We start from the raw sequence: 51,907 nt of genomic DNA, 5'->3' as shown, positions 1-51,907 counted from the left end.
CCCCCCCCCCCCCCCCCCCCCCCCCCCCCCCCCCCCCCCCCCCACATAATTTTAAAAAAAAAAAAAATAAAAAATTTTTTTTTGTGTTTTTTTTTTTTTGTTTTTTTTTTTTTTGTTTTTTTTTTTGGGGGGGGGGGCCCGGCGGTTTTAGTGCAACACGGGGGGGGGCGGGGGGGGGGGATTGGGGGGGGGGGGGTGCCGCGGGAGGGGGGGGTGTTGGGTGGGGCCGCGGGCCCCGGCCCGGGCCGCGCCGAGTCCCTGCGCCATGAAGGAGGAGCTCATCTCGGTCGCTTCCGGCAGGGCGAGGCCCGACTCCGCGAGAGCGTCGTCGAAGACCATCCGCGCCTGGTTCGTGCGGTCCATCAGGATGAGCGGGTGCCCGACGAGCTCGGCGACCTCGACGTCGGCCCGGCCGTGCAGCGGATGCCCCGGCGCCACGTGCGCGGTGATGCCGATCGGGGACAGCCGCCGGCCGGCCCAGTCGGCGGGCGGTGGCACAGTGGAGACGCCGAAGTCGGCGCCGAGCGCGACGGTGCGGTCGAAGACGAGACTGGGCTCGCACTCGATCGCGTCGATGACGGGATGCCTCGCGCCGTGCGCCGCGGCGAAGGGGGCGAGCGTGCGCAGGATCGTGGCGAACGGCGCGACCGCGACGAGGCGCGTCTCGAGCGGCCGTTCGGCCCCGACGGCGTTGCGCGCCATCTGCTCGCGGCGGACGAGGTCGCGCCCGACGTCGCGGAAGCGGCGGCCGGCGTGCGTGAGGCGGAGCGCGCCGTGGCCGCGTTCGAAGAGCTCGACGCCGAGCTCCTGTTCGAGCGCGCGGAGCTGCCGGGAGACGGCGGGTTGCGAGATGCGCACCTGGCGCGCGCCCTCCGTGATCGAACCCGCTTCGGCGACGGCGAGGAAGTACTTCACGACGCGGAGTTCCATCGATGCCTCCAAGAGCATGAAACGGCGGTAGTCCTGTGCTCACGAGCATGGCACGGCACCGACCGCCGTCGATCGTCCCCCTCGGGGCGCGACGATCGCGCTCAGTTGAAGAGCGGATACGGCCCGAGCAGCAGGCCGACGAGCAGCTCGGCGACGGCGGCGGCGCCGAGCGCGATCCCGGCGCCGGCGAGTGCCGGGCGGGGAGCCCGTCGCACGAGCGCCACGACGCCCGCGATGATCGCCGCCGCGGCGAAGACGTCCGCGACGGCGAACTGCGCGACATGCACGATGGGGGCGATGCTCCCCAGCGTGCCGATGGTGAGGGCGCCGTTCCAATAGAGCGCGGACAGCGCGAGGCGGAACCCGAGGGTCACGAGGAGAGCGATGAGGCCGGCGGCGAAGGCGAGCGGGCCGAGTGGTGAGCGCATGGCTGGACCGTAGCGCCGGGCCGGGAAGCCCGTCAGCGCCCTCCACATGCATGCCTCACAGGCATGAAAACGGTGCAGATTCGGTATTCGACAGCATGATGTGGGCGCGCGCAGAATAGGGCGATCCCGGGACATCCACCTCGTCAGCACCCATCCCCCGCAACGGAGCACCCATGGCACAGACCGAGACGCGCCCCAGCGCCCGCACGAACCCAGACCGGCAGGGCCGCACCGCCCGCATCGCCGCCTTCCTCGGCACGACCGTCGAGTGGTACGACTTCTACATCTACGGCACCGCCGCCGCCCTCGCCTTCGGCCCCGTGTTCTTCCCCAACGTGGATGCCTCGACCGCGATCCTCGCCTCCTTCGCCACGTTCTGGGCCGGCTTCCTCGCCCGCCCGATCGGCGGCATGGTCTTCGGCCACCTCGGCGACAAGTTCGGCCGCAAGAACACCCTCGTCGCCACCCTCCTGATCATGGGCGTCGCGACCTTCTGCATCGGCATCCTGCCCGGCTACGCGACCATCGGCGTCGCCGCGCCCGTGCTGCTCACCCTGCTCCGCGCCCTCCAGGGCTTCGCCGTCGGCGGCGAATGGGGCGGCGCCGTGCTGCTCGCCTCCGAATCGGGGCCGAAGTCGAAGGCCGTCCGCGGCGGCATGTTCGTGCAGCAGGGCTCGCCCGCCGGCAACATCCTCGCGACGACCGCGTTCGCGCTCGCCGCGTTCCTGCCCGACGAGGCCTTCCTCGCCTGGGGCTGGCGGATGCCGTTCCTCCTCTCCGCCGCCCTCGTCATCATCGGCCTCGTCATCCGCCTCCGCCTCGAGGAGCCCGAGGAGTTCGCCCAGACGAAGGCCGCCGCCGAGACCGTGAAGGTGCCCCTGTTCGAGCTGCTGAAGCACCACTGGAAGACCGTCGTCGCCGCGGTCTTCGCGAGCGGCCTCGGCATCGGCATGGCGTACTTCGTCAGCACCTTCATGCTGTCCTACGCCACCACGACCCTCGGCGTCGACCGCCAGGTCATGCTGAACATCCTGCTCGTCGGCGCCGTGATCCAGTTCATCTGGCAGCCGATCGGCACCCGCATCGCCGAACGGGTCGGCACCACGAGGTTCATGATCTGGAGCCTCGCCGCGAGCGCCGTGCTCGCCGTGCCGCTCTTCCTCCTCGTCACGACCGGCGAGCCCTGGCTCATCCTCCTCGGCATCGGCCTGTCGATGATCGCCGGCACCGGCTACTACGCAGTGCTCGCGGGCTTCCTCGCCCAGGCCTTCCCCGTCGAGGTCCGCTACAGCGGCGTCTCCCTCTCCTACCAGCTCTGCTCGACCCTGATCGGCGGCACCACCCCGCTTCTCGCGCAGCTCTTCCTGAACCTCGGCGGCGGGCACTGGGGCGGCGTGGCCGGCTTCTTCATCGCCCTCATCGTCATCACCGTCGCCGGCGTGCTCGCGCTCGCCGCGATCACCGGATTCTCCGCGGCGCGCGAGCGCGAGCTGCGGAACGCGGAGTAAGGAGCCGCACCCCGACATGCGCATCGACACCATCCTCAGCAACGCCCGCATCACCACGCTCGACCCCGAGCGGCCCACGGCGAGCGCCATCGGCATCCTGAACGGCCGCGTCGTCGGCTTCGACGAGGAACTGCACGGGGTCGCCGCCGACGAGCGGATCGACCTCGGCGGCGCCCCCGTCGTGCCGGGCTTCAACGACGCCCACCTGCACTTCTCGATGCTCGGCAAGGAGCAGGTGCAGCTCGACCTCGCCTTCGAGCGGGCGCCGAGCCTCGACGCCCTCTACGCCCGGGTCGAGGCCTGGGCCGAGGCGAAGCCCGAGGGCGCCTGGATCATCGGCAACGGCTACGACCAGAACAAGATCGGCGCCCACCCCGACCGCGCCGTGCTCGACCGGATCGCGGGCGGACGCCCCGTCTACCTCGTGCACAACTCGAACCACATGGCCGTCGCCAACACCGAGGCGTTCCACCGCGCCGGGCACGCCGACCCCGACGCGCTCGAGGCGCCCGCGGGCGGCAGCCTCGGCCGCGACGGCGGCCGGGTCACCGGGCTGCTGCAGGAGCAGGCGATGCAGCTCGTGAGCCACGTGCTGAAGCCCGTGCCGCAGGAGGAGCTCGTGGCCGCGCTCGCCGCGGCGAGCGAGTGGGCGCTCCGCAACGGCGTCACGAGCGTCACCGAGCCCGGCATCGGCGGCACCCTGATCGGCCACGGGCCCGCCGACGTGCGGGCGTTCCAGCTCGCCCGCGAGCGCGGCCTGCTGCGCACCCGGGTCACGCTGATGCCCTACATCGACGCGATCCACGACCTCGGACCGCTCGGCGACGGCGTCGACGGCTGGGGCGTCGACCTCGGCATCCGCAGCGGCCTCGGCGACGAATGGCTGCGGATCGGCCCGATCAAGGTCGTCTCCGACGGCTCGCTCATCGGCCGCACCGCCGCGATGTGCTGCGACTACGCTGACACCCCCGGCAACGCCGGCTACCTGCAGTGGCAGGCCGAGGAGATCCGCCGCTTCATCCTGCGCGGGCACGAGAACGGCTGGCAGCTCGCGACGCACGCGATCGGCGACGGCGCGCTCGACGTCGTGCTCGATGCGTACGAGGAGGCGCAGCGGCGGATGCCCCGGCCGGGTGCCAGGCACCGGATCGAGCACGTCGGCGTGGCCTCCGACGAGCAGGTGCGCCGCATCGTCGCGGGCGGGCTCGTGCCCGTGCCGCAGGGCCGCTTCGTCTCGGCGCTCGGCGACGGCTTCGTCGCGGCGCTCGGCGCGGACCGGGTCGAACTCGCCTACCGGATGCGGAGCTTCGTCGACGCGGGCGTCGAGCTGCCGGGATCGACGGATGCCCCGGTCGTGCCGGGCGAGCCGCTCATCAGCCTGCACGACATGGTGAACCGCCGCTCCGCGAGCGGGGCGCCGATCGGACTGCACGAGGCGCTCACCCCGGCGCAGGCGCTGCGGGCGTACACGATCGGCTCGGCGTACGCCGTGCACGAGGAGCACCGCAAGGGCGCGCTCTCGCGCGGCAAGCTCGCCGACCTGGTCGTGCTCTCCGACGACCCGCTGCAGGTCGCTCCCGAGCGCATCCGCGAGCTCGGGGTCGCCGCGACGATGGTCGGCGGCGTCTTCGGCTTCGACGCCGCCGGGGAGCTGGCCGCCGCGGAGCCCGCGCGGGCGCCCGCGGCCTGAGCGCCGCCGGGCACCGCTCGAAGGGGTCGGATTCCGACCGGATCACTGCCTTCCAGCGGTGAACGCGTCGCAATCCGACCCTCCGGGCGGGGCGAGCCGGGCGCGGCGCGCGAACGGGCAGGGCCCGGGTGGATGCCTCCACCCGGGCCCTGCGTCGTGTCGGCGGTGCGCGTCCGGCGCGGTCGGGCGTCGCCCGGTCGTCCGAGGCGGCGTCGTTCAGCCCGCGCTGGGGCGGCGACGGCGCAGCGCCAGCAGCCCGAGCCCGCCGAGGAGGCCGGCCGCGGCGAGGCCGGCGAGCGGGAGCGCCCACTCGGTGCCCGTCGAGGCGAGGGAGCCCGAGGCATCCGTGCCCGAGCCCGATCCGGTGCCGCCGGTCGAGCCGCCCGTCCCGCCGGTGCCGCCGCCCGTGCCCGGGTCGACCGGGGGCGTGGTGGCCGCCTTCGGCGTCACCTCGGCCGAGGGCTCGGAGTCGGCGGAGGCGCCGGCCTCGTTCGCCGCGACGACGCGCACCGTGTACGCGGTGCCGTTCACCGCGCCGGCGATCGTGCACGAGGTGCCGCCCGTGGTGCAGCTGAGCGGGGCGGCGGCGAGGGCCGAGGCATCCGCGGCCCGCGCCGCAGCTCCCGTGGCGACCGGTGCCGCGGTCGCCGTGTAACCCGTGATCGGCGAGCCGCCGTCGGACTCCGGCGCCGTCCACGACACGTCGATCCGGCCGTCGCGGGCCGTCGCCGTCACGCCGGTCGGGGCGCCGGGCGCGGTGATCGCGGGGGCCGCGTCCTGCTCGAGGCGCACCTGGTCGACCGTCCAGAAGGCGCTGTTCGTGCCGGTGTAGTGGAACCGGAACTGCGCGGCCCGGGCGCCCGCGGGCACCTCGAACTCGAGCCGCTCGAACCGGTTCGTGTCGATGCGGTAGTTCTTCAGCGACTGCGGCTCGCCACCGTCGAAGCTCACCGAGACCTCGGCCGACTGCGGGCCGTCGATGAAGTAGTTCGTGGCGTACGCGAGCGTCGCCGTCGTCGCCCCGGTGAGCGGGTAGGCGGGGCTCACGAGCGTCGAGTCGAACTGGCCCGGGTCGTGCGTCTTATCGTCCCACTCGTCGGAGTCGGCGACCGCGAACACGTCGCGGTTGCGGACGCTCGTCTCGCGCATCTGGCCGCGCTCCGCGCCGGTCCAGAAGTCGTCGGTCGCGAACGACCAGCCCGCCCACTCGGCGACGCCGCCCGCGGGCATCTTCGAATTGTCGATGGTCCAGCCCGCGGGGGCCTCGTGGGTCCAGCCGAGCACGCCGGCGCCGGGCCGCGTCTCGTCCTGCTGCGGCTTCAGCAGCGGGCGCAGCGCGTCGAAGTCGTCGCCCTCGAGCTCGCCGAGCGCGGTGCCGTCGAGGTCCCAGGCGGGGTCGCTCGCGATACCGTCGGCGGCGAGCACGGTCGGGGCGATGTCGGTGATCTTCACGTCGTTCCGCACCGAACCGGCCTCGATGCCGGGGCCCGCGGCGATGACGAACGTCTTGCGCTCGGCCGGGGAGTTGCCGCCGTGACCGCCGGTCGGGGTGTGGCCGTGGTCGGCGGTGACGACGATCAGCCAGTCCTCCGCGGCGCGCGTCGGGCGCCCGTCGATCGCCGCGAGGATCTCGCCGAGCTGCGCATCGGCCCGGCGCAGCGCCTCGCCGTACGCGGTGCCGTTCGTGCCGACCGAGTGCCCGGCGCCGTCGACCTCGTCGAGGTGCACGAACACGTCGTCGGGGTCGCCGGTCGAGAGCGCCTGCACGACCTTCGCCGTCGTTCCGGCGTCGTTGCCGCCCGCGATCCGCTCGTCGACGGCGGGGCCGAAGACCGTCTGCGGGATCGGCGTCCAGGTGCCGACGACGAGCGTCTGCCGCTCGGGCGAGGCGGCCTCGATGCGGGTGAGGTAGTCGGGGTACTCGCCGTAGTTCGGGTCGCTGAAGCTGTTGTCGACGACCCGGTGCTTGTCGGGCCAGACGCCCGTGGCGATGCTCGACCAGCCGGCGCCCGAGATCGTGCCGGCCATCGGCTGGGCGTAGAGGTTGCTCGAGGCGGTGAGGCCGGCGGCGCGGAGCCCGGCGAGCGTCGGCATACCGGCAGGCTCGAGGAAGTCGAAGCTCGCGCCGTCGATGCCGACGACGAGGGTCTTCGTGGTGCGCTCCGCGGGAGCGGCGGGCTGGAGGGCGGATGCCGCGGCGCTGGCGGGGGCGGCGGCGGGCTGGGCCGCGGCGGGCTGCGCGGCGGCCGCCTGGGCGCAGACGGGCGCCGCCAAGAGCGCGGCGGCGAAGAGGGAGGTCGAGACGGCGCGTGCGGCGCGGTTCGGCGAGGGCATGGGGTCTCCGAGTTCGGGGCGGTGATGCGGCGGGCGGATGCCGGCCGGTGCCCAGTCTTCGAGCCGCCGTTCGTCGCTTCAACCGAAATCGCCGCTTGTCGAGACACGTTCGCCGCGGGTTCACGCGGATCCGGCGCGAACCAGCCGCGATGTCCCCCGGGGAAGGTGAACACCTTGCGAACCGGCTCCCGAGGTGTCGATACAGGTGGCCCAGGCGGAACGGGCGCAGCCCCGCTCCACCGGCTCCGCCCACTCCGTTCCCGCCCGCCCCGCCCCTTCCCCAGAAGGGTCAGAAACCGACACCGATCAAGGGTGGAGACGGCATCCTGGTCGGAATCTGACCCTCTCGGCTGCTGCTGCTGCTGCGGCTGCTGTTGCGGTTGCGGTTGCGGTTGCGGTTGCTGCGGTTGCGGTTGCGGTTGCGGTTGCGGGTGCGGGTGCGGGTGCGGTTGCGGGTGAGTCCCGCCCCGCCGCCTCCCCGCCGCGAACGACCGCGGGGCCGGCCGGGAGATCCCCGACCGGCCCCGCGCGGGCGCCCCAGCGCCCCGCCGAGTGCCGCTACCCCCGCAGCGCCTCGGCGAGCTTCACCCGCGTGCCCGTGCGGAGCAGCGAGTTGCGATAGACCCGGTCGCCGATCGCGAGCGCGGCGAGCGTCGTCGCGACGAGGATCAGCAGCGAGAGCACCGGCTCCCACCACTCGGCCTGACCGAGGAAGATGCGCACCGGCATCCCGACCGGCGCCGAGAACGGGATGTAGCTCATCACCGTCAGGATGGCCTGGTTGTCGAAGAAGAACACCACCGCGAAGTACGGGATCATCACGAGCATCGTGACCGGAGAGGTCACCGAGCCGACGTCCTCGGCGCGCGAGACGAGGGCCGCCGACGCCGCGAACAGCGCCGCGAGCATCACGAAGCCGATCGCGAAGAACACCACGAACCAGATCACCGAGGAGCCGAGCACCCCGAGCAGCACCCGCTGCCCGGTGGCGAGCAGCCCGACGAGCGCGAGCACCGCGATCGCGATGATCTGCCCGAAGGCGAGCACGCTGTTGCCGATCACCTTGCCCGTCAACAGCTCGCGCGCCGACACCGTCGAGAGCAGGATCTCGATGATGCGGGTCTGCTTCTCCTCCACGACCGACTGCGCGATGGTCGAGCCGAAGGTGATCGCCGACATGAAGAACACGATCCCGAACCCGAACGCGATGAAGTACGCGAGCAGCGGGTCGACCGTCGCCGGGTCGAGCAGCTCGACGCCGGGCTGCTCCGACAGCGCCTGCACGACGCCGCCGGGAGCGCGGTCGAGACCGATGACCTGCAGGCCAGTCGGGTCGGATGCCTCGGGCACGATGATCGCGTCGACCTCGCCGTCGCGGAGCAGCGCCTCGCCGGCCGCCTGGTCGTCGACCGGGACGGCCTCGAGCGCCGCATTGCCCTCGACCGCGGTCGCGGCCGTGCCGACGACCGCGACCTTCGCGGGGTCCGACTTCCCGCCGAAGATGCCGCCGAGCACGACCGAGGCCAGCACGGCGAGCATCAGGATGCCGGTCGAGATCAGGAACGCCTTGCTCCGCAGACGGGTGGTGACCTCGCGCCCGGCGATGAGCCCCACCGTCTCGGTGAACTTCGGGGTGCGGAGCTCGGGATCCCGGCGCTCCGCGGCGGGCACGGTGCTGCGTGCGGTGCTCACTGCACGACCTCCTTGAAGATCTGGGCGAGCGTGGTGTGCTCGCGGGTGAAGCCGGCGACCTCGCCCCGGCGGAGGGCCTCCGCGAGGACCGCCCTGCGCGCGGCATCCGAGTCCGCCTCGAAGCGGGCCCAGCCGCCGTCGAAGTCGGTGACGAGGATGCCGGGCAGCTCGCGCACCCAGCCGGCGTCGCCGTCGGTGAGGAGCTCCCAGCGCTCGGAGCCGTGCTCCGCCCGGAGCTCGTCGCCCGAGCCGGCCGCGCGGATCCGGCCGCCGGCGATGATGACGAGGTCGTCGCAGATCCGCTCGACGATGTCGAGCTGGTGCGAGGAGAAGAGCACGCGGGCGCCGGAGTCGGCCGCGTCCGAGAGGACCGACTGCACCGTCTCCACGGCGATCGGGTCGAGGCCGGAGAACGGCTCGTCGAGCACGAGGACCTCGGGTCGGTGCACGAGCGCGGCGGCGATCTGCGCGCGCTGCTGGTTGCCGAGCGAGAGGCTCTCGACGGGGTCGTCGTGCCGTTCGGCGAGGCCGAGCCGGTCGAGCAGCTCCGTCGCGTTGCGGCGGGCCGCGGCCGGCGTCCAGCCGTGCAGCCGCGCCAGGTACACCGTCTGTTCGAGCACCCGCATCTTCGGGTAGAGGCCGCGCTCCTCCGGCATGTAGCCGAAGGTGCGGCGGTCGGCGGTGCCGAGCGGGTGCCCGTCGAGCGTCACCGAGCCGGAGTCGGCGCCGAGGACGCCGAGGATGATCCGCATGGTCGTCGTCTTGCCGGCGCCGTTGCCGCCGACGAATCCGGTCAGGCGGCCGGGCGCGACGCGGAACGACACGTCGTCGAGGGCGACGCGCTCGCCGAAGCGCTTGCCGAGGTGATGGAGTTCGAGCATGCTCCCACGCTAGGCAGCCGGGATGCCGCGGGCATCCGCCGCGCGACGGGTTCCCGAGCCCGGCCGTCGCCTCGCCCCGCACCGCGCCTCCCCCCTGCGGGGGAGCGGCGCCCGGCCCGCACCCGCCCTCGCCCCGCGCGGAGGAGATTCGCTCCGACGGAGGACTCCATGGCGGAAAGCGCCCTCCCTCCGTGTCAATCTCCTCCCGCCGTGCGCGCGGCGCTTCGGGCCGCGGGCACAGGTGCGGGGTGCGGGGTGCGGGGTGCGTGGGTTCAGGGTACGGGCCGCGGGGTTCCGGGTGCGGGCGGGCGCGGGTGCGGATGCCGGACGTCGCGCGGGTGGGGTCGGCCGGGACTCAGACGGCGGGGGAGACGACGCCGTGCTCGTAGGCGTAGACGACCGCGTGCACCCGGTCGCGCAGCCCGAGCTTCATCAGCACCTTCGACACATGACTCTTCACCGTCGCCTCGCCGACCCACATCCGGGCGGCGATCTCGGCGTTCGAGAGCCCCTCGGCGAGGAGCACGAGCACCTCGCGCTCGCGCTCGGTCAGCGTGTCGAGCTCCGGCGGCGTCCCTGCCGCCGTGCCGGACGCGGATGCCCCCTCACGGCCGGCGCCGTCGGTGCGCCCGTGCCCGGCGTCCGGCGACGGCGTCGCCCGGCCGAGTGGTCCGCCGGCGGCAGTCGCACCGCCGCGAGCAGCCGTTCCCCCGGAGGAAGGGTCGTCGCTGGCAGAGCCGATGGAAGCATCCGCTCCGGTGGAAGCATCCGCGCCGGCGGCCCCGGTCGTCCCGGCGGGGGCATCCGCCTCGCCACTGCGCCCGCCGCCGCCCGCGGCGAGCACGCCGTGCCGCCTGGCGGCCTCGATGACCCGGCGGGTGACGTCGGGCGCGAGCAGCGCCTCGCCTCCCGCGAGCACCTGCACCGCGTCGATGAGTCGCTCGGGACTCGAGTTCTTTAGCAGGAACCCGCTCGCCCCGGCCTCGAGCGCCGCGAAGAGGTAGTCCTCCCGGTCGAAGGTCGTGAGCACGAGCACCGCGGCGTCGACGCGGGGGTCGGCGGTGAGCCGCCGGGTGGCTTCGAGCCCGTCGACGTTGGGCATCTGCACGTCCATGCACACGACGTCGGGTGCGAGCTCCAGGGTGCGGGCCACGGCGAGCTCGCCGTCTTCCGCCTCGCCGACGACTTCGATGCCCGGCTCGGAGTCGAGGATCGTGCGGAACCCCGCACGGACGAGGCTCTGGTCATCCACCACGAGCACGCGGATCATCGGGCGTCTCCGTTCACTGCGGGCGCTCGCCCGTCGGACTGCAGGGGGAACGCGGCCCGCACCAGGTAGCCGCCGCGCGCCCGCGGGCCGATCTCGAGCTCGCCCCCCGTCGCCGCGACCCGCTCGCGCATGCCGACGACGCCGAGCCCGGCGGTCTCGGCGGCGTCGGTGACGGAACGTCGCACGATGCCGGTGTTCGTGACCTCGAGCTCGAGGCGCTCGGCCGTCCACCGGATGCGCACATCGGCGGTCGCGGCGGCACCGGCGTGCTTGCGGACGTTCGTGAGCGCCTCCTGCGCGACCCGGTACGCGCTCGCCTCGACGAGCGTGGGCGCGGGACGCGGCTCGCCGACGACGGCGAACGCAGTGGGCAGCCCTGCGGCGGTCGCCTCCGCGGCGAGGCGTGCGATCTGCTCGATGCCGAGGATGCTCGCCGTGGGTTCTGGCTCGCCGTCGGCGCGTAGCGTGCCGAGCAGTGCATGCAGTTCGGTCACAGCTTCGCGGGAGCTCGTCTCGATCGCGGAGAGCGCGTCGGTCGCGGCCTCCGGATTCGACGAGAGCACCCGCCTGGCGGCGCCCGCCTGCACACCGATCACCGAGACGTGGTGCGCGACGACGTCGTGCAGTTCGCGCGCGATGCGCACCCGCTCGAGCGCGACGGCCTGCCGGCGCGATCGTTCCCGCTCGGCGGCGAGCTCCGCCGTGCGCTGCTCGAGCGCGGCGCGCTCGCGCGCTGAGCGGTAGCTCGCATCGCCGAAGTACCAGGCCCCGCCGAAGTAGAGGAGGTTCGTGAGCACGTTCACGAGGCCGTACGCGAGATAGGGGGAGAGGAACCCGTCGCGCGGCAGCTCGGGCAGCACGTCTTGCACGGTCGAGAAGAAGATGAGGCCCCAGAGCAGCCAGCTGAACATCGCGATGACGATCACGAGCCGCACGACGAACGCGCGCCGCCGACTGCGACCCCAGGCCCCCACCGTATAGATCGCAATGAACAGGGCGATGTTGCTGAACAGCGCTTCGCTCACGTAGAGGACCGCGCCGGTCATGAACGCGGCGGACGCCACGACCGCGACGATCTCGGGGAACCGCCGCCGCAGTGCGAGGGGAAGCGTCATCGCCACGGCCCAGAGGAACGACGCCCACCACGGGCCGTCGGCGTTGTAGCCCGTGGCGCGGTAGAGCACGATGCTCGCGGCGGCACCGGCCGCGAGGACGAGGGCGAGCAGCAGATCGTTGCGCAGCTGCCGCCGCGTCGGGCGCGGGCGGATCCACTCGACGCCCTCGAGCACGGGCGGGGCGGGCGGTTGGGGCATCCCATCACGCTAGCGGGACGGATGCTCCGGGGCATCCGCCGTGCGGGGGAGCTGGGGACGCCTCGGGAACCGAGGGGCCTGGGGAGGAGGGGCGCCGGGCCGGGGTACCGGATGTCGGCCGTCGCGGTTACCCTCGCACCGTGGACGAGCAGCGCGGCCCTGGAAGGCCGACCGAGGGCGGTTCGGCGGCGGATCCGGCCGGCGCCGAGAGTCCGGGCGCGCCCGCCACCACCTCGCCCGGTTCCGCGACCGCCACTCCCGCGCCCGCGCATCAGCCGCCCGCCGACGGGATGCGCACCTTCGCGCAGGTGCTCGTCAACACGATGGTCGCGAACGTCACCACGAGCTTCCTCTGGTTCGCGCTCACCTTCTGGGTCTACCTCGAGACGGAGTCGGTGCTGGCGACCGGCATCATCGGCGGCGCGTACATGCTCTTCATCGCCGTCTTCTCGATGATCTTCGGCACCATCGTCGACCGGCACCGCAAGTACCGGGTCATGATGCTCTCGAGCGTCGTCACGCTGGCGTCGTTCGCCCTCGCCGGGCTCCTCTACCTCCTCCAGCCCGAGCGCGCCCTCCTCGACCTCGGCGGCCCGTGGTTCTGGGTGTTCACCGGGGTCATCCTGTTCGGCGCCGTCGTCGAGCACCTCCGCAACATCGCCCTGTCGACCACCGTCACCCTGCTCGTCCCCGTCGAGCGGCACGCGAACGCGAACGGCATGGTCGGCACGGTGCAGGGGCTCGCCTTCATCGTGACGAGCGTGTTCTCTGGGCTCGCGATCGGCCTGCTCGGCATGGGCGGGACGATGATCATCGCGGTGGGCCTCACTTTCGTGTCCCTGCTGCACCTGCTGTTCGTGCGCATCCCCGAGGCGAAACCCGTCGTCGAGGAGGGCCGGCCGCCGGCGATCGACTTCCGCGGCAGCATCGCCGCGATCCGCCTGGCGCCCGGGCTGTTCGCCCTCATCCTCTTCTCGACCTTCAACAACCTCATCGGCGGCGTCTACATGGCGCTGATGGATCCGTACGGCCTCACTCTGTTCGAGGTCGAGTGGTGGGGCGTCGTGTTCGGCATCGCCTCGACGGGGTTCATCGTGGGCGGGCTCATCATCGCGAAGTGGGGGCTCGGGCGCAATCCGATCCGCACGATGCTCCTGGTCGTCATCGGCATGGGGCTGCTCGGCGCGTTCTTCACCGTGCGCGAGTGGTGGTGGCTGTACGCGGTCGGCATCTGGCTCTACATGGCCCTCGTCCCGGCCGTCGAGGCCGCGGAGCAGACCGTCATCCAGAAGGTCGTGCCGTTCACGAAGCAGGGGCGGGTCTTCGGCTTCGCCGCGGCGTTCGAGGCGGCGGCCGCGCCGGTCACGGCGTTCCTCATCGCCCCGATCGCGCAGTTCTGGATCATCCCGTTCATGCGCTCCGACGCGGGGCACGAGACCTGGGGCTGGCTGCTCGGCGACGGCGAGGCGAGGGGGATCGCCCTCGTGTTCTTCGTCAGCGGGCTCGCGACCGCGGCGCTCGGGCTCGGCGCGTTCGCCTCGCGGGCGTACCGCACGCTGTCGCGGGAGTACCGTGCCGCCGAGCCGACGACGCCCGAGGAGGCGCAGGCGGGCGACGGCGAGTCGACCACGCCCGAGGAAGCGCAGGCGACGCCCGAGCCGACCACCACGGAGCAGGCACCGGCATCCTCGGTGGATGCCGGCGCCCCTGATTCGCGCTAGCGCGCCAGGCGGTACGTCAGTCCGAGGTGCCCGGTCGGGAAGCTCACGACGTGGTCGAGCGTCATGCGCTGCAGGCCGAGCGAGGACGGGGTGAACGATCGGCCCGCGCCGAGCAGCACCGGCACCACGCGGAGCCGCAGGGTGTCGACGAGCCCGGCTTCGAATAGCGCGTCGGCGAGCTGCAGGCTGCCCCAGACGATGACGTGCTCGCGCTCCGCCTTCAGGGCCGCGACCGATTCCGCCGGATCGCCGCGCAGCAGCTGCGCCTCGCCGTCGCCCCACGGCGCCGCGTCGAGCGTGTTCGAGACGACCCACTTCGGCAGTCGGGCGATCGGCTCCGCGACGGGCTCGGTGGCGGGGTCGGCGACGGGCCAGTACTCGACGAACATGCGGTAGCTGTTCGCGCCGAGGAGGATCGCGTCGACGTCCTCGAGGAAGGCGAGCTGGTCGTCGTCGGTCACATCGAACGCGGGCACGGCCTCGACGAAGTCGAGCCCGCCGTGCTCGTCGGCCGCATAGCCGTCGGCCGACACGATCTGCTCCACCGTGAGCCGGCCCATCAGCGGGCCCCGTCCGCGAGGTGCTCGTCGAGCACGTCGAACGCGGAGGTCCAGCCGTCGTAGACGTTGTCGTCTCCCGGGCCCGCCTCGATGCCGACGAGGTGGAAGAGCATCTCGGTGCGCTCCTCGTCGAGTTCGCGGAGCAGCACGGTGATGAGCGGGGCCGCGTCGTCGGCATCCTCCGGCGACCCCCAGGTGAACGCGAGCCGTTCGGGCGGTCGCACCTCGCGGTAGACGCCGGCGGTCGGATAGCGCGATCCGTCGACGGGGTTCACCATCGTGTAGCGGTAGCGTCCGCCGGGCCGCACGTCGAGCTCGACGCTGCCCTCCTCGACGTCGATGCCGCGAGGGTGCCACCAGGCGGCGGCCTGCGCGGGCTCGGTCCAGGCGCGCCAGACGAGCGCGCGCGGGGCGTCGAGGATGCGGGTGATCGTGAACTGCGGTCGGTCGTCAGGCTCGGTCATCGCCGGTTCCCTTCAGTCGGCGGAGCTGCTGGTCGAGCAGGTCGAAGCGCTCGTTCCACTCGCCGCGATGACGGTCGACCCACTCGGATGCCTCGTCGAGCGGCTCGGTCCGCAGCGTGCAGCTGCGCCACTGCGCCTGGGCGGTGCGCTCGATGAGGCCGGCGCGCTCGAGCACCTTGAGGTGCTGGGAGATCGCGGGACGGCTGATCGCGAACGGTTCGGCCAGTTCGCCGACGGTCGCCGCGCCCTCCCGGAGTCGCGACAGCATCGCGCGTCGGGTGGGGTCGGCGAGCGCCTGGAAGACGAGGCTGAGCTGATCCGTCATGTAAGCAACTCCTTATGTAAGGATTTGCTTAAGTTACGATGACGGCCGGCCGCTGTCAAGGGGCCGCCCGCCGTGCTGCGCTACTTCTTCTTCTCGGCGCGATCCTTCAGGAAGACGAGCGGCAGCAGCCAGCCGCCGAGCGCCGTGATGATCCACACGATGAGCGTCGCGAGCACCCAGGTGACGACGCCGTCGATGTGGATGCCGCCCGGGAAGAGCGAGGCGATGAGCAGCGCGAGGAACGTCGTGACGAGGCCGATGCCGCCGAGCACCGCGGAGGCGTACTGGCGGGCGAGGTTGAAGACGAACGGGCCGAGGATCGCCTGCGCCACCGAGAACACGATGATCGCGACGAGGAAGCCGCCCCACTCGAGGTGGAAGTCCGGGAGCACCCAGGACGCGACGAGGAGGCCGAGGGCGGCGGTCACCAGCGAGATCGCCAGTCGGATCAGAAAGCGCACCATGGCGCGAGCGTATCGCGCGGGGCGCCGTCGATGGGCGGTCTCTTCTCCGCCCGTGCGGTCACCCGGGACGAAATGCCCCCCTTGCAGGGGGAGGATCCCTCGCCTACGGTGGAAAGGGATGCCCCGACCGCGCGACCTCCCTCGTGTGCCGCGTCCAGAGCGGACCCGGCACGGCGAGTCGACCGCGAACGAGCCGCACGTGCATTCGGCAGGCGGGCATTCGGCGGGCGGACATTCCGCAGGCGTCCATCGCACCGGCGGGCACCGCGCAGGCGGGTCCCGCCGCTCAGCCCCGGTGATCGCGATCGCCGCCGCGGCCGTCGCCGGGCTCTGCACCGTCGGCGTCGTCTTCGGCGTGCACGCGGCGATCGGCGACAACGACGGCCCGGCCGTGCAGCTCGCGCATCGCGGCGTCGACCTCCGGCCCGACTCGGAGCGCGGCGGCGCCGCCGAACAGAACGACGGAAGTGCCGCCGGCGCCCCGGAGACGCCCGCGCCCTCGAGTCCGCCGCCATCGGCGCCCTCGACCCCGCTCCCGACGCTGCCCGCACCGAAGGCGACGCCGGAGCCCTCGCCCGGTCCGCGTCCGGAGCGTCCGTCACCGACCCCGTCGCCCACGCCGACCCCGTCGACCCCGCCGAAGAACCCCTACCTCGATCCGGCCGATCCGCGCTTCGTCTCCGAGGCCGATCGTGCCGCCTGGAGCTCGGGGCAGCAGGCCGTGCGGGCGTGCATGGTGGCCGCCGGCTTCGAGTACCGCGAGTGGGAGTGGTGGAACGGCGGCACCCCGAAGCCGTCCGGGCTCGACGAGCAGACGGACGCGGCCTGGCGGCTCGCCCTGCAGGGCGACGAGCAGACCGCCGGGTGCGCGGCGGAGGCCGGCGATGCGCCGTCGATCCCGCCGGAGGCCGTGCCCCCGGGGCTCAGCCCGGAGGCCGCTCCGCCGACCACGCCGCCCGAGTCGGGGGTCGCTCCCGAATCGGGAGCCCCGCCCGCGGGCAGCGCTCCCGAGTCCGGTGTTCCGTCGCCGGACGAGAGCGCCGGGGCGCTCGGCTCGTCGACGGAGTAGCGGTTCGCGGGCGGCCGGTGGCGCGAGCCGCCCGGAGACTCGGGCTGCGGCTCAGCGCCCGATGGCCTCGTCGGGGACGAATGGCTCAGCCGCTCAGCGCGCGACGGCCTCGTCGGCGACGAGCGGCTCGATCCACTCGAACACGGGATCGAGCGCGTCCTGGCGGAGATGGTGCATCGTCGCCTGGTCGACGCGGCGCGCCTTCACGAGCCCGCTGCGACGGAGGATGTCGAGGTGCCGCGAGGCGGTGGAGCGGGAGACCTCGATGCGCTCGGCGAGGTCCGTGATGGACACCCAGTGCGCGCCGTTCAGCGCTTCGAGGATGTGTCTCCGAACCGGATGCGCGATGGCATCGAAGACGGTCGAACGTTGACGGAGCACGGGCGCTCTCCTCTCTGAGATCCGCAGCGGGCGTCGGTCCGCGGTGAGCCACCGACAGCTTGCCCAGTCGCGCCGACGGCCACCGCATCCAAGTGGATATAGGATATAGGAAACTGGCCGACGGTGGAGGTTCGGCGGCCGGGTCGACACGAAGGAGAAGTCCATGCGGTTCGCCCGCCTCGGCCGCCCCGGCGACGAGATCCCCGTCCTGCTCGACGGGGACCGCGCCTTCGACCTGCGCCCCCTCGTGGCGGAGCTCCGGAGCGCCGCGTTCGGCGGCACCGTCGGCGGCGCAGAGCTCGCCAGCGCCGATCTCGACGGCGCCTTCCTCGCCGCCGGCGGACTCGCCGCCGCGCGCGAGGCCCGCGCCGCCGGCCGGCTCACCGAGATCGATGCGGCGGGCCTCCGGGTCGGCGCCCCGATCGCCCGCCCGAGCGCGGTCTACTGCATCGGCATGAACTACGCGGCGCACGCCGCCGAGTCGGGCGCCGAGCCGCCGGCCGAACCGGTCGTCTTCATGAAGGCGCCGAACACCATCGTGGGGCCCGACGACGCGATCGCGATCCCGGCGGGCAGCACGAAGACCGACTGGGAGGTCGAGCTCGGCCTCGTGATCGGCACCCGCACCGACACGCTCGACGACCCCGCCCGCGCCCGGGAGCACGTCGCCGGCTACGTCGTCGCCAACGACCTCTCGGAGCGCGACTGGCAGCTCGGCCGGGTCGGCGGGCAGTGGACCCTCGGCAAGTCGGCGCCCGGCTTCTGCCCGCTCGGGCCGTGGCTCGTGCCCGGCGACGCGTTCGACGCCGACGACGCCCGCCTCCGCAGCTGGGTGAACGGCGAGCCGCGCCAGGACTCGCGCACGAGCGATCTCATCTTCGGCATCGATCGCATCGTCTGGGAGCTCAGCCGCTTCCTCGTGCTGGAGCCGGGCGACCTCGTGCTCACCGGCACCCCCGAGGGCGTCGCGCTCTCGGGACGCTTCCCCTACCTCGCGCCCGGTGACGTCGTCGAGCTCGAGATCGACGGTCTCGGCCGCCAGCGCCAGGAGGTGATCGGCTGATGGGCGCCTTCGACGGACTCGTCGCGATCGTCACCGGCGGGGCATCCGGACTCGGCGAGGCGATCGCCTGCCGGCTGCGGGCCGAGGGTGCGCGCGTCGCCGTCTTCGACCTCCGTGCCGCGGACGCGGCGCACGCCGACCTCGCGGTCTCGCTCGACCTCGGCGACGACGCCGCGGTGCGGGCGGGCGTCGAGCGCGTCGCGGCCGAGCTCGGCGGCATCGACGTGGTCGTGAACAACGCCGGCATCGGCGCCCAGGGCACCGTCGCCGACAACGACGACGCCGAGTGGCACCGGGCGTTCGACCTCAACGTGGTGGCGATCGCGCGGGTGAGCCGCGCCGCGCTGCCGCATCTCCGGCGCTCCTCGGCGGCGAGCATCGTGAACACCTCCTCGATCGCCGCCACGGCGGGGCTGCCGCAGCGCGCGCTGTACTCGGCGACGAAGGGCGCGGTGCTGGCGCTCACCCGGGCGATGGCCGCCGATCACCTCGCCGAGGGCGTCCGGGTGAACGCGGTGAGCCCGGGCACGGCGGACACCCCGTGGATCGGCCGGCTGCTCGAGCGCGCCGACGATCCCGTGGCGGAGCGCGCCGCGCTCGAGGCCCGGCAGCCGCACGGCCGGCTCGTCTCCGCGGATGAGGTGGCCGACGCGGTCGCCTACCTGGCGAGCCCGCGAGCCGGCTCGACGACGGGCGTCTCGCTCGCGGTCGACGGCGGGATGCAGGAGCTGCGGCTCCGCCCGCGCGGCTGACCCCGCGCGGCTGGCCCCGCGGCTGATCCCGCGCGGCCTGGCGCGATCGGCGCAGCCGGGCGGAGCGCGCTCTGCGTGGCGCGGCCCGGCCGGCGCGGCCCGTCCGGCGCGGCTACTCGGCCGCGTCGTCGACGCGCGGCACGAGCCGGGCGCGCGACTCCTCGAGGTGCGCGCGCATCGCGAGCTCGGCGGCGTCGGCATCGCCCGCCTCGAGGGCGGCGAGGATCGCCGCGTGCTCGTCGGCGGTGTCGTCGGCGATGCCGTGCTGGAAGTACAGGCGGTACAGGTGCACGTGCGAGCGGAGCCGCGTGATCGCATCGGCGAGCAGCGGATTGCCGGAGGCGCGCGCGATGGTGTGGTGGAACGCGGCATCCCGCTCGGCGAAGTCGCGGTAGTTGCGGAATCCGGCCTCCGCGCCGTCGGATGCCGCGGCCTGACGCATCCCGCGCAGCTGCGCCGCGAGCTCCGCGCGCGCGCCCGGGTCGAGCCTCGCCGTGGCGAGTCGGGCGGCGCGGGGCTCCAGCAGGATGCGCAGCTCGTACAGCTGATCGAGGCCCTCGGGATCGAGCAGCTCGGCCGCGGTGTACCCCTTGCGCGCCTCGCGGAGCACGAGCCCCTCGGCCTCGAGCCGGGTGAGCGCCTCGCGGACGGGGGTCGGGGAGACGTCGAGCTGCCGGGCGACCCCGTCGATCGACAGTCGTGAGCCCGGCTCGATCTCCTGGTCCATCAGCAGCGAGAGGAGCGCGTCGTAGACGTCGTCGACGAGCGCTCGGCGCGGCGGGATGGCTCGGCTCGCGGCGCTCAGGGTCATCCCCGAAGTCTAGCGCTCGCCTATTCCGTGCATCCTCTAGCTATTTCCTATAGGATCTACGAACAAGCCCTCCCAAGGAAGTGAACCATGGCCCGCATCACCCAGGCGACCGCGTCGCTCATCGACCTCGAAGTCGAGACCGTCCGCACCGACGCCACCCAGAGCTTCGAGAAGCAGGAGACCATCGTCGTCGATCTCACGACGGACGAGGGCCTCAGCGGCACCGGCTACTCGTACACGATCGGCACGGGCGGCCGCTCCGTCATCGAGCTCCTCCGCGGCACGCTGCTGCCGCAGCTCATCGGCCAGGACTCCCGCGAGGTCGAGGCGCTCTGGCGCCGCCTGCACGACCGCACCCACGCCACGACCGTCGGCGCGATCACGAGCCTCGCACTCGCGGCGGTCGACACCGCGCTCTGGGACCTCCGCTGCCTGCGCTCCGCCGAACCGCTCTGGCGCGCCGCCGGCGGATTCCGCGACGCCGTGCCGCTGTACGACACCGAGAACGGCTGGCTCCACCTCGAGACCCAGGAGCTCGTCGACGGCGCCCTCGCCGCGAAGGCGGCGGGCTGGAGCGGCACGAAGATCAAGGTCGGCAAGCCGCACATCGCCGAGGACCTCGAGCGGCTCGCCGCGGTGCGCGACGCGGTCGGCCCCGGCTTCGACCTCATGGTCGACGCGAACCAGGCGTTCACGAGCGCCGAGGCCATCCGCCGCGCCCGCGCCTTCGAGTCCCTCGACCTGTTCTGGTTCGAGGAGCCTCTGCCGGCCGACGACGTCGACGGGCACGTGCGACTCGCCGCCTCGACCGCCATCCCGGTCGCGGTGGGGGAGTCGATGTACTCGCTCGGCCAGTTCCGCGACTACCTGCAGCGCGGGGCGGCGACCGTCGTCCAGACCGACGTCGCCCGCATCGGCGGCATCACCCCGTGGCTGAAGGTCGCCCACCTCGCCGAGGCCTTCAACGCCGACGTCTGCCCGCACTTCCTCATGGAGCTCCACGTCAGCCTCGTCGCGGCGATCCCGAACGGGCGCTACGTCGAGCACATCCCGCAGCTCCGGGCCGTCACGAACGACGAGATCCGCCTCGACGGCGGCCGCGCCGTCGCCCCCGGGCAGCCCGGCCTCGGCATCAGCTGGAACCGCGACGCCATGGACGACCGCCGGGTCGCGTGAGCCGAGGCATCCGCCGCCCGCGCCCGCAGCGTTCTCCGCACCCTCCCCCACCCGCGAAGTACCCTCGACACGAATAGGACAAGGATGTCTCGAACCGCACTCCCCCAGACCGACCGCCCGGCGAAGCACAACTCGATGCTCGGCGTCGGCGCCGCCTCGCTCGTGGGCTCCGCCCTCGAGTGGTACGACTTCTACCTCTACGGCACCGCGGCGGCGCTCGTCTTCAACCGCATCATCTTCGTCAACTCCGACCCGCTCGTCGCGACGCTCGCCGCGTTCGCGACCTTCGCGGTCGGCTACCTGATCCGCCCGCTCGGCGGCCTCATCTTCGGCCGCATCGGCGACACCCACGGCCGCAAGTACGTGCTCGTGCTGACGCTGCTCGTCATGGGCGTCGCGACCTTCCTGATGGGGCTCGTGCCGAGCTACGAGCAGGTGGGCATCTGGGCGCCGATCATGCTCATCGTGCTGCGCCTCGTGCAGGGCATCGGGGCCGGGGCCGAGTTCGGCGGGGCGGCGATCTTCTCCGTCGAGCACGCGAACCCACGCCGTCGCGGGCTGCACGGCGCGTGGCCCTCGGCCGGCGTCTACCTCGGCCTGCTGATGGCCTCGGGCGTCTTCGCGATCGTCACGCAGCTGCCCGAGGACGAGTTCCTCGCCTGGGGCTGGCGCATCCCGTTCCTGCTGAGCGCCGTCGTGGTCGTCGTGGCGCTCGTCATCCGGCTGAAGCTCGCCGAGAGCCCGGCGTTCGTCGCGCTGCAGGAGCAGGAGCACGCGCCGGCCTCGCCCGTGAAGGAGGTCTTCGCCCGGGAGAAGAAGGCGATGCTGACCCTCTTCCTCGCGCAGACCCCGCAGAACGTCGTGTCCTCGATCAACCTCGCGTTCATCACCGCCTACCTCGTCGGCAACCTGCACCTCGCCTCCTCGATCGGGCCGCTCGCGACGACGATCGGCACGGCCGTCACGATGGTGCTGCTGCCGCTGTTCGGCTGGCTCTCCGACCGGGTCGGCCGCCGGCCCGTGATCCTTTTCGGCATCGTCTTCTCGGCGATCTTCGCCTTCCCGTACTTCTGGCTGATCGACGGGGCGCAGGCGCCGTTCCCGATCGTGCTCGCGATCGTCGTGAGTCTCGGTCTCGGCGTCGGCGCGATGTTCGGCCCGCAGGCCGCGTACTTCGCCGAGCTGTTCACAGGCGGCGCCCGCTTCACGGGACTCGCGTTCTCGCGCGAGCTCGCGGGCGCGGTCAGCGCCGGCACCACGCCGCTCATCGCCGTCGCGCTCGTCGCGGCGGTCGGCGGCGGCACCTGGGGCGTCGCACTGTTCATCATCGGCGCGTGCGTGCTCGGCGCGATCGCGGTCTGGTTCGGCGGAGAGACCCGCGGCCGCCGGATGAGTGCGAAGACCGTCGAGGAGCTGAAGGCGTCGACCGGGTCCTTCGAGGCCTGAGCCCCGGCCGGGCGCGCAGACGCGGAACGCCGCCGACGGAGCATCCGTCGGCGGCGTTCCGCCGTTCACCGGTTCAACGCAGCGCGATCACGCGGCGTGGTCACGCAGCGCGATCAGGCGGCGCGCGAGGAGTGTACGCGGCGGATGAGCTCGGTGAACGCACCGAGGAAGCCGCGCAGGTACTCGGCGAGGCCCGGGTCCGTCACCTGCCCGTCGACGAGCAGCCCCTCGGTCGCGTGCACGAAGGTCTCGGGCTGGCCGAGCGTCGCCGCGTTCAGGTTGCCCAGGATGCCGCGCAGGTGCTGCTGCGCGGCGGCCGTGCCGATGGAGCCGATCGAGGCGCCGGTCACGGCGACGGGCTTGCCGTCGAAGGAGTTCTGGCCCCAGGGGCGGGCCGCCCAGTCGAGCGCGTTCTTCAGCACGCCCGGGATCGAGCGGCTGTACTCGGGCGTCACGATGATCACGCCGTCGACATCGGCGATCGCCCGCTTGAACTCCTGGGCGACCAGGGGGAAGTCGGCGTCGTAGTCGGGCGAGTAGAAGGGCAGCTCGGCGAGGGGGATCTCCACGAGGCGCACGCCCTCGGGGGCGAGGTTCGCGAGGGCCTTCGCGTACTCCCGGTTGACCGAGGTGCTCGAGATGCTGCCGACGAGGTAGCCGATGGTGGTCACTGGTGCTCCTGTTCCTGCCGGACACCGCGTCCGGCCATCACGGTGCAACGGGATACCATGCGTACGTATTCCCGGCTCGGCGGATCCGCCGCCGGATCCGTCGGCTTCACGACATCCGGGTGGCCGGACTCACTCCGCCGCGAGCGTCTCCACGCGGCCGTTCAGCGCCGCGGCATCCTCGTGCCAGAGCGCCACGACGCGCTCGGCGAAGCGCTCCTCGAGCCCGGCGAGCGAGGACACCCGGAAGGTGACCGCCGCGCCGTGCTCGCCCGCCTTGCCGAGGCCCTGCGCCACGCTCTGCATCCACGACTCGCTCGCGGCCTTCACCGCCGTGTAGTTCGCACCGCCCGCGGTCGGCCGTTCGACCGTCGTCGAGGAGATCATCGTGATGCGGCCCGCGGGCGAGGCGACGAGATCGTCCCAGAGGGCGCGGCTCAGGTGGCGGAGCGCCGAGAAGGAGCGCTCGAGCACGCGGTAGTCCTCCTCCGTCTGCCCGGGCAGCCCGCCCCCGCCGCGCCAGCCGCCGACGAGGTGCACGATGCCGTCCACGTCGCCGACGCGCCCGTGCACGCGCATCGCGAGGGGCCACACCTGCTGCTGATCGGTGAGGTCGGCCACCTCGGTGACGAGGCCGGGCAGCTCCTCCGCCATCGCGTCGAGCCGGCCCCGGTCGCTGCCGACCGCGACGACGACGGCGCCGGCGTCGAGCAGCGCGCGCGCGACCGCCCGGCCGGACGCGCTCGTCGCGCCCGCGATCAGCACGACCCGGCCCGCGGGCCCGTTCGTCGAGTCATCCATGTCGTTCTCCATCCGCCTGCTCCATGCTCGCCTGCTCCATCGAAAGCGAATCACCCCGGGCGCCGGAACGGAAGCTCCGTGTGCGCCCGGGGTGATCCGGTGCGGTTCGGTTCGCGCCGGGCGAGGCTCAGGCCTTGGCCGCGCCCGTGATGCCGACCGTCGACTCGATGACCGGCTTCATCTTCTTGTCGAGCGCCTCGAAGAACATCGAGAGCGGGAACTCGTCGTCCATCACGAGGTCCGTGTAGCCCTTCGGCGGCCCGGCCAGCACCTCGCGGGGCAGGCCCTCGGCCCACACCGACGCGGGGTTCGGCGTGACCACCGAGCTGACGAGTTCGTACGCCTTCAGCCAGTGCACGGTCTTCGGGCGGTCGATCGACTCCCAGTAGAGCTGGTCGATCGCGTCGCCGAGCTCGACGACCGCGTCGGCGACGGCGTCCCAGTCGAAGCTCAGCTCGACGTCGCGCCACTCCAGCACGTGCTTCCGGTGCAGCCACGCGAAGAGCAGCTGCCCGCCCAGGCCGTCGTAGTTGCGCACCCGGCTGCCGGTGATCGCGAAGCGGAAGATGCGGTCGAAGATGACCGCGTACTGCACGAGCTTGCCGGTCGAGCGCATCTGCTCCTCGACCTCGGTCAGCTCCTCGCCGGCGGCGAGGCGGGCGTCGAGCGCGCGCTGGATCTTGACCGACTCGCGGAACGCGGTCAGGTCGCAGCGGAGCTCCTCCAGCGAGTAGAGGAAGAACGGCATCCGCTGCTTGATCATGAACGGGTCGAACGGCAGGTCGCCGCGCATGTGGGTGCGGTCGTGGATGATGTCCCACATCACGAAGGTGCGCTCGGCGAGCTCCTGGTCGTCGAGGAGGCTCGCGGCATCCGCCGGCAACTCGAGCTTCGTGATCTCGCTCGCGGCGCGCACGACGCGGCGGTAGCGGGCCGCCTCGCGGTCCTGGAAGATCGCGCCCCAGGTGAACTGGGGGATCTCGCGCATCGCGACGGTCTCCGGGAAGAGCACCGCCGAGTTCGTGTCGTAGCCCGGCGTGAAGTCGACGAGGCGCAGGCTCACGAAGAGCTTGTTGCCGTAGTCGCCGGCCTCGAGCGCGGCGATGAACTCCGGCCAGATCGTCTCGACGACGAGCGCCTCGACGTGCCGCTCGGACGAGCCGTTCTGCGTGACCATCGGGAACACGACGAGGTGGCGGATGCCGTCGACGCGGTGGCGCTGCGGCTGGAACTCCACGAGCGAGTCGAGGAAGTCGGGGACGCCGAGGTCCTCGCCCTGCCACTTGCGGAAGTCGGCCTGGAGCGCCGTGAGGTACGCGGCCTCGTGCGGGAAGCGCGGGGCGAGCGCGGCGACGGACTCGACGATCGTGTCGACGAGCGCGGATGCCTCGGGGCGGTCGGTCTCGACCGGCACCGAGCCGTCCTTCACCTGGAGCGCCTGCAGCCGGGTCGCCGCGTCCTTCAGCGCCAGCCAGGCGGGGTCGTGCTCGACCCCGGCCGCGAGGGCGATCGTCTCCGGCGTGACCGCGTCCTCCAGGACCTCGGGTTCGCCAACGATGGTGTCAAGAGTGGTCTGTGACATTCGGAACCTCCCGTCGTCGTGGTGGTCTGCGGCAGCGCGGAATCGCCGCCTCTCCCAGGGTAGGCGCACGCGCTCCGCGAATGGTTGCGGTGCGACGCGGGAATATTGCGCCGAACGCGAGAACCGCGCCACCGATCGCACCACCGCACACGAATCCGAAAGCAGACGCATAGGCGATGCATAGCCGCCGCCCGTACCGTCGCTCCTGGCCGGGCGACGGACTCCTCCGCACCGGCCCGGCGCGCGGCATCCGCTGCGGTCCCGTCGCGGACGCCCGCCGAATCCGACCAGACGAAACGAGTCCCTCATGACCCGCTCCCGCCCTTCCGCCGCCGTCGCCCTCGTCGTGCCGACGATCGCACTCGCCGGTTCCGCCGTCGTCACGGTGATCGGCGCGATGTGGACCTCCTCCGCGAACGCGACGCTCACGGCCGCCCTGACGAGCGGCACGGGGACCGCCGTCGACGTCTACGGCAGCCAGTCGGAGATCGTCGTGTCCTCGGGCCTGCTCACGGGCGGCATCGTCGGCCTCGTCGTCTCGCTCGCGCTCTTCGCGGTGCTCATCGGCTTCGGTGCGCTCTCCCGCACGGCCGCGCCCGTGCTCGCCGCCGAGCCCGAGTTCGTCGAGGAGGTCGTGATCGAGGAGACCGTCGTCGAGGAGGTCTCGCCGCTCGCGGACGCGGAGCCCGCCGAGGCCGCCGCCGAGCCGGCCGCTGCCGAGGCTGCACCGGCCGCCGAGCCGGCCGCCGCCGAGGCTGCACCGGCCGCCGAGGCAGCCGACCCCGCGGCGCCCGCCGACCCCTCGGCCCCGCGGGCCTGAACCGCCTCACACAACTCAGGAGCGTCCGGCCGGCATCCCCGTGATCACGCGGGGACGCCGTCCGGGCGTTCGGCGTATCCGCCGGATGTTCCTGAGTTGTGCGCGCGGGCCGGTGCGGGCCGGTACCGTGCAGGCATGGGTGCGGGCGCGAGCGAGGAGCTGCGGACGGCGGCCGAGGTGCGAGCGGCGCTCGCAGCGGCATCCTCTCCCGAGCGCGCCGCCGGCGCCGCGCGCTTCTTCAAGACCGGGCCGGGCGAGTACGCCGAGGGCGACGTCTTCATCGGGGTCACCGTCCCCGCGACGCGCGCGCTCGTGCGGCGCTCGCTCGCCCTGCCCGCCGCCGAGACCGCCGAGCTCGTCGCGAGCCCGATCCACGAGGAGCGGCTCGCCGGGCTGCTCGTCATGGTCGAGCGGTTCCGGCGGGCGGGGCGCGCCCGGGGCCGCGACGACGGGGTGCGTCGCGCCGAGCACGAGGCGTATCTCGCCGCGGTCCGCGCCGGGCACGTCGACAACTGGGACCTCGTCGACGCGAGCGCCGAGGTGCTCGTCGGCGAGGAGCTCTACGCCGCGCTTCCCGCGGTCGTGCCCGTCCCCCCGCTCGTCGCGGAGCTCGCGGCATCCGCCTCGCTCTCGCAGCGCCGGGTCGCGGTGCTCGCGACCTTCGCCGCGATCAAGGGAGGGGATGCCGCCCCCACGCTCGCCCTCGCGGAGCGGCTGCTCGACGATCCCGAGCCGTTGCTGCACAAGGCGGTCGGCTGGATGCTGCGCGAGGTCGGCAAACGGGTCGACCGAGGCGCGCTCACCGGCTTCCTCGATCGCTTCGCCGCACGGATGCCGCGCACGATGCTGAGCTACGCGACCGAGCACCTCGATCCAGAGGAGCGCGCCGGGTACCGCGTCCTGCGCTGAGCTGCGCCCTGCGCCGAGCCGCGCCCTGCGCTGAGCCGCGCCCTGCGCTGAGCCGCGCGCTGCGCCGAGCCGCGCCCTGCGCTGAGCCGCGCCCTGCGCTGAGCCGCGCCCTGCCGGCCGATCAGGGCTGGCGCACCCGGGGGCGCGGGTGCAGGCTGGAGCCGGGCGCACCCCGCTCGGCGGCGCCCGGCCTCGGAGCAGGAAGGATCGCACCATGCAGATCGAGCCCATCCAGCACGAGCCGCCCTACCGGGTCGGCCTCTTCATCGGCAGTCTCGCGAGCGACTCGATCAACCGGCTGCTCGCGACTGCGCTGATGCGGCTCTCGCCGCCGGAGTTCGAGTTCCACGAGATCGTGTACCGCGAGCTGCCGCTGTACAGCCGCGACTACGACGCCGACTACCCGCAGACGGCCCGCGACTTCAAGGCGTCGATCCAGGCGTCCGACGCGCTCCTGTTCGTGACCCCCGAGTACAACCGCTCGCTGCCCGGGCCCCTGAAGAACGCGATCGACTGGGCCAGCCGGCCGTGGGGGCAGAACGCGCTCACCGGTCGGCCGAGCGCCGTCATCGGCGCGTCGACCGGGGCGATCGGCACCGCCGTCGCGCAGCAGAGCCTGCGCAGCATCCTGAGCTTCTGCAACGCCCCGCAGATGAACTCGCCGGAGGCCTACCTGCAGCTGAAGCCGGGGCTCATCGAGCCGGACGGCGAGGTGACGGTCGAGAGCACCCGGGAGTTCCTCACGATGTTCATGGGGCGCTTCCTCGAGTTCACCACGCGGGTGCTGACGGTGCTGCCGCGCCCCGACTGAGCCCCCGAATACTCGAGTTGCCCGAATCCCATGGAATTCGGGCAACTTGGAAGGAGGCGACTCGGTTCAGCGCAGCCCGGGCCCGCTCACGCCCACTTGCGCACGGCCCAGCGCTCGAAGAGGCCGACGACCGCGTCGGTGAGCTTGCCGAGCACGGCGAGCAGGATGATCGCGAGGAAGATCCGGTCGATCCGGCCGTTGTTGCCCGAGTCGACGAGCAGGAAGCCGAGCCCCATCGAGCTCGCGATGAGCTCCGCGGCGACGAGGAAGAGCCAGGACTGCGCGAGCGCGAGCCGCAGCGCCGACACGACGGAGGGCACCACGGCGGGCAGCTGCACGACCGAGAGCAGGCGCACGCCGCGGAGCCCGAACGCCCGCCCGGCCTCGAGCAGCTGCCGGTCGACGTGCCGGAGGGCGGCCGCGACGATCGTGTACACCGGGAAGAACGCGCCGATCGCGATGAGCACGACCTTCGACTCCTCGCCGATCTTCAGCCAGAGGATGAGCAGCGGCACCCAGGCGAGGGAGGGGACCGCGCGGATCGCGCCGAGCGTGGGCGAGAGCAGGATGTCGCCGAGCTTCGAGAGCCCGACGATGGCGCCGATCGCGAGGCCGAGCGCCGCTCCCACCGCGAAGCCGACGAACACGCGCTGCGTCGAGATCGCGACGTAGAGCCCGAGCAGTCCGCGCTCGGCGAGGTCGACGCCCGCCGTCCACACCATCTCCGGGCTCGGCAGCATCGACACGGGCACCGCGCCCGAGGTCGAGGCGAGCTGCCAGGCGATGAGGAGCGCGACGGGCAGGAGCGCGCCGCCGACGATCCGGAACCAGCGCCGGTCGACCAGGCGGCGGCGCGGGGAGACGGCGGATGACCCGGCGGGGCCGGTCGGGGCATCCGCACCGTCCGGGGCATCCGCTCCGTCCCGGCCGGATGCCCCGCGCCGGTCGATCCCGGACGCGCCGAACGGCCCCGCCGCGGCGACCGCGAGGCCGCGGTCGGCGACGGGGGCGTTCGACTGCCGGTCGACCGAGCTCACGCCCGCGCGCCCGGGCTCGGCGCCGGCGCGGCCGGCGTCGAGCCCGGTGCTCGTGAGCGCGTCGCCGCGCGAGGCATCCGTCGTCATCGAGGCGCCTTACTCGAAGCGCGCCGGGTCCGCCTCGGTGGCGAACTCGTCGTTGATGAGCGAGGCGAGGGCCTCGTCGACCTGCTTCTGGTTGGGCACGTCGCCGAGCTCGACGAAGATCGGGCCGATCTTCTCCAGCACGGCGACCTGGGCATCGCCGGGCACGTGGTCGACGTCGAGGTTGGTGCGCTCGTCGATCACCTTCGTCGCGACGGCGAGGTCGAGACCCGCGACGTCCGCGAGGATCTGCGCGGTCTCCTCGGGGTTGTCCTGCGCCCACTGGCGCGCGTGCTCGTAGGCGTCGACGACGGCCTGGGCGACCTCGGGCTTCTTCGCGATGAAGTCCTCGGTGGCGTTCAGGAAGCCGTAGGAGTTGAAGTCGACGTTGCGGGAGAAGAGCGTCGCGCCCTGCTCCTCGGCGCCGGCCATGATCGGGTCGAGGCCCGCCCAGGCCTGCACCGAGCCGTTCTGCAGCGCGGCCCAGCCGTCGGCGTGCTGCAGGTTCTGCACGGTGATGTCGGAGGCGGAGAGCCCCTCGGCCTCGAGCGTCTGCAGGAGGAAGAAGTACGGGTCGGTGCCCTTCGTCGCGGCGACCTGCGCGCCCTTCAGATCGGCGACGGAGGAGACCCCGGTGCCGTCGACCGTGACGAGCGCGGCCCACTCGGGCTGCGAGAAGATGTCGATGACCTGGATCGGCGAGCCGTTCGACCGGGCGAGGAGCGCCGCGGAGCCCGCGGTCGAACCGACCTCGATCGCCCCGGCCCGGAGCGCCTCGTTGGCCTTGTTCGAACCGGCCGACTGCACCCAGGTGACGTCGAGCCCGGCGTCCTCGAGCCAGCCCTGGTCCTTGATGACGAGGCTCAGCGGGTTGTAGGTGGCGAAGTCGATCGCGAGGGACTGGCCCTCGAGCGAGCCCGACTCGGCGCTCGGGTCGGGCTGGGCGGCCTGGCCCTCGCCGGCGACGCAGCCGGAGAGCAGCAGGGCGCTCGCGGCGGCGCCCGCGACGAGCGCGGTGCGGATGAGACTGGTGCGGGACATGTGACTCCTCGGGGGATGGGGGGGCGATTCCGGCCCGGCGCGCTCAGTAGGGGAACGCCGGGATGGTGCTGGTGGCCTGGATGCCGCGGGCGGCCCCGTGCCGGTCGATGCCGAGCCCGTCGAGCAGCCGGCCGCGGAGCTCGGCGAGCTCGGCCGAGCCGCGGTCGCGGGGACGGGTGCCGGGGACGACGACGGTCTGGCGGATGCCGGCGCCCGGCGCCGCGCCCTCCTCCTCAGGCGCCGAGCCGAGCACGACGATGCGGTCGGCGAGCTGCAGGGCCTCATCGACGTCGTGCGTGACGAGCAGCACGGTCGTCGGTTCGGCGGCGTGGACGTCGAGGAGCAGGTCCTGCATGCGCAGCCGCGTGAGGGCGTCGAGCGCGCCGAACGGTTCGTCGAGCAGGAGCACGTGCGGCGAGCGGGCGAGCGCGCGGGCGAGGGAGGTGCGCTGCGCCATCCCGCCGGAGATCTCACGGGGGCGGTGCTCGGCGAACTCCGCGAGCCCGACGAGTTCGAGGAGGCGTGCGACGTGCGCGCGTCCGGCGGCGCGGGCGGTGCCGCGCGGCAGGCCCAGCGCGACGTTCTGCGCGACCGTGCGCCAGGGCAGCAGCCGCGGCTCCTGGAAGCCGATCGCGCTGCGGGTGTCGTAGTCGGCCACGGGGGAGCCGGCGATCGTCACCCGTCCGCTCGTGGGCCGGTCGAGGCCGCCGGCGATGCGCAGCAGCGTCGACTTGCCGCAGCCGCTCGGACCGAGGATCGCGAGGATCTCACCGGCCTCGACGATGAGGTCGACGTCGCGGAGCACCGGGCGGGGGCCCGATGCCGTCGCGAACGCGCGCCCGACGCCGCGGAACTCCACGGGCAGCGCTGTTGCGCTCGTGCTCGTCGGCGTCGCGGACATGTCGGCTCCCGGGCTCCGGGCTCGCCGGAACCGATCGGCGGCACCGCATCGGGGGAGATCGGCGCGCAGGGCGGTGTGGATGCCCCGACGGTACCGATCGGGCGGCGGTGCTGTCAGCCCGGCGCGACCCATGGCGTAACACGGCGCGCCGCCCGCGCCGCGGGCTCAGCCGAGTCGGCGGCCGCTCGAGTCGGCGGCGGCTCAGCCGAAGATCATCGGCAGGTCGCCGTCGTCGTCGCCGCCGAGGTCGAGCTCGACGAGCACCGGCACGTGGTCGCTCGGGGCGTCGCCCTTGCGCTCGTCGCGGTGGATCGAGGCGCTCGTGACGGCCTCGGCGAAGGCCTCCGAGCCAAGGATGAAGTCGATGCGCAGGCCCTCGTTGCGGGGGAAGCGGAGCTGCTTGTAGTCCCAGTAGGTGAAGAGCCCCTCCGGCACGCGGGCGCGCACGACGTCGCGGACGCCGGCGTTCTCGAGCGTGAAGAAGGCCTCGCGCTCGGCGGGGGAGACGTGCGTCGTCTGCCCGACGACGACGGTGGGGTCGCCGTTGTCGCTGTCGAGCGGGGCGACGTTGAAGTCGCCCATGAGCGCGAAGGGGAGCTCGGGGTGCGCGCTCGTCTGGGCGCGGGTGTACTCGGTGAGCGCCGCGTACCAGTCGAGCTTGTAGGTGTAGTGCGGGTCGCCGAGCGCGCGGCCGTTCGGCACGTAGAGGCTCCAGATGCGCACGCCGTCGACGGTCGCGCCGATCGCCCGGGCCTCCCGGGGGAGGTCGGGGCCCTCGTGGCCCTTCAGGAAGCCGGGCATGCCGGGGAACTCGTGCTCGACGTCGTGGATGGGCGCGCGGCTCGCGATGGCGACGCCGTTCCACTGGTTCAGCCCGTGGATCGCGAGCTCGTAGCCCGCCTGCTCGAACGCCTCGTGCGGGAACTGCTCGGGCTTGCACTTGATCTCCTGCATCGCGAGCACGTCGACGTCCTCGCGCACCATCCAGTCGACGACACGGCCGACGCGGGTGCGGATCGAGTTGACGTTCCAGGTGGCGATGCGCATGGGATCCAGCGTATCCGCCGCCGCTGACGCGCTGGCGCCGACGCGAACGGCCGCGGATGCCGGAAGGCACCCGCGGCCGTGAGCCGATCCGCTGCGATCAGCAGCGCTTCAGCGGCTCCGCGAAGGAGATCTTCGAGAAGTAGCCGATGAGGTACGCCTCGTAGACGCGGAGCTCGGAGATGTGCTGCTGCACGGTGTTCGGTACGCAGTTCGGCGGCACCGTGTACATCGGCGCGCCGTAGCGACCGCCCGCGAGCGCCGCACCGGAGAGCGCGTCGGGGAACTTCGTCCCGTTCGTGATGAAGGCGTAGACGGAGCTGCTGCCCGGGGTGTTCCACGCCCAGTCGTTGATCGCCATCGAGGTGCCGTAGCGGTCCTTGCCGGAGAGGCGGAGCTTGCCGTAGTCCCACCAGAGCTGGTTCTCGATGCCGGTTGAGACGGCGCCGGTGCCGCCGGCGATCACGACCGCGTCGGGCTGGCGATTGGCGACGGTCTGCATCGTCGCGGCATCGACCTTCGCTGCGCGACCCGGGACGATGAGCACCGGCTCGCGGTACGCGGCCGCGGCGTTGCTCGCGGCGAGCGCGTCGGGGAAGTCGACGCCGGTCGCGATCCAGACGTATTGGCTGGTACCGAACGCGGTGTCGACGATCGCCCGCGACGTGCCGTATCGGTCCTTGCCCGCCAGCCGCTTGATGCTCGCCGACGGCACGCGGGCCTTCACGGCCTGCTCGACCTTCGCGGAGACGGCACCGGTCCCGCCCGCGATGAAGACCTTGGCCGGCTTCAAGCGCGTGAGCTGGGCGGCGATCTTCGCGGGGAGCGCGGTCGGCTGCACGAGCAGCAGCGGACCGCCGCACGTCGCGGCGGCCGGGGCCGCGCTCAGCGCATCCGGGAAGTTCGCGCCGGAGGCGAGATAGACGCAGTCGACGCCGACCGGGAAGTCCTCGGCGATCGCGGCGGAGGTCTCGTAGCGGTCGGCGCCGGCGATGTAGCCGCTCAGCAGCGGGGCGAGCATCTCATCGATGCCGGTCGCGGTCTGACCATCCGACACGGTGATCGGCGTCGCGGACGTGGCGTAGGCCGCGTTCCGCCAGAAGTCCGGCAGGAGCTTCGTGCCCTTCGCGGGATCGCGGAAGAGCGCCAGATACTGGCCCGCCGGCACTCCGGTCACGGTGTAGGTGCCGTTCGCCGCGCTCGTGGCGGTCGCGACCGCCGGAGGCAGGGTGTCGCTCGAGGGCTGGTACGGATGCACGGAGACCACGGCCCCGGCCAGCGGGGCCTTCGTCTTGGCGCCGGTCATCTTGGTGACGGTGCCGCTGATCGATCCCGTCGCGGCAGCGATCGGCGCGAGGTCCTGCGTTCCCGCGGTCGCGGAGAGCTCGGCGGCCGCGGCCGCGGCGGACACCCCGAGGTCGCGAGTGCGAGGGGCCAGAGGGTCGCCGGCATCGCTGCTCGGGGCCTCGGCGGTGGGCACGGGTCGGCCGAGCGGCTCGTCCTCGGCGGCGTTCGCCGGAAGGGCGCCGAACGCGGTGAGGGCCAGACAGGCTGCAGCGGCCAGGGTCGCGCGCCAGGGCGTCGCGCGAGGGCGTCGGGTCATGTGAGGTGTTCCTTACTGGAGGGGCGGCTCCGATTGGGCCGTGATGCGGACGATACGGAGCACACCGGCCGGAATCGACTCCCCCGTTCTGGGGGTTCGCCCGTCGAGGGCGATGCCGGCCCGTCGCCGGCCGGGCCCCGCGCCCGAGAGCGCCGACTGCCGCGCGTCCGCCATTGCTGCCATGATCGAATCCGAGCGAGGAGGCGACGATGGGATTCAGCGTCGAAGGCGTCGAGGGCATCGGCGAGATCACGGCGGGCGCCGATCTGGCGGCGATCATCGCGGGGGCCGCCTCGCTGGAGGACGGCGACATCCTCGTCGTCACCTCGAAGATCGTCTCGAAGGCCGAGGGGCGCCTCGTCGAGGCAGCCGACCGCGAGGAGGCGATCACCGCGGAGACCGTGCGCGTCGTCGCGACCCGGGAGTACGACGGCGGCGTCACCCGCATCGTCGAGAACCGGCAGGGCATCGTCGGCGCCGCGGCCGGCGTCGACGCCTCGAACTCCCCCGACGGAACCGTGCTGCTCCTCCCCGTCGACCCCGACGGCTCGGCGCGCGCGCTCGCCACCGGGCTGCGGGAGCTCACCGGTCGGGAGGTCGGCGTCATCCTCTCCGACACGCTCGGCCGTCCGTGGCGCGAGGGCCAGACCGACATCGCGATCGGCGCGGCCGGGGTGCACGTGTTCGACGACCTCCGCGGCCAGGTGGATGCCTCGGGCAAGGCGCTCGCGGTCACGATGCCGTGCGTCGCCGACGAGCTGGCCGGCGCGGGCGAGCTCGTGAAGGGCAAGAGCGCGGGCGTGCCGGTCGCGATCGTGCGGGGGCTCGGCCGCTACGTCGGCGACCTCGACCTGCCGGGTGCGCGGTCCATCCAGCGGCCGTCCGAGCGCGACCTCTTCCGGCTCGGCGCCGACGAGGCGTACGACGAGGGGTACCGGGCGGGATTCGACGAGGCGCAGGCGGAGGACGGCGAGCGCTGAGCCGGCGGCCGCGGGAGCGCTGAGCCGCGCAGGCGACGGCGCCCGCGCGAGTACTGAGCCGCGCAGGCGACGGCGGCCGGTTGCGCCGCATCCGCGATCTTGGATCCAATTTGCGTGCCCGGCGACGATCCATCCGCTAGCCTCGTCGCCATGAGCGAACGCGACAGCCGCGCCGGATCGACCACGAGCGCGCCGAGCGCCGAGGCGCTGCAGCGCCTGGCGGGCCGCCACCAGGCGGGCTACCGCTCGGTCGGCACGATGGCCTACGACATCCTCCGGGACGCCATCCTCGACGGGACGCTCGCGCCCGGGCAGAAGCTCCGGCAGGAGACCCTCGCCGAGACCATCGGCGTGTCGCGGCTGCCGGTGCGCTCCGCGCTGATCCAGCTCGAGGCCGACGGCCTGGTCGAGTTCCACGCCCGCCGAGGGGCCGTCGTGAAGGCGCTCTCCGCCGATCAGGCGCGCGAGGTCTACGACATCCGGGTGCTGCTCGAGGTCGACGCGCTGCGCCACTCGATGGACGAGATGACGCCCGAGCGCATCACCCGGCTCCGCGAGCTCGGCCGGATCGCCGACGCCGAGGAGGAGGGCGCCGACTTCGTCGATGCCCGCACGCAGTTCTATGCGGAGCTCTACGGCGCGGCCGCGCGCCCGGTGCACTGGGAGATGATCGAGCAGCTGCGCCTGAAGGTCGGCCGCTACGTGCTCGGCTGGCGCCTCGTGGGCGGCGGCGAGCACGGGCACTCGCACGAGGCGCTCGTCGCGGCGGTCGAGTCGGGCGATGCGGATGCCGCGGCCGAGGTGCTGCGCTCGCACCTGACGGGCGTCCGCGACGCGGTGCTCGAGATGCTCTCCACCGAGGGCGGTGCCGCCGCGCGCTGACGCCTGCGGCCCCGATGGGCCGGCCCCTTGCTTTTGGATCCAGTATCCGAAATACTGATGCGGCGGGAGGTGACCCGCCTCGCGAGCTCGCTCGCGTGACGCCGGAACGACGACGCGTCAGGATGGAGGAGTGTCAGTGCACATCGGCTACGCCGCAATGCTCGAGCAGTTCCCGCCGTCCGACGCCGTCGCCTTCGCCGCTGCGGCGGAGCGTCACGGCTTCAGCGGCACCATGGCCACCGACCCGTTCCAGCCGTGGTTGCCGCGTCTCGGCCAGGCCTCGCACGTGTGGAGCGTGCTGGGTGCGGTCGGCGCGGCAACCCGGGGCGACCTCGGGCCCGGGGTCACCACCCCGACCTTCCGCATGCACCCCGCCGTCGTCGCCCAGGCGAGCGCGACGCTCGCCTCGATGTACCCGGGGCGGCACTGGCTCGGTATCGGGTCCGGGGAGGCGATCAACGAGCACGTCGTCGGCGCCTACTGGCCGGAGCCGCCCGACCGCATCGCGCGCATGTTCGAGGCGGTCGAGCTCATCAAGAAGCTCTTCGCGGCCTCGATCGCCGGGCGCGACGTGCGCCACGCAGGCCCGAGCTTCAAGATGGAGTCCACCCGGCTGTGGACCATGCCGAAGGTCGCGCCCGAGATCTACATCGCGACCGCCGGCCCCGTCACCGCGCGCCGCGCCGGCCGCGTCGCCGACGGGCTCATCACGCAGAGCGGGCCGTCGGAGCGGCTCGAGGTGCTGCTCGCCCGCTTCGCCGACGGCGCCCGCGACGGCGGCCGCGACGCGTCGAAGATGCCCCGTGTGCTGCAGCTGCACCTCTCCTGGGCCGAGACCGACGAGGAGGCGATGCGCAACGCGCTCGCCGAATGGCCCATCGCCGGCATGCGCTTCGGCCGCGGCGACATCCGTTCGCCCTTCGAGCTCGAACAACTCGCCCGCACCGTGCGCCCCGAGGACTTCGCCGGACGCATGGTCGTCTCCGCCGACCCCGATCTGCACCGGGCCGAGATCCAGCGGCACCTCGACCTCGGCTTCGACCGCATCTACCTGCACAACGTGGGCCGCAACCAGCTCGAGTGGCTCGAGGTGTTCGGCCGCGACGTCCTGCCGGGGCTGCGCCCGTGAGCGGCGGCGACTGGGTCGTGGTGATCCCCGTGAAGGCGTTCGCGGCGGCGAAGTCCCGCCTCCGCCCGCAGCTCGGCGCCGAGCAGCGGGCCGCGCTCGCCCGGGCGTTCGCGCTCGACACGGTCGACGCCGTGCGCCGCGCCGACCGGGTCGCCGAGGTCGTCGTCGTCACCGGGGAGACCGCGCTCGGCGCCGAGCTCGCCGCGCTCCCCGAGGTCGAGCTCGTCCCCGAGCCGGGCGAGCCCGGGCTCACGTCCGCGATCGAGCTCGGCATCGCCCACGTCAGGCACGGCGGCGGCCGGCATCTCGCGGTGCTGCTCGGCGATCTGCCGGCGCTCCGCTCCGGTGCGCTCGACGACGCCCTCGACGCGGCGTGCGGGCACCGGCTCGCCTTCGTCGCCGACCTCGAGGACACCGGCACGACGCTCGTCACCGCGCTCGCGGGCACCGGGCTGCGGCCCGGCTTCGGACCGGACTCCGCGGCCGCCCACCGTTCGGCCGGCTTCGCCGAGCTGTCCGCGCTCGGCGACATCGACCCGGGCCTCCGGCGCGACGTCGACACCGTCGAGGCGCTCGAGGCCGCGCTCGGCCTCGGCGTCGGCCCGCGCACGGCCGAGGTCGTCGCCGCGTTCGCCGACGAGGCGCTGCCGCACGCGGATGCCGAGGCATCCGCCGCTGCATCCGTCCAGGCATCGGCCGAGGCATCCGCGCGGAAGACCGGCTCGCGTCCGCGCGTTCTCACTACCCAGCAGTTCTCAGCAGAAGGAGACCAATCGTGACCCTCACCCTCGGGTACAAGGCCAGCGCCGAGCAGTTCGACCCCCGCGAGCTCGTCGAGATCGCCGTGGCCGCCGAAGGCCACGGCATGGAGTCGGTGTTCGCGAGCGACCACTTCCAGCCGTGGCGCCACACCGGCGGGCACGCGCCGTTCTCGCTCGCGTGGATGGCCGCCGTCGGCGAGCGCACCAGCTCGGTGAAGATCGGCACGAGCGTGATGACGCCGACGTTCCGCTACAACCCGGCCGTCCTCGCGCAGGCGTTCGCCTCGCTCGGCATGCTCTACCCCGATCGCATCATCGCGGGCTTCGGCTCCGGCGAGGCGCTGAACGAGATCGCGACGGGCTTCCGGGGCGCGGGCGAGCAGGACTGGCCCGAGTTCCGCGAGCGCTACGCGCGGCTGCGCGAGTCGGTGCGCCTCATGCGCGCCCTCTGGAACGAGGAGGGGCAGGTGAACTTCCAGGGCGAGTACTACTCGACCCACGATGCCTCGATCTACGACCGCCCGGAGCAGGCCGTGCCGATCTACATCGCCGCGGGCGGCCCGCAGGTCGCGAAGTACGCGGGGCGCGCCGGCGACGGCTTCATCTGCACCTCGGGCAAGGGCGCGGAGCTCTACGCCGATCAGCTCATGCCCGCCGTGAAGGAGGGCCTCGCCGCACGCGACGACGGCCGCACCTTCGACGAGTACGACCGGATGATCGAGATCAAGCTCTCCTACGAGGAGACCGAGGAGGCCGCGCTCGAGAACACCCGGTTCTGGTCGCCGCTCTCGCTCTCGAAGGAGCAGAAGCACGACATCACCGATCCCGTCGAGATGGAGCGGGCCGCCGACGCCCTGCCGATCGAGCAGATCGCGAAGCGCTGGATCGTCGGCACCGACCCCGACGCCGTCGTCGAGCAGATCGGCCAGTACATCGACTGGGGCTTCAACCACCTCGTGTTCCACGCGCCCGGGCACGACCAGCGCCGCTTCCTCGAGCTCTTCGAGCGCGACCTGGCGCCGCGTCTCCGCGCCCGCGGCTGAGTCGCGGCGGGCGAGCCGTCGCCCTCGAGTTCCGGGCCCGGCGCGTGGGTGAGCGTGCCGGGCCCGGTCCTGTGCACGCCCTTCTCCCATCCCGCCCGGCCTTGCCGCGCTGCGAGCTGCACGACCGAACCCGGGACGCGCCGTCGCCGCACGGCGTGCCGCCGGTATCGTCGTGCGCCTCGCAGCGCGCGGGGATGGTGCGGGCGGGGATGGTGCGGGCAGGGCAAGCCGAGCCGGGGATGGTGCGGGCAGGGCAAGCCGGGCCAGGGCAGGCCGGGCGGCGCCTCCTCAGTGCAGGCCGGGGCGGTTCACGCTCGGCGGGATCGCGCAGTAGTCGTAGAAGTACCGGCTCGGTTCGCCCTCGTCGGAGACGTCGACGATCACGTTCGCGCCGGAGTGCGGCAGCTCGTCGCCCGCGAGGGTCCAGACCGAGAAGTGCCAGATGCCGCGCACCGCGTCGTCGAGGAGGCCCCGCCCGTCGACGACGAGCACGGCGTCGGGGCCGCCGTCGTCGCCCGCGCGGAACGGCTCGACCGTGCCGCTGCGGAGCTCCGCCTCGCTCACCGCGCCGAGCGAGCGGCGCGCGACCTCGTCACCGGATGCCTCGGCGATCGCCCGCCCGAGGGCGTCGGCGTAGCGCGCGGCACGCCCGGCATCCGCGCCGTCGACCGCGACGAGGCGTCGTCCGCGATTCGCGTTGTGCAGGAACTCGGCGGCGATGCCGTCGACGACCGATTCGCTCACTCCTCCAGGCTACGCGCCCGGCACGCCACCGGTGCCGGCGGGGACCGCGCCGGTCACCGGCGACGACGACGCCAACGACGACGCCTCCGCGGCCGCCCCGGCGGCGACGGCGATGAGCGGGCGCCCGGTGATCGGGTGGTCGATGATCTGGGCGCGCACGCCGTACACCTCGTGCACGAGTTGCGCGGTGAGCACCTCGCGGGGCGGGCCGGCCGCGACGACCCGGCCGTCCGCGAGCACGAGCACGTGGTCGGCGTACGCCGCCGCCTGACTGAGGTCGTGCAGGGCCGCGACGACCGTGAGGCCGCCCCGGGCGAGGCCGGCGAGCAGCTCCAGCGCGACGAGCTGCGCCGAGAGGTCGAGGTGGTTCGTGGGTTCGTCGGCCAGCAGCAGTTCGGGCTCCTGGGCGAGCGCCCGGGCGAGCGTCACGCGCTGGCGTTCGCCGCCGGAGAGCTCCCCGATCCGCCGTCCGGCGAGATGCTCGGCGCGGGTCGCCTCGAGCGCGTGCGCGACGAGCGCGTGGTCGCGCGGCCCGGCGGGCGCGAAGGCGCCGAGGTGCGGAGTGCGGCCGAGCAGCACGGCCGCGGACACCATGAGCTGCGGGTCGAGCTCGGCCTGCTGCTCGGCGAGGGCGACGAGGCGGGCGCGCTCCCGGCGGCGCATCCGGCCGAGTTCGCGGCCGTCGAGGGCGAGTGCGCCGTCGCCGGCCCGCTCGATCGCGGCGATGAGGTGCAGCAGGGTGGACTTGCCCGCGCCGTTGGGTCCGATGAGCGCGGTGAGCGCGCCGCCGGGCAGCGTCGCATCGATCCCGTCGATGATGGTGCGGCCGTCGCGGGCGAAGCGCACGCGGTCGAGGTCCAGGGTCATGCGGTCCTCCTCGAGCGTGGCAGCAGTCGGGCGAAGCGCACGCGTCCCCCGGTCCGCGATCCGGGCATCATGCTGTCCTCCTCGAGCGGAGCAGCAGCCAGGCGAACACCGGCCCGCCGATCAGTGCGGTCAGGATGCCGACCGGGAGCTCGCGCGGGTCGAACAGCGTGCGCGCGCCCGTGTCGGCCCACACCAGGAAGATCGCCCCGGCGAGGGCCGAGAGCGGCAGCAGCGCGCGGTGGCCCGGGCCGGTGACGAGTCGCACGGCGTGCGGCAGCACGAGGCCGACGAAGCCGATCGAGCCGCTGACGGCGACGAGGGCGCCGGTCAGCAGCGCGGTGCCGCCGAGCAGCAGAGCGCGGCTGCGGGCGACGTGCACGCCGAGCGCCGCGGCCCCGGACTCGCCGACGGCGAAGGCGTCGAGGGTGCGGGCGCTCGCGACGAGCGGGGCGCCGACGACGAGGAGGGCGCCGCCCGCAATCGCCACCGAGCTCCAGTCGGTGCCGGAGAGCGAGCCGAGCAGCCAGTTCAGGATCTCCCGGTAGCTGTCGTTCGTCGCGCTCCAGAAGATGACGAGGCTCGTGACCGCGCCGAACACGCTCGTGACGGCGATGCCGGCGAGCACGGTCGTGGTCGGGGCGAGGCGCCCGCCGCGACCGGCGGCGAGGGCGAGCCCGAGCGTCGCGACGAGGGCGAGCACCGCGCCGCCGAAGGCCGCGAGGGGCAGCAGCAGCCCCCAGCCGAGGACGAGCACGACGACCGCGCCGACGGAGGCCCCCGAGGACAGTCCGAGCAGGTACGGGTCGGCGAGCGGGTTCCGCGTGATCGCCTGCATCACCGCGCCGCAGAGGGCGAGGCCCGCGCCGACCGCGGCGGCGGTGAGCACCCGGGGCATCCGCAGCTGCCAGACGATGCCGTCGCGGAGCGGCGAGAGCGTCGGCTCGCCGAAGCCGAGGTGCGCGGCGAGGCTCGCGAGCACCTCGCCGGGGGAGAGCTCGGCGGGGCCGAGGGTGACGGCGACGACGATGGATGCCACGAGCAGCACGATCCCGACGAGGCCGGCGAGGAGCGCCCGCCGGCCGAGCGGGCGGCTGCCGAGCGGGCGGCTGCCGCGCGCCCGTCCGCCGCGCGGTCGGCCGCGCGGACCTGCCGCGGCGGGCGGGGCCGGGCGCACGTCGCCGACCGGGCCCGGGTCGCCGACCCCAGCCGTCGTCTCCGTGCGCCCGGCGGTGCGCATCAGCCCGCCTGCGCAGCCAGCTGGTCGACGAGCGACTGGACGGCGGAGACGTTGCGCACGCCGGCCTCGGTCGCGGGGAAGTCGACGACGAGGAACCGCTCCTGCGCGACGGCGGGCAGCGCCGCCGTGACGGGGTTCTGCTGCAGCAGCTCGATCTTGGACGCCGCGGTGTTCCAGGGGGCGTCGACGAGGACGATGACGTCGGGCTCGGCGTCGACGATCGCCTCCCAGCTCATCGAGGTCCAGGTGTCGTGCACCTCGGCGGCGACGTTCTCGAGGCCGGCGGCGTCCATGATCATCTGCGGGGCGCCGATGCCTGCGCCGACGAAGGGCGTGTCGGTGCCCGAGCTGTACCAGAGGGCGGTGAGCCCGTCGGTGTTCGGCTCGATCGCGTCGAGCGCGGCGCGCTGCTCGGAGACGAGCTCGGCCGCGGCGTCCGGCACGTCGAAGATCGCGCCGAGCTCCTCGAACTCGCGGAAGACCTCGTCGAAGGTCAGCGGGTCGGGCATGTAGCCCTCGCCCTTGCACGCGGCCGGGGCGACGTAGCTCGCGACGCCGAGGGCGGCGAGCTGATCGCGTTCGCCGGCGCCCTCGGCGGAGAGGTTCGACTCCCAGCCGGCGTAGACGAGGTCGGGCTCGAGCTCGAGCGTCGCCTCCTGCGAGGGCACCTTGTCGGAGACGGCCGGCACGCCGACGAGCGCGTCGGCGTACTCCTCGGGGACGGGGCCGTCGCTGAAGGCGGTGCCGACGACGCGGTCGCCGAGGCCGAGCGCGAGCATGAGCTCGACCGTGGAGGACTTGATGGTGACGACGCGCTCGGGCGCGGCGTCGAAGGTGACCTCGGTGCCGCAGTTGTCGATCGTGAGCGGGTAGCCGGTCGAGGCGGCGGCGGATGCCTCGGGCCGCTCGGCCGAGGCGGGGGCGGCGCAGCCGGCGAGGGCGGCGGTCGAGGCGACGGCGAGGCCGAGCGCGGTGGCGACGAGCGCCGGTCCGCGCAGTCGGGCGGGGCCGCCGCGGCGGGCGGACGCGCGGGGCGGGGTGGGGCCGGTGGAACGGCCGGGACTGGTGGTCATGCGGATCTCCTGGGCAGGGGCGAGCGATGCGGAATCCGACGAGGTCGGCGACTCGCGGCCCAATCCCGGACCACTGGTGACACCGGGCAATCCCGCCCGGCCGTCGCAGAAGAGCCTAGCTCCGAGAGCGATCTCGGATCAATACTGGATTCTGGATCCAAGATACGACATGATGGGCTCGGCGGGCCCGATCGGAAGCTTCCGGTCGACACCGCGGATGCCGATTCATCCGCCGCGTGCCGGGCCCCGCGCAAGGAAGCGTCGAGATCCGGGAGGACCCGCATGAGAAGCACAGGCGTCGAGTTCTACAGCGAGGGCGATCGCATCGCCGCCATCTGGCGTACGCCCGAGACGCCGGGCCCGTACCGGGCCATCGTGCAGGGTCCGGGCTGGCTCGGCCTGAAGGACGCGAAGCTCTACGTGCGCTACCACGAGGCCCTCGTCGCCGCCGGCTTCGCCGTGCTCGTCTTCGACTACCGCGGCTTCGGCGACTCCGAGGGCGACCGGGGCATCCTCTCGCCCGCGCGCCAGCTGCAGGACCTCGTGAACGCCGTCAGCTACCTGACCACCCGCGACGACGTCGTCGCCGACGCGATCGGCGTCTTCGGCACCGGCGGCACGGGCGGCGGCAACGCCGTGCTCCTCGCCGACGTCGACCCCCGCGTCAAGGCGGCCGTCAGCCAGGTGCCCGTCGCCGACGGCACCGACTGGCTGCACCGCATGCGCGAGGAGCACGCCTGGCTCGCCTTCCTCGCGAGCCTCGAGGAGGACCGCCGGCTCCGCGTCACCACCGGGCAGGGCCGCCTCGTGCACCCCCGCGAGGAGATCATGGTGCCCACCCCCGAGCGCCGCGCCACGAACATCAAGGCCGACGTCGACGACCGCATCCCCTCCGCCATCCCGCTGTCCTGCGCCGAGGAGATCCTCGCCTACCGGCCCATCGACGCCGCCAACCGTCTCGCGACGCCGCTCCTCGTGATCGGCGTCGAGGGCGACGCGACCACCCCCACCGACCACGCCGAGGCCCTCTTCGCCGCCGCGAAGGGCCCGAAGCAGCTGATCATGCAGCGGCACACCACCCACTACGCGGCCTACGACCGCTACTGGGAGCAGACCACTCCGCTCATCGTCGACTGGCTCGACCGCTACGTGCGGCCGAGCGACGTCGTCGTGCGCACCACCACCTCGCCCGGCCAGGGCGAGATCACCGAGCTCATGGAGGCACCGAAGTGACCATCGACCTCAGAATCGCGGGCGGCACCGTCGTCACGCCCGCCGGCCCCGAGCGGGCCGACGTCCTCGTCCACGAGGGCCGCATCGCCGGCCTCGTCGGGCCCGATGTCGCGATCGACGCGGTGCGCACCGTCGACGCCACCGGCCGGCTCGTGCTGCCCGGCATGGTCGACGTGCACGTGCACACCCGCGAGCCCGGCTACGAGCACAAGGACGACATCCTGACGACGACGCGCCAGGCCGCGGCCGGCGGCGTCACGACGATCTTCGGGATGCCGAACCTGAACCCGCCGACGGTCGACGTCGAGACCCTCACCGACGTGTTCGAGCGCTACGCCTCGACCTCGATCGTCGACTGGAACCACAACCCGGCGCCGACGAAGTTCGACGAGATCGAGCCGATGGCCGAGATGGGCATCAACGCCTTCAAGATCTACATGGTCGTCGACACGGGGCGCACCTACCCGCACCCGGCCGGCACCGGCATCCACGACCACGGCCACCTGCTGCAGATCATGGACCGCATCGCGAAGACCGGCAAGCGCTTCATCGTGCACCCGCACGACCAGGCGCTCATGGACTACATCGAGGGCGAGGTGCTCGCCCGCGGCGAGAACACCCCGCAGGGCTACGCCTCCGCCTACGCCGCCCGTGAGGGCGTCATCTGGGACACGGCGATCGACGTCGTGCTGCGGCTCGCCGAGGCATCCGGATGCCCCGTCCACATCGCGCACATCCAGACCCGCCGCTCCATCGAGGCGGTGCGCCGCGCGAAGGCCGCCGGCATCGACGTCACCTGCGAGGTGAACCACTGGGCGCCGTTCCTCTCCACCTGGAACGACGTCGAGACCCTCGGCCCGTACGCCCTCTCCTACTGGGTGCCCGACGACAACCGGGCCGCCATCTGGGAGGGCATGCGCGACGGCACCATCGACATCGCGAGCTCCGACCACGCGCCGCACACGCGCGAGGAGAAGGAGATCGGCTGGACCGAGATGTGGAGCGCGCACACCGGCACGCCCGGCATCCAGTACTACTACGAGCTCATGCTCGACGCCGTGAACCGCGGCGAGCTGACCCTCGAGCGGGCCGTCGACATGGTCGCGACGATCCCCGCCGACAAGTTCGGCCTCGCGGGCGTCAAGGGCACCATCCAGGTCGGCGCCGACGCCGACCTCGTCATCGCCGACCCCGCCCACGAGTGGACGATCACGAACGACGACGTGCTCTCGAAGATCGGCTGGACCCCCTACGACGGGCGCACCATCAGCGCACGCATCGAGCGCACCCTCGTGCGCGGCGAGGACGTGTACGCCGACGGCGAGGTCGTCGGGACGCCCGGTCACGGAAAGCTCGCGGCCGCCCCGGCCGCAGAAGCCGCGGCACGCGCCGCCGAACCCGCGCTCGCCGCGAAGGAAGGGAACTGACATGAAATTCGGACTGCTGCTGCCGCACTTCGGCGAGGAGGCGAGCAAGGAGAAGCTGCTCGAGGGCTCGAAGCGCGCCGAGGAGCTCGGCTTCGACTCCGTCTGGGTGCGCGACCACCTCGTGTTCGAGCCGCACGGCGAGATGGAGAAGCCGAACCGCACCTTCTACGACGCGCTCACGACGCTCACCGCGATCGGCGCCGTCACCGAGAAGCTCGAGCTCGGCACCGGATCGCTGATCCCCTTCCGCCACCCGCTCGTCACCGCGCTCATGGCCGGCACGATGACCCAGCTGCTCGGGCCGCGCCTCATCCTCGGCTTCGGCGCCGGCACCTTCGACCACGAGTTCGAGGCGATCGGCTGGGGCGACCTCAACCGCGTCGACATGGTGCGCTCGAACGCCGAGATCCTGAAGCGGGTCTTCACCGAGAACGACGTCACCTACGACGACGGCATCTTCTCCTTCGAGAACGTCACGATCGAGCCGAAGCCCGTCGGTGGCCGGGTGCCGTTCTGGTACTGCGGCGCGACCCCGCGCTCGGCGCGCCTCGCGGCCGAGTACGCGGACGGCTGGATGCCGGGCCGCATCTCCCTCGCGTCGATGGCCAAGCGCATCGACGTGATGAAGGAGATGACGGATGCCTCGGGCCGCCCGATGCCGACCGTGGCCGTCATCCCGCCGACCTCGATCGAGGAGACTCGCGAGGAGGCGCTGAAGCACGTGAACGTGCCCGGCCTGCTCGCCTGGGCCAACAAGGCCAAGTTCGCCGTCAAGCCGCCGTCGGGTAGCTTCGAGACCGTCGAGGACCTGGAAGGCCAGCTCATCGTCGGCAACCCCGATGAAGCGGTCGCCGAGCTCAAGAAGTTCGAGGCGACGGGCGTCGAGCACGTCGTGTTCGACTTCCGGTTCAAGTTCGACAAGTTCTTCGACCAGATCGAGCTGCTCGGCAGCGAGGTGCTGCCGAAGATGCGCTGACGCGGCAGCTCCGCCGCGCCCCCGAAATGGAGAATGAGATGACGACGACGTCAATCGAACGGAACGAGGCGGGTGCGCCGCTGATCTCGGTGCGCGACCTGTCGGTGAGCTACGACGTAGCGCGAACGGGCAAGCGGCTGACCGCCATCGAGGGCGTGGACCTCGACGTGCACGAGGGTGAGTTCATCACCGTGCTCGGGCCGTCCGGGTGCGGCAAGACGACGTTCATGAACGTCGTCGCGGGACTGGTGAAGCCGACGACGGGCACGGTGCTCGTCGGCGGCTCGCCGGTCACCGGGCCGGGCCCGGACCGGGCGGTCGTGTTCCAGGACTACGCGCTGCTGCCGTGGCGCACGGTCTTCGACAACGTGAAGTTCGGGCTCGAGATGCAGAAGGCGCTGAAGGGCGCCGGCTGGCGGGAGCGGGTGCAGGAGGCGATCGAGCTCGTCGGTCTCGCCGGCTTCGAGAACTCCTACCCCCGGGAGCTCTCCGGCGGCATGCAGCAGCGCGTGGGCCTCGCCCGCGCGATCGTCGCCGAGCCGCGCATCCTGCTGATGGACGAGCCGCTCGGCGCCGTCGACGCCCTCACCCGCGAGGTGATGCGCGACGAGATCGAGAAGCTCATGGCCGCGACCGGCAAGACGGTGCTGTTCATCACCCACTCCATCGAGGAGGCCATCCTCCTCGGCGACCGCATCGTGGTGTTCAAGAGCCACCCCGGCGCCATCAAGGAGATCATCGAGACCGGGCTGGAGCGCCCGCGCTCCGAGCGCAGCATCCAGCACGATCCGCGGTTCCTCGAGCTCCGCGACCACCTCTGGGACGCCCTGCAGGGCGAGGCCACGGCGGCGGCGGTCTCGAAATGAGCGCCCTCCTCGCCGCCGGGCCGAACCTCGGCCGGGGCGGCATCGGCGCCTGGCTCGCCGGGCTCAGCCCGGCGGGCAAGGCCGGCGTGCTCGCGATCGAGGTCGTGGTCATGCTCGTCGTGTGGCAGCTCGTGGTCGGGGTGTTCGGCTGGATCAACCCCGTGTTCCTGCCGCCGCCCACCGCCATCGCGCAGGGCTTCGTCGAGCTCGTCTCGGGCGGCGCGCTCTGGCCGAACATGCTGATCTCGGCGCAGGCGTGGCTCATCGGCTTCGCGATCGCCGCGGTGATCGCGATCCCCGTCGGGCTGCTGATGGGCAGCTCGCTGCCGATGGACCGGGTCGTCGGGCCGATCGCGTGGACGATCTACGCGACGCCGACGATCGCCTACCAGCCGCTCGCGAAGGCGTGGTTCGGCTTCGGCATCGGACCGGTGATCTTCCTCGTGGCGGTGAGCGCGCTGTTCCCGATCCTGCTGAACGTGGCGGCGGGCATGCGCACGACGAACGCGTCGATCATCCGGGCGGGCCAGGTGTACGGCGCGAGCCGCACGCAGCTCTACCGCTCGGTGTACCTGCCGTCGACGGTGCCGTTCCTGTTCGCCGGTCTCCGCCAGGCGGTCGTGCTCGCGACGATCGGCATGGTCGTCGCGGAGCTCGCCGGCTCGGCCTCCGGCATGGGCGCGCTCATCATCAAGGCCGCCAACACGTACCAGACCGACCAGGCGTTCGCCGCGATCGCGATCGTGGTGGCCTGGAGCGTCGGGATGACCCAGGTGGTGACCCTCGTCGAACGATGGTCCGCCCCGTGGACGAGGAAGGGCCGGCGATGACCGTCACGAGTGCGACCGGCACGATGCGCATCGTGCGCCCCCGGCGGGTGATCCGGCGGAGCGAGGCCAAGTGGACCTGGCTGCTCCTCGGCGTCATCGCCGCCATCCTGCTGATCTGGGAGGCCGCGGTCAGTTGGCTGCAGCTCATCCCGGCGTCGTTCCTGCCGCCGCCCTCCGCGATCGCCGTGTCGTTCGGCAAGCTGCTCGTCGATCCCGAGTTCTGGGGCGCGTTCGGCTACAGCCTCGGCAACGTCGCGATCGGCCTCGTCATCGCGGTCGCCGTCGGCGTCACCGTCGGCCTCGCCGTCGGCTGGTCGCCGGTGCTGCGCTTCACCGTCGCGCCCTTCCTCTGGCTGCTGTACTCGACGCCGAAGGTGGCGCTCGCGCCGCTGTTCATCCTCGGCCTCGGGCTCGGCAGCGAGTCGAAGATCGCGCTGGTGTTCCTGCTCGCGGTGTTCCCGATCATCCTGAACACGATGGAGGGCGCCGTCACGGTCAGCACCTCCCTCGTGAACGCGGGGCGGGTGTACGGCGTGAACGGCATCGCGCTCGGCTGGAAGATCATCGTGCCCGCGACGCTGCCGTACAGCCTGTCGGGCATCCAGCGCGGAGCCGCGCTCGGGTTCACCGGCGAGGTGCTCGGCGAGTTCCTCGGCGGCACGGGCGGGCTCGGGCACATGCTCGAGTACGCCGCCTACCAGTTCCAGATGGATGACGCGATCGCCATGGTCATCGTGATGGTGATCATCGCGAACCTGACGCTGCTGCTCATCTCCACGCTGCGACGCCGCCTGGCGCCGTGGTACGACGACCGGAAGATCGCGGGGGCCTCCTGATGCACAAGCAGATCGTCATCCCCGAGGGCGTGTACCCGCCCACGGCGGACTTCAGCCAGGCGATCCGGGTCTCCGGCGGCGACCTGGTGTTCCTGAGCGGGATCATCGGGATGCGGCCGGACGGCACGATGCCGGCCGAGCCCGCCGCGCAGATCGAGCTCGCCTTCGAGAACCTCGTGAAGGTGCTCGAGGCGGCGGGGGCGACGGCGGCGGATGTCGTGAAGGTGAACGTGTTCGTGCGGGACGACTTCCAGCTCGTGCGCGACGAGCTGCGGGCCATCCGCGCCCGCTACTTCACCCACGACTTCCCGGTGTCGACGCTCATCCAGGTCGCCGGCTTCGCCGGACCCGACTACCGCTTCGAGATCGAGGCGATCGCGGCGGTGCCTTCGGGCTGAGTGCCGCGGCGCTGTGCTGCTGCGGCAGCTGTGCTGCTGTGCTGCTGCGGCGCCGAGGTGCTCCGGCACTCGTGGCGAGCGAGACCGCCGGCCCCCGTTTCATGCGCGATGACGGGGGCCGGCTTTCGTCGTGCCCGGGCGCGCGCCGCGCCGCGCCCGGCCCGCCCCGGCCCGCCTCGGCCCGGCCCGGCCTCGGCCCCGCTCCGCCCGGCCCCGCCTCCCGACTCTGTGCTTCCGCGCCTGCTCCGTCTGCCTGCGTCTGCCTGTGCCTGTCTGCGCCACTTCCGTGTCCATGCGCCACTCGTGCTGGCGCAACGACGAGAAAGTGGCGCGGCCGGGTGGTCCGACGCATCCGCCCGGGTCCCGGCGGCGCAAATGGCGCCGTCGTGCGGGTCCCGCCGGGGAGGGGCCCGGGAACCCACGCGCCCGGACACGACGGAGCCCCCGCCGTCATGCGCTGCGGCGGGGGCTCCGGGAACCGGGACGAGGCCCGATCAGGGGTAGGGCAGGGTGGCCGGCGGGTCGTTCTCGACGCCCACGAGCTGCTGGGCCTTCTCGAGATAGGCGAGCTGGCCCGCGTCGAACTCGAGGGGTTCGAGCTCCTGCGTGTCGATCGTGGTGTCCCACGCCTCCTGGTCGAAGTAGAGGTTCGAGCAGGCGAGGTGCCCGTCGAGCACCCACACGCTGTCCGAGCCGCGGAGCGCCGACACGTCGAAGTCGTTCGCCTCGTAGATGTCGAGCACCTCGTCGACGTTCTCCGGGAACTCGCCCGGCGCCGGGGCCGTCATGAAGTCGGCGGCCTTCAGCGTCGCGCGGAGGAACCGCACGAGCGTGTTCGGGTTCTTCTGCACCCAGTCGGTGCCGGCGACCTGCACGTCGTTCGCCCAGTTGCGCAGCGCCTCGACGACGATGTTCGCCCCGTGCTCCTCGAGCGCGGGTCGGTCATCGGTGTAGAAGGGCTGCAGGCTGATCCGGTCGTTGACGAAGAACTCCGTCCAGGACTCCGAACCGGGGCCGGGGTACACGACCTCGACGTTCACGGTGTCGAGGTCCCAGCCCTCTTCCTTCAGCACCAGCTTGCGCTGGAACTCGGCCGGGTCGCCGGGCGTGCCGGCGAGGGTGATCGTCGTGCCGTCGAGGTCCTCGACCGAGTCGATGCCCTGCTGCACCGCGAAGTCGAAGTTCTGCCGGCAGTAGTGCCCGCCGACGAGCTCGACCGGGACGCCGCCCCGGATGGCCTCGATGACAGTGCCGGTGGACTCCACGCCGATGTCGGCGCTGCCCGACGCGACGGCCGCGGTGACGTTGTCGGCGGTGATGACCTCGACGGTGAGGCCCTCCTCCTCGTAGTAGCCGAGGTCGGTGCCGAGCACGTACATCGAGTACATGGTGACGTCGGGGAAGGGGATGGCGACAGTGATGCTGGTGTCCTCGGCGGGGCCGGGTTCGCCGTCGCCGAGGTCGACCGGGCCGGACGGCGCCGGTGCGGCGGAGCTGCAGCCGACGAGCAGCGCCAGTGCTGCGACGCCGGCGGCAGCGGCCAGGCTGCTGCGGGGGATGGATTTGCGCATGACTCTCCATTCTTGGCGGGATAGACCCTCGCGGTCGGATCCCGCGGGAACGGCACCGTCCGCGAGTATGGATACGGTATCCAATCTGCGCGGGGCTGTCCATGCCCTCTTTCGAGCGGCTGGCGGAGGTGCTCGCGAGGTCGCGCGATCGGTGCGGTCAGACGGGGCCATCGCGCGATTCGTGCGACTTCACGTGGTGGAGTCGCATGGATCGCTCGGGGTCGGGTTGGAATGGAGCACTTTGCGCGACCTGGGCCCCCGGGGTGGTCGGCCAGCGCGCCCGCGGGGAGCGGGCGCGCCACGTGCGGTCCCGGCGCGCCCGCGCGGATGGGATGCTCGTAGCACTGGACGCGGATTGCAATTTTGGATACCGTATCCAGAAAGACGACGCGAGGAGGCGGAGTGCGGGCAGCGCTGCTCACCGATCACGCCCTGGAGGCGCTCGCCGTCGCCGAGGTGCCGGTTCCGGCCCCGGGCGCCGGCGAGGTGCTCGTGCGCGTCGAGACCGTCGGCGTGAACCAGCTCGACCGCAACGTGATCGCCGGCATCGGGCCGGGCGCCGTCGCGAAGCTGCCCCGCATCCTCGGCATCGACCCGGCCGGCACGATCGTCGCCGTCGGTCCCGGCATGAGCGAGGCGCGCATCGGACGGCCCGTCGTCGTGAAGCCCAACATCCCCTGCGGCGAGTGCCCGCGCTGCGCCGCCGGGCGCGAGGCCGACTGCCCCGCGCAGACCGTCATGGGCGTGCACCGCAACGGCGGCGCCGCCGAGTTCGTGGTCGTGCCCGAGCGGAACGCGATCGACCGCGGCGAGATCTCCGCCGCGCTCGCCACCGCCGCCGTGCACACCGTGCCGATCGTGCTGAACGCCTTCGAGGCGATCGGCGTGGGCGATGGCGACCGGCTCCTCGTCACCGGCGCGGGCGGCATGCTCGGTCAGATCGCGCTGCAGCTCGGTGTCGCGAGCGGCGCGGAGACCGTCGGGGCATCCCGCTCCGCCGCCCCCGCGCCCGACGGCGCCCGCGTCATCAGCGCCGCCTCGCCCGCGGCGCTCCGCGAACTGCTCGGCGCCGAGGCGCCCTTCGACGCGGTCGTCGACGTCGGCGGGCACGGGCCGACCTTCGCCGCGGGCGTCGCCGCGCTCGGCTGGGGCGGTCGCGCGGTGACGTGCGCCGCGTCCGTCGACCCGGTGCTCGAACTCGACCAGCGGAGCTTCTACCTGCGCCGGCTCCGGCTCGTCGGGGTCGCGAGCGCCGACTTCGCGCAGGTGCGCCGGGCGCTGAAACTCGTCGCGGAGGGCCGGGTCGTCCCGCCCGTCGCGGCGCGGTTCCCGCTCGATCGCATCGCGGATGCCTACCGCGCGCCCCGCACGGAGCCGGGCAAGGTGATCGTCGATGTCGCCTGAACTGCTCGAGCTGGTCGCGCCGCTGACCGGGCTGGTCGCGCCGTCGACCGGGCTGCCCGCGCCGTCGGCCG

The 51,907-nt window shown here is 72.8% G+C and carries 50 protein-coding genes and 1 pseudogene (1 of these 51 cut by a window edge); 25 read left to right on the top strand and 26 right to left on the bottom strand.

Annotation, left to right across the window (positions count from 1 at the left end):
- Positions 1 to 147: 147 nt before the first annotated feature.
- Together ROT00_RS15650 and ROT00_RS15645 are read right to left on the bottom strand one after the other, a co-directional pair.
- Complete coding sequence (locus ROT00_RS15650) at positions 148 to 930, bottom strand: LysR family transcriptional regulator (RefSeq protein WP_404775957.1); 783 nt, start codon at positions 928 to 930, stop codon at positions 148 to 150.
- Positions 931 to 1,031: 101 nt separating this feature from the next.
- A complete protein-coding gene (locus ROT00_RS15645; protein ID WP_404775956.1) occupies positions 1,032 to 1,358 on the bottom strand; it encodes a hypothetical protein in 327 nt (108 codons plus the stop codon).
- A 173-nt stretch (positions 1,359 to 1,531) separates the two neighbouring features.
- Between ROT00_RS15645 and ROT00_RS15640 the strand changes: the two genes are divergently transcribed.
- Both ROT00_RS15640 and ROT00_RS15635 read left to right on the top strand, forming a co-directional pair.
- On the top strand, positions 1,532 to 2,866 hold the full coding sequence (locus ROT00_RS15640; protein WP_404775955.1) for an MFS transporter: 1,335 nt from the start codon (positions 1,532 to 1,534) through the stop codon (positions 2,864 to 2,866).
- A 16-nt stretch (positions 2,867 to 2,882) separates the two neighbouring features.
- The gene (locus tag ROT00_RS15635) at positions 2,883 to 4,556 is read left to right on the top strand and encodes an amidohydrolase (protein ID WP_404775954.1); all 1,674 of its coding nucleotides are present in this window, start codon (positions 2,883 to 2,885) and stop codon (positions 4,554 to 4,556) included.
- 216 nt (positions 4,557 to 4,772) lie between these two features.
- Here the strand turns inward: ROT00_RS15635 and ROT00_RS15630 are convergent, their stop codons facing one another.
- The 5 genes from ROT00_RS15630 to ROT00_RS15610 form a co-directional block, all read right to left on the bottom strand.
- Positions 4,773 to 6,890, bottom strand: a complete 2,118-nt coding sequence (locus ROT00_RS15630) for an alkaline phosphatase family protein (protein WP_404775953.1) — start codon at positions 6,888 to 6,890, stop codon at positions 4,773 to 4,775.
- 558 nt (positions 6,891 to 7,448) lie between these two features.
- Positions 7,449 to 8,582 (bottom strand): ABC transporter permease, encoded by a 1,134-nt coding sequence (locus ROT00_RS15625; protein ID WP_404775952.1) that lies wholly within the window; start codon positions 8,580 to 8,582, stop codon positions 7,449 to 7,451.
- A complete protein-coding gene (locus ROT00_RS15620; protein ID WP_404775951.1) occupies positions 8,579 to 9,463 on the bottom strand; it encodes an ABC transporter ATP-binding protein in 885 nt (294 codons plus the stop codon). Before ROT00_RS15620 ends, ROT00_RS15625 begins: the two co-directional genes overlap by 4 nt.
- Before the next feature lie 355 nt (positions 9,464 to 9,818).
- On the bottom strand, positions 9,819 to 10,733 hold the full coding sequence (locus ROT00_RS15615; protein ID WP_404775950.1) for a response regulator: 915 nt from the start codon (positions 10,731 to 10,733) through the stop codon (positions 9,819 to 9,821).
- Positions 10,730 to 12,046, bottom strand: coding sequence for a sensor histidine kinase (locus ROT00_RS15610; RefSeq protein ID WP_404775949.1), 1,317 nt, complete (start codon positions 12,044 to 12,046; stop codon positions 10,730 to 10,732). The genes ROT00_RS15615 and ROT00_RS15610 overlap by 4 nt, the downstream gene beginning before the upstream one ends.
- Before the next feature lie 290 nt (positions 12,047 to 12,336).
- Between ROT00_RS15610 and ROT00_RS15605 the strand changes: the two genes are divergently transcribed.
- Positions 12,337 to 13,767 carry an MFS transporter gene (locus ROT00_RS15605; protein WP_404775960.1) on the top strand — a complete coding sequence of 477 codons (1,431 nt, stop codon included), beginning with the start codon at positions 12,337 to 12,339 and terminating at the stop codon, positions 13,765 to 13,767.
- Here the strand turns inward: ROT00_RS15605 and ROT00_RS15600 are convergent.
- From ROT00_RS15600 to ROT00_RS15585, 4 genes are all read right to left on the bottom strand, one after another.
- The gene (locus ROT00_RS15600) at positions 13,764 to 14,327 is read right to left on the bottom strand and encodes a dihydrofolate reductase family protein (protein WP_404775948.1); all 564 of its coding nucleotides are present in this window, start codon (positions 14,325 to 14,327) and stop codon (positions 13,764 to 13,766) included. The genes ROT00_RS15605 and ROT00_RS15600 overlap by 4 nt on opposite strands.
- Positions 14,327 to 14,791, bottom strand: coding sequence for an SRPBCC family protein (locus ROT00_RS15595; RefSeq protein WP_404775947.1), 465 nt, complete (start codon positions 14,789 to 14,791; stop codon positions 14,327 to 14,329). Before ROT00_RS15595 ends, ROT00_RS15600 begins: the two co-directional genes overlap by 1 nt.
- A complete protein-coding gene (locus ROT00_RS15590; RefSeq protein WP_404775946.1) occupies positions 14,778 to 15,116 on the bottom strand; it encodes an ArsR/SmtB family transcription factor in 339 nt (112 codons plus the stop codon). The genes ROT00_RS15595 and ROT00_RS15590 overlap by 14 nt, the downstream gene beginning before the upstream one ends.
- A gap of 80 nt (positions 15,117 to 15,196) precedes the next feature.
- Positions 15,197 to 15,580 (bottom strand): phage holin family protein, encoded by a 384-nt coding sequence (locus ROT00_RS15585; protein ID WP_404775945.1) that lies wholly within the window; start codon positions 15,578 to 15,580, stop codon positions 15,197 to 15,199.
- 295 nt (positions 15,581 to 15,875) lie between these two features.
- Here ROT00_RS15585 and ROT00_RS15580 point away from each other — a divergent pair, with 295 nt between their 5' ends.
- Positions 15,876 to 16,649, top strand: coding sequence for a hypothetical protein (locus ROT00_RS15580; protein WP_404775944.1), 774 nt, complete (start codon positions 15,876 to 15,878; stop codon positions 16,647 to 16,649).
- 93 nt (positions 16,650 to 16,742) lie between these two features.
- Here the strand turns inward: ROT00_RS15580 and ROT00_RS15575 are convergent, their stop codons facing one another.
- On the bottom strand, positions 16,743 to 17,030 hold the full coding sequence (locus ROT00_RS15575; RefSeq protein ID WP_404775943.1) for an ArsR/SmtB family transcription factor: 288 nt from the start codon (positions 17,028 to 17,030) through the stop codon (positions 16,743 to 16,745).
- Positions 17,031 to 17,193: 163 nt separating this feature from the next.
- Between ROT00_RS15575 and ROT00_RS15570 the strand changes: the two genes are divergently transcribed.
- Positions 17,194 to 18,093, top strand: a complete 900-nt coding sequence (locus ROT00_RS15570) for a fumarylacetoacetate hydrolase family protein (RefSeq protein ID WP_404775942.1) — start codon at positions 17,194 to 17,196, stop codon at positions 18,091 to 18,093.
- Positions 18,093 to 18,845 (top strand): SDR family NAD(P)-dependent oxidoreductase, encoded by a 753-nt coding sequence (locus tag ROT00_RS15565; RefSeq protein WP_404775941.1) that lies wholly within the window; start codon positions 18,093 to 18,095, stop codon positions 18,843 to 18,845. The genes ROT00_RS15570 and ROT00_RS15565 overlap by 1 nt, the downstream gene beginning before the upstream one ends.
- Positions 18,846 to 18,957: 112 nt before the next feature.
- On the opposite strand, the gene ROT00_RS15560 is transcribed toward ROT00_RS15565, so the two are convergent.
- Entirely contained in the window at positions 18,958 to 19,656 is a 699-nt protein-coding gene (locus tag ROT00_RS15560) for a GntR family transcriptional regulator (RefSeq protein ID WP_404775940.1), read from the bottom strand.
- Between the two features lie 87 nt (positions 19,657 to 19,743).
- On the opposite strand from ROT00_RS15560, the gene ROT00_RS15555 reads away from it, so the two are divergent.
- Together ROT00_RS15555 and ROT00_RS15550 are read left to right on the top strand one after the other, a co-directional pair.
- Positions 19,744 to 20,832, top strand: coding sequence for a mandelate racemase/muconate lactonizing enzyme family protein (locus ROT00_RS15555; protein WP_404775939.1), 1,089 nt, complete (start codon positions 19,744 to 19,746; stop codon positions 20,830 to 20,832).
- A gap of 84 nt (positions 20,833 to 20,916) precedes the next feature.
- Positions 20,917 to 22,278: an MFS transporter gene (locus ROT00_RS15550; protein ID WP_404775938.1), complete on the top strand. Its 1,362-nt coding sequence runs from the start codon at positions 20,917 to 20,919 to the stop codon at positions 22,276 to 22,278.
- A gap of 113 nt (positions 22,279 to 22,391) precedes the next feature.
- On the opposite strand, the gene ROT00_RS15545 is transcribed toward ROT00_RS15550, so the two are convergent.
- From ROT00_RS15545 to ROT00_RS15535, 3 genes are all read right to left on the bottom strand, one after another.
- Positions 22,392 to 22,949 (bottom strand): NADPH-dependent FMN reductase, encoded by a 558-nt coding sequence (locus ROT00_RS15545; protein WP_404775937.1) that lies wholly within the window; start codon positions 22,947 to 22,949, stop codon positions 22,392 to 22,394.
- A gap of 129 nt (positions 22,950 to 23,078) precedes the next feature.
- Positions 23,079 to 23,747 (bottom strand): SDR family NAD(P)-dependent oxidoreductase, encoded by a 669-nt coding sequence (locus ROT00_RS15540; RefSeq protein ID WP_404775936.1) that lies wholly within the window; start codon positions 23,745 to 23,747, stop codon positions 23,079 to 23,081.
- 127 nt (positions 23,748 to 23,874) lie between these two features.
- Positions 23,875 to 25,329, bottom strand: coding sequence for a DUF6421 family protein (locus ROT00_RS15535; RefSeq protein ID WP_404775935.1), 1,455 nt, complete (start codon positions 25,327 to 25,329; stop codon positions 23,875 to 23,877).
- Between the two features lie 307 nt (positions 25,330 to 25,636).
- On the opposite strand from ROT00_RS15535, the gene ROT00_RS15530 reads away from it, so the two are divergent.
- From ROT00_RS15530 to ROT00_RS15520, 3 genes are all read left to right on the top strand, one after another.
- A complete protein-coding gene (locus ROT00_RS15530; protein WP_404775934.1) occupies positions 25,637 to 26,149 on the top strand; it encodes a hypothetical protein in 513 nt (170 codons plus the stop codon).
- Between the two features lie 135 nt (positions 26,150 to 26,284).
- Positions 26,285 to 27,058, top strand: a complete 774-nt coding sequence (locus ROT00_RS15525; RefSeq protein WP_404775933.1) for a DNA alkylation repair protein — start codon at positions 26,285 to 26,287, stop codon at positions 27,056 to 27,058.
- A gap of 214 nt (positions 27,059 to 27,272) precedes the next feature.
- Positions 27,273 to 27,869 (top strand): NADPH-dependent FMN reductase, encoded by a 597-nt coding sequence (locus tag ROT00_RS15520; protein ID WP_404775932.1) that lies wholly within the window; start codon positions 27,273 to 27,275, stop codon positions 27,867 to 27,869.
- 86 nt (positions 27,870 to 27,955) lie between these two features.
- On the opposite strand, the gene ROT00_RS15515 is transcribed toward ROT00_RS15520, so the two are convergent.
- From ROT00_RS15515 to ROT00_RS15495, 5 genes are all read right to left on the bottom strand, one after another.
- On the bottom strand, positions 27,956 to 28,714 hold the full coding sequence (locus ROT00_RS15515) for an ABC transporter permease (protein WP_404775959.1): 759 nt from the start codon (positions 28,712 to 28,714) through the stop codon (positions 27,956 to 27,958).
- A gap of 288 nt (positions 28,715 to 29,002) precedes the next feature.
- Positions 29,003 to 30,031 carry an aliphatic sulfonate ABC transporter substrate-binding protein gene (locus tag ROT00_RS15510; RefSeq protein WP_404775931.1) on the bottom strand — a complete coding sequence of 343 codons (1,029 nt, stop codon included), beginning with the start codon at positions 30,029 to 30,031 and terminating at the stop codon, positions 29,003 to 29,005.
- Between the two features lie 43 nt (positions 30,032 to 30,074).
- The gene (locus ROT00_RS15505; RefSeq protein WP_404775930.1) at positions 30,075 to 30,932 is read right to left on the bottom strand and encodes an ABC transporter ATP-binding protein; all 858 of its coding nucleotides are present in this window, start codon (positions 30,930 to 30,932) and stop codon (positions 30,075 to 30,077) included.
- A gap of 201 nt (positions 30,933 to 31,133) precedes the next feature.
- Positions 31,134 to 31,979, bottom strand: a complete 846-nt coding sequence (locus ROT00_RS15500) for an exodeoxyribonuclease III (RefSeq protein WP_404775929.1) — start codon at positions 31,977 to 31,979, stop codon at positions 31,134 to 31,136.
- 97 nt (positions 31,980 to 32,076) lie between these two features.
- Positions 32,077 to 33,579, bottom strand: a complete 1,503-nt coding sequence (locus tag ROT00_RS15495; protein ID WP_404775928.1) for a cell wall-binding repeat-containing protein — start codon at positions 33,577 to 33,579, stop codon at positions 32,077 to 32,079.
- Between the two features lie 209 nt (positions 33,580 to 33,788).
- On the opposite strand from ROT00_RS15495, the gene cofE reads away from it, so the two are divergent.
- From cofE to fgd, 5 genes are all read left to right on the top strand, one after another.
- The gene (gene cofE, locus ROT00_RS15490) at positions 33,789 to 34,559 is read left to right on the top strand and encodes a coenzyme F420-0:L-glutamate ligase (protein ID WP_404775927.1); all 771 of its coding nucleotides are present in this window, start codon (positions 33,789 to 33,791) and stop codon (positions 34,557 to 34,559) included.
- 150 nt (positions 34,560 to 34,709) lie between these two features.
- Positions 34,710 to 35,441, top strand: coding sequence for a GntR family transcriptional regulator (locus tag ROT00_RS15485; protein ID WP_404775926.1), 732 nt, complete (start codon positions 34,710 to 34,712; stop codon positions 35,439 to 35,441).
- 130 nt (positions 35,442 to 35,571) lie between these two features.
- Positions 35,572 to 36,570 (top strand): TIGR03557 family F420-dependent LLM class oxidoreductase, encoded by a 999-nt coding sequence (locus ROT00_RS15480; RefSeq protein ID WP_404775925.1) that lies wholly within the window; start codon positions 35,572 to 35,574, stop codon positions 36,568 to 36,570.
- The gene (gene cofC / locus ROT00_RS15475) at positions 36,567 to 37,349 is read left to right on the top strand and encodes a 2-phospho-L-lactate guanylyltransferase (RefSeq protein WP_404775924.1); all 783 of its coding nucleotides are present in this window, start codon (positions 36,567 to 36,569) and stop codon (positions 37,347 to 37,349) included. The genes ROT00_RS15480 and cofC overlap by 4 nt, the downstream gene beginning before the upstream one ends.
- Positions 37,346 to 38,374 carry a glucose-6-phosphate dehydrogenase (coenzyme-F420) gene (fgd, locus tag ROT00_RS15470; RefSeq protein ID WP_404775923.1) on the top strand — a complete coding sequence of 343 codons (1,029 nt, stop codon included), beginning with the start codon at positions 37,346 to 37,348 and terminating at the stop codon, positions 38,372 to 38,374. The genes cofC and fgd overlap by 4 nt, the downstream gene beginning before the upstream one ends.
- Positions 38,375 to 38,662: 288 nt before the next feature.
- Here the strand turns inward: fgd and ROT00_RS15465 are convergent, their stop codons facing one another.
- The 4 genes and pseudogenes from ROT00_RS15465 to ROT00_RS15450 form a co-directional block, all read right to left on the bottom strand.
- Entirely contained in the window at positions 38,663 to 39,118 is a 456-nt protein-coding gene (locus tag ROT00_RS15465; RefSeq protein WP_404775922.1) for a nucleoside/nucleotide kinase family protein, read from the bottom strand.
- Between the two features lie 357 nt (positions 39,119 to 39,475).
- Positions 39,476 to 39,985 (bottom strand): annotated as a pseudogene (locus tag ROT00_RS15460) (ABC transporter ATP-binding protein); the annotation flags it as partial.
- A 67-nt stretch (positions 39,986 to 40,052) separates the two neighbouring features.
- Positions 40,053 to 41,222, bottom strand: coding sequence for a putative F420-0 ABC transporter permease subunit (locus ROT00_RS15455; protein ID WP_404775921.1), 1,170 nt, complete (start codon positions 41,220 to 41,222; stop codon positions 40,053 to 40,055).
- Positions 41,222 to 42,295: a putative F420-0 ABC transporter substrate-binding protein gene (locus ROT00_RS15450; protein ID WP_404775920.1), complete on the bottom strand. Its 1,074-nt coding sequence runs from the start codon at positions 42,293 to 42,295 to the stop codon at positions 41,222 to 41,224. Before ROT00_RS15450 ends, ROT00_RS15455 begins: the two co-directional genes overlap by 1 nt.
- A 282-nt stretch (positions 42,296 to 42,577) precedes the next feature.
- On the opposite strand from ROT00_RS15450, the gene ROT00_RS15445 reads away from it, so the two are divergent.
- Genes ROT00_RS15445 through ROT00_RS15415 form a run of 7 tightly spaced genes read left to right on the top strand, consistent with a single transcriptional unit; the run spans position 42,578 to position 48,861 of the window.
- Complete coding sequence (locus tag ROT00_RS15445; RefSeq protein WP_404775919.1) at positions 42,578 to 43,528, top strand: alpha/beta hydrolase; 951 nt, start codon at positions 42,578 to 42,580, stop codon at positions 43,526 to 43,528.
- The gene (locus ROT00_RS15440) at positions 43,525 to 44,955 is read left to right on the top strand and encodes a dihydroorotase (RefSeq protein WP_404775918.1); all 1,431 of its coding nucleotides are present in this window, start codon (positions 43,525 to 43,527) and stop codon (positions 44,953 to 44,955) included. Before ROT00_RS15445 ends, ROT00_RS15440 begins: the two co-directional genes overlap by 4 nt.
- A 1-nt stretch (position 44,956) precedes the next feature.
- Entirely contained in the window at positions 44,957 to 45,931 is a 975-nt protein-coding gene (locus ROT00_RS15435; RefSeq protein WP_404775917.1) for an LLM class flavin-dependent oxidoreductase, read from the top strand.
- A gap of 38 nt (positions 45,932 to 45,969) precedes the next feature.
- Positions 45,970 to 46,797 (top strand): ABC transporter ATP-binding protein, encoded by an 828-nt coding sequence (locus ROT00_RS15430; RefSeq protein WP_285462555.1) that lies wholly within the window; start codon positions 45,970 to 45,972, stop codon positions 46,795 to 46,797.
- Positions 46,794 to 47,627, top strand: a complete 834-nt coding sequence (locus tag ROT00_RS15425; protein ID WP_404775916.1) for an ABC transporter permease — start codon at positions 46,794 to 46,796, stop codon at positions 47,625 to 47,627. The genes ROT00_RS15430 and ROT00_RS15425 overlap by 4 nt, the downstream gene beginning before the upstream one ends.
- Positions 47,624 to 48,463, top strand: a complete 840-nt coding sequence (locus tag ROT00_RS15420) for an ABC transporter permease (RefSeq protein ID WP_404775915.1) — start codon at positions 47,624 to 47,626, stop codon at positions 48,461 to 48,463. Before ROT00_RS15425 ends, ROT00_RS15420 begins: the two co-directional genes overlap by 4 nt.
- Positions 48,463 to 48,861: a RidA family protein gene (locus ROT00_RS15415; protein ID WP_243570224.1), complete on the top strand. Its 399-nt coding sequence runs from the start codon at positions 48,463 to 48,465 to the stop codon at positions 48,859 to 48,861. The genes ROT00_RS15420 and ROT00_RS15415 overlap by 1 nt, the downstream gene beginning before the upstream one ends.
- Before the next feature lie 494 nt (positions 48,862 to 49,355).
- Here the strand turns inward: ROT00_RS15415 and ROT00_RS15410 are convergent, their stop codons facing one another.
- The gene (locus ROT00_RS15410; RefSeq protein ID WP_404775914.1) at positions 49,356 to 50,432 is read right to left on the bottom strand and encodes an ABC transporter substrate-binding protein; all 1,077 of its coding nucleotides are present in this window, start codon (positions 50,430 to 50,432) and stop codon (positions 49,356 to 49,358) included.
- Positions 50,433 to 50,834: 402 nt separating this feature from the next.
- Between ROT00_RS15410 and ROT00_RS15405 the strand changes: the two genes are divergently transcribed.
- Positions 50,835 to 51,836, top strand: coding sequence for an alcohol dehydrogenase catalytic domain-containing protein (locus tag ROT00_RS15405; RefSeq protein WP_404775913.1), 1,002 nt, complete (start codon positions 50,835 to 50,837; stop codon positions 51,834 to 51,836).
- A protein-coding gene (locus ROT00_RS15400) for a hypothetical protein (RefSeq protein WP_404775912.1) crosses the window boundary here: on the top strand, positions 51,826 to 51,907 show its 5' portion. 65 nt of this gene lie beyond the right edge of the window; 82 of the gene's 147 nt are visible here — the first part of the coding sequence; the start codon lies at positions 51,826 to 51,828; its stop codon lies beyond the right edge, outside the window. The genes ROT00_RS15405 and ROT00_RS15400 overlap by 11 nt, the downstream gene beginning before the upstream one ends.

Origin of the sequence: Agromyces mediolanus (assembly GCF_044917495.1) — a bacterium.
Classification (GTDB): domain Bacteria; phylum Actinomycetota; class Actinomycetes; order Actinomycetales; family Microbacteriaceae; genus Agromyces; species Agromyces mediolanus_B.
The sequence above is the reverse complement of the archived record's forward strand: the minus strand, read 5'-3'. Positions and strand labels throughout refer to the sequence as shown.

What these genes read in the sequence shown, in the direction of transcription:
- ROT00_RS15650 (WP_404775957.1), bottom strand. Translation starts at nt 930, where the DNA reads ATGGAACTCCGCGTCGTGAAGTACTTCCTCGCCGTCGCCGAAGCGGGT.
- ROT00_RS15645 (WP_404775956.1), bottom strand. Translation starts at nt 1,358, where the DNA reads ATGCGCTCACCACTCGGCCCGCTCGCCTTCGCCGCCGGCCTCATCGCT.
- ROT00_RS15640 (WP_404775955.1), top strand. Translation starts at nt 1,532, where the DNA reads ATGGCACAGACCGAGACGCGCCCCAGCGCCCGCACGAACCCAGACCGG.
- ROT00_RS15635 (WP_404775954.1), top strand. Translation starts at nt 2,883, where the DNA reads ATGCGCATCGACACCATCCTCAGCAACGCCCGCATCACCACGCTCGAC.
- ROT00_RS15630 (WP_404775953.1), bottom strand. Translation starts at nt 6,890, where the DNA reads ATGCCCTCGCCGAACCGCGCCGCACGCGCCGTCTCGACCTCCCTCTTC.
- ROT00_RS15620 (WP_404775951.1), bottom strand. Translation starts at nt 9,463, where the DNA reads ATGCTCGAACTCCATCACCTCGGCAAGCGCTTCGGCGAGCGCGTCGCC.
- ROT00_RS15615 (WP_404775950.1), bottom strand. Translation starts at nt 10,733, where the DNA reads ATGATCCGCGTGCTCGTGGTGGATGACCAGAGCCTCGTCCGTGCGGGG.
- ROT00_RS15610 (WP_404775949.1), bottom strand. Translation starts at nt 12,046, where the DNA reads ATGCCCCAACCGCCCGCCCCGCCCGTGCTCGAGGGCGTCGAGTGGATC.
- ROT00_RS15605 (WP_404775960.1), top strand. Translation starts at nt 12,337, where the DNA reads ATGCGCACCTTCGCGCAGGTGCTCGTCAACACGATGGTCGCGAACGTC.
- ROT00_RS15600 (WP_404775948.1), bottom strand. Translation starts at nt 14,327, where the DNA reads ATGGGCCGGCTCACGGTGGAGCAGATCGTGTCGGCCGACGGCTATGCG.
- ROT00_RS15595 (WP_404775947.1), bottom strand. Translation starts at nt 14,791, where the DNA reads ATGACCGAGCCTGACGACCGACCGCAGTTCACGATCACCCGCATCCTC.
- ROT00_RS15590 (WP_404775946.1), bottom strand. Translation starts at nt 15,116, where the DNA reads ATGACGGATCAGCTCAGCCTCGTCTTCCAGGCGCTCGCCGACCCCACC.
- ROT00_RS15585 (WP_404775945.1), bottom strand. Translation starts at nt 15,580, where the DNA reads ATGGTGCGCTTTCTGATCCGACTGGCGATCTCGCTGGTGACCGCCGCC.
- ROT00_RS15570 (WP_404775942.1), top strand. Translation starts at nt 17,194, where the DNA reads ATGCGGTTCGCCCGCCTCGGCCGCCCCGGCGACGAGATCCCCGTCCTG.
- ROT00_RS15565 (WP_404775941.1), top strand. Translation starts at nt 18,093, where the DNA reads ATGGGCGCCTTCGACGGACTCGTCGCGATCGTCACCGGCGGGGCATCC.
- ROT00_RS15560 (WP_404775940.1), bottom strand. Translation starts at nt 19,656, where the DNA reads ATGACCCTGAGCGCCGCGAGCCGAGCCATCCCGCCGCGCCGAGCGCTC.
- ROT00_RS15555 (WP_404775939.1), top strand. Translation starts at nt 19,744, where the DNA reads ATGGCCCGCATCACCCAGGCGACCGCGTCGCTCATCGACCTCGAAGTC.
- ROT00_RS15550 (WP_404775938.1), top strand. Translation starts at nt 20,917, where the DNA reads ATGTCTCGAACCGCACTCCCCCAGACCGACCGCCCGGCGAAGCACAAC.
- ROT00_RS15540 (WP_404775936.1), bottom strand. Translation starts at nt 23,747, where the DNA reads ATGGATGACTCGACGAACGGGCCCGCGGGCCGGGTCGTGCTGATCGCG.
- ROT00_RS15535 (WP_404775935.1), bottom strand. Translation starts at nt 25,329, where the DNA reads ATGTCACAGACCACTCTTGACACCATCGTTGGCGAACCCGAGGTCCTG.
- ROT00_RS15530 (WP_404775934.1), top strand. Translation starts at nt 25,637, where the DNA reads ATGACCCGCTCCCGCCCTTCCGCCGCCGTCGCCCTCGTCGTGCCGACG.
- ROT00_RS15525 (WP_404775933.1), top strand. Translation starts at nt 26,285, where the DNA reads ATGGGTGCGGGCGCGAGCGAGGAGCTGCGGACGGCGGCCGAGGTGCGA.
- ROT00_RS15520 (WP_404775932.1), top strand. Translation starts at nt 27,273, where the DNA reads ATGCAGATCGAGCCCATCCAGCACGAGCCGCCCTACCGGGTCGGCCTC.
- ROT00_RS15510 (WP_404775931.1), bottom strand. Translation starts at nt 30,031, where the DNA reads ATGTCCCGCACCAGTCTCATCCGCACCGCGCTCGTCGCGGGCGCCGCC.
- ROT00_RS15505 (WP_404775930.1), bottom strand. Translation starts at nt 30,932, where the DNA reads ATGTCCGCGACGCCGACGAGCACGAGCGCAACAGCGCTGCCCGTGGAG.
- ROT00_RS15500 (WP_404775929.1), bottom strand. Translation starts at nt 31,979, where the DNA reads ATGCGCATCGCCACCTGGAACGTCAACTCGATCCGCACCCGCGTCGGC.
- ROT00_RS15495 (WP_404775928.1), bottom strand. Translation starts at nt 33,579, where the DNA reads ATGACCCGACGCCCTCGCGCGACGCCCTGGCGCGCGACCCTGGCCGCT.
- cofE (WP_404775927.1), top strand. Translation starts at nt 33,789, where the DNA reads ATGGGATTCAGCGTCGAAGGCGTCGAGGGCATCGGCGAGATCACGGCG.
- ROT00_RS15485 (WP_404775926.1), top strand. Translation starts at nt 34,710, where the DNA reads ATGAGCGAACGCGACAGCCGCGCCGGATCGACCACGAGCGCGCCGAGC.
- ROT00_RS15455 (WP_404775921.1), bottom strand. Translation starts at nt 41,222, where the DNA reads ATGCGCACCGCCGGGCGCACGGAGACGACGGCTGGGGTCGGCGACCCG.
- ROT00_RS15450 (WP_404775920.1), bottom strand. Translation starts at nt 42,295, where the DNA reads ATGACCACCAGTCCCGGCCGTTCCACCGGCCCCACCCCGCCCCGCGCG.
- ROT00_RS15445 (WP_404775919.1), top strand. Translation starts at nt 42,578, where the DNA reads ATGAGAAGCACAGGCGTCGAGTTCTACAGCGAGGGCGATCGCATCGCC.
- ROT00_RS15435 (WP_404775917.1), top strand. Translation starts at nt 44,957, where the DNA reads ATGAAATTCGGACTGCTGCTGCCGCACTTCGGCGAGGAGGCGAGCAAG.
- ROT00_RS15430 (WP_285462555.1), top strand. Translation starts at nt 45,970, where the DNA reads ATGACGACGACGTCAATCGAACGGAACGAGGCGGGTGCGCCGCTGATC.
- ROT00_RS15425 (WP_404775916.1), top strand. Translation starts at nt 46,794, where the DNA reads ATGAGCGCCCTCCTCGCCGCCGGGCCGAACCTCGGCCGGGGCGGCATC.
- ROT00_RS15420 (WP_404775915.1), top strand. Translation starts at nt 47,624, where the DNA reads ATGACCGTCACGAGTGCGACCGGCACGATGCGCATCGTGCGCCCCCGG.
- ROT00_RS15415 (WP_243570224.1), top strand. Translation starts at nt 48,463, where the DNA reads ATGCACAAGCAGATCGTCATCCCCGAGGGCGTGTACCCGCCCACGGCG.
- ROT00_RS15410 (WP_404775914.1), bottom strand. Translation starts at nt 50,432, where the DNA reads ATGCGCAAATCCATCCCCCGCAGCAGCCTGGCCGCTGCCGCCGGCGTC.